We start from the raw sequence: 56,799 nt of genomic DNA, 5'->3' as shown, positions 1-56,799 counted from the left end.
AGGATGATAAGGAAAAGGTCAGACAAAACCGGCTTTCCAAATCTGGAAAGATACTATATAAATTCAGAAAAGAAAAAGTGGAGCGAAGCTTCGCAGACTCAAAAGAGCTGCATGGGCTTCGCTATTGCCGGTTACGGGGACTACACAATGCAAGCGAGCAGGTGCTTCTCACCGCAGCTTGCCAGAATATGAAAAAGATCGCCATGCACCTGGCAAAGCTAGGATAGGTGCATGGCGATCTTTTTTTAAACCAGAAAAGCTAATCTTCCTTTGGTATATTTCTTTTTAAGAAAAACTTTGTTGAGAAAAAATACCCCTTTCTCAACAAGCTGAGGGCGATAACAAAACTGTTATCGTCCTTTTTATTTTCTTTCATTAAGCCCAGAGTCTCTCCTTTGCGGGGCATTTTTCCTTTTACGCGCGGAGAATGGCCTTTTTGCGCGGAGTTCCCTCTTTTGCGCGGGATTTTTCTTACTTCCTGCAGAGAAACAAGGAATCTCCTGCAGTACGCACCGGATCCTCCCTCTTTTTTTGCGTCCTACTCTTCCAAGATTGCGTCCAAACCAGTTACTTTTGCTTTGATATTCCTTTTTGCTCCTTCTTAAAGCATAATTGTGCGTCTTTTCCTTTCTTTTTGCGTTTTTTCCTTCCTGCCTGTGTCCTCTTGAATAACTTCATTAAGGTCCTTTTTAACCGGAGAGCAGCAAAATTAGAAAAAGCCGGCAAGTCCCCTTGCCGGCTATTCCTATTTCTCTACCTTAATGGTGTGTGCTCCATCAAAGAAAAATAGGTATCTTTCATTGACTTCTCTTTTCAAAATTTGCTCAAGTGCTCTTGTATACATATTAATTTGCACTTTGTATCTGTTTTCAAGGAATGGTTTTGCTTCAGCAAAGCCGCCTTTGAATCGGCCTGTAATTCCGTCTGTTTTATAGTCCAGAAGCACCAATCCTTTTTCATCCTCAAACAAACAGTCCACGATACCCTGAATTAGCACAGGCTCTTCTTCGCCTTGCCAGTCAGGATAAATTTCTCGGGCTGGGAAAGATAAGCTGAATGGGAGTTCTCTTCGTACTGCCGAAGATTGAACGATTCTTTGTCCCAGCTCCGTTTCAAAAAACTGTACAACCAGCAGCGGATCAATGCTTTCACGCTGTTCTGCAGTCAGCAGTTCATTAAGAACCATTTCATCTAATTTGGCACATACAGACTCCACTGTTGCCGGTCTGCTGAAATCAATATGCTGCATTACTGCATGCATGGCCGTTCCCCGTTCAGCCGGCGATAGTGATTTTTCCTGCATAAAACGAGGACGGCTAAGCAGCGGCTTGTTAATCTTTTTCATTAATTCTGTTCCGCTGTCTTCATCAGAAAAAATTTCCCGCTGCCGCTTTACTTCAGATACAGACTGTTTGGAACAGTGCTGTGCAGCCTGCCTATAAGAATATTGCCATGAGAGCTGTTCCTCAATTTTCTCTTTATAGGCTGATTCTGCAGGAACCAGCTTGCCCTCATAAACCAATCGCAGCATGTCTTCTTCACTTTCATCTGTTTCTGACGATAGCTTGGCAGCTTCTTCGCTTTTCAATATGGTAATGTCCCAGCATGACGGATGCTCCAGTATGTCTGATGGAACCAGAGGATTCACTGCAAGGCCTTCCCCTCTCAATGTTTCACAATCCTTATGTCTGACCAGGGCCGGGCCAATCCAGTCCAGGTAACTGGCTGCTGATGCCCGGTCAAACTCATTCAGCAGCCAATCTTTATGCTCAGCTGTCTGCAGCCATTGAGTTAATTTCTTGTCTGCACTCTTCACCGAAGAAACAAGGAAAAGCTTCTCCTTTGCTCTAGTTAAGGCTACATAAAGAACTCGCATTTCCTCTGCCAGCATTTCCATCTTCTTTTTCCGTTTAAAAGCAATCTGCGGAAGAGACGGGTACGAAATCCTTTTCTCAGCATTCACATACTTTGCAGCAAATCCAAACTCCTTATCAAGCATGTAAGGCTTTTTCAAATCCATCGTATTAAAATTGCGGGCGAGTCCAGCTATGAATACAAATGGAAATTCCAGCCCTTTGCTGCTGTGAATGGTCATAAGGCGTACAACGTCTTCCTGCTCACCCAATGCACGGGCTGCGCCAAGATCATCGCCTCTATCACGCATTCGCTCAATAAATCGCAAGAAACGGAATAATCCTCTGAATGAAGTTGCTTCATATTGCCTGGCTCTGTCGTATAAAGCACGAAGGTTCGCTTGCCGCTGTTTTCCGCCTGGCATGCCCCCCACGAAATCATAGAAGCGAGTCTCTCTATACAAATGCCAGATAAGTTCGGAAAGCGAACCCTGCCGCGCCATTACACGCCATTCTTTTAGCTGGTCAAAAAATGGGCGGACCTTTTCATGTAATTCACCTGTTTCAAGAGCAGGCTCATTGCGGCAGAAGGAACTAAGAGCTTCGTAAAAGGAACCTCTTTTATTTTGAATCCTGATTTGGGCAAGCTCCTCTTCTGATAAACCTAATATAGGCGACCTTAATACTGAGGCAAGCGGAATATCCTGATAGGGATTATCAATCACTTTTAATAGGGACATCATAATGGCCACTTCCGTTGCCTCAAAATACCCGCTTGAAAGATTGGCATAGACAGGAATTCCCTGCTGCTTGAATTCTTCCATAATCTGCGGAGCCCATGTCATGGAGCGAAGCAGAATCACCATATCCCTGTACATAGCAGGACGGCCGGACTGGGTTTTCGGATTGAACACTTCTTTGCGATCCCGGATCATTTCTTTTATTTTTGCCGCCATATACCTCGCTTCAAGCTGTGATTGCGCCAGATCTTCACTGTCGAAAGCATCTTCCATTGCTTCAGGCTGCGGTTCGTTCTTTTCATTTCCCTCTAGATCAATAATAGCCAATTCTACTGGATGTTCTTGGTCCTCTGAATAGGGAGCGCCTTTTACCAGCTCGGCCGCTTCATCATATTCAATTTCTCCAACGGATACACCCATGATTTGCTTAAAAATATAGTTGGTGCCATGCAGCACTTCTTTCCGGCTTCTGAAATTGCGTGCAAGATCAATCCTAAGACCTGTTCCTTCGCCGTTCTGGTCAAATCGTGTGTATTTTCCCAAAAACAGATTAGGTTCTGCCAGACGGAAACGGTAAATAGACTGCTTGACATCTCCAACCATAAAAAGATTTCCGCTTTCTTCGGAATCTGCTGTTACTAATTGTAAAATGGCTTCCTGCACCATGTTGGTATCCTGATACTCATCCACCAGAACCTCTTTAAACTGGTTCCGGCAGGCAAGAGCGGCCTCTGATGGCAGAAGCTTTCCGGCAGCATCTGCAGAGGAAAGAATCTCCAGACAATAATGCTCAAGATCAGCGAAATCAACAAGGCCCCTTTCCGTCTTCACCTTTCCGTAACGAACGGAAAAATCCTTCACTAACAAAACCAAAGTTTCAATATGCGGCTTTATTTCCGCCATGTCCCGAATGAAGCTTTCAGGCCTGCGTCCGAACAGTTCCTCCTGCAGATCTGAAATAATCTTCTTTGCCTGATCCCTCAGCTTTTTAGCTTTTTCTATTAAAACCGGATCATAATCATCGCCTTTGCACGTCTTTGCTCTTCCGAATGACCAGGATTGCATAGCTTCATAAAGTGTTGACCATGAATCGTCTTTGGCTTCAATAAGTGTATGAACTACATGTAAATCTGCAATAAAGTTTTCAGCCCTCGGGGCAGGTCCTCCTGGCAGCTTAGTCAATTCGAGGCCATACTCCAGCAGCTGCTGAGCTCCTTTCAATTGAAGGTCAACGTCATTCAAAAGGGATCGGACAAATGGCAGCTGTTCAAGCCTTGTATTGCCGTCCACATTATACATCTCAACAATCGAGTCAAGATATTGATCTGGAAATGGATTAGAACGGGCAAAATCGTATAAGTCCCTGATTATATCCTGAAGGGCTGTATCGCTTCTGTCATTTGTAAAAGTATCCACTAGTGCAAAAAATGCACCATTGCCTTCTTTTCCGTATTCTTCTTCAAAAAGCTCCTCTAATACTTCATCCCTTAACAGCTGTGCTTCCGTTTCATCAGCAATCCGAAAGCCTGGATCAATATCGGTCATATAGTAATATTTCCGGATCATCTCCAAACAAAATGAGTGCAAGGTAGAGATGGATGCCTTATTTAGCAGGCTTATCTGCTTTCTGAGGTGGGCAGACTTTGGATTGGCATTTATCGCTTTTTCAAGTGCCTCTCCAATCCTGTGCCTCATTTCAGCCGCTGAGGCATTTGTAAAGGTTACCACAAGGAGTTCATCGACACTGATAGGATCTTCTTCCGCGATAATTTTATTAATGATTCTTTCAACAAGAACAGCCGTTTTTCCGGATCCTGCTGCTGCAGCAACCAGAATATCCTGGCCTTTGGACATAATCGCCTTCCATTGATCATCTGTCCAAGTTGCATCTGCCGGCTTAGGCGGTATGGTCATTTTCATCTTCCTCCACCTCCTTCTTGATGTTTTCCATAACATCGTCCTTAGTCTTAGGAATAAAAAGCCTGTAATCATTTGTTTCAAGCGATTCGTCGAATTGGCAGACAGATTTATACGCACAAAAAGTGCATGGTGTTTTTTCTTTCATTTTATATGGGGCAATATCGACATTCCCCTCTGTTATGCTGTTGCCGGTATTCCTATACATTTTCCTGACATAGCGCCGAAGATAGTCAAACTCTTGCTTGCTGGCCACTTTGGAACGTTTTGAAAGGGTGCCGTCTTTTTTGAAGCCAGCGGAAATGATGGATGAATCCCCCGATTCAAGAGTCTGATCCATTAACTTGATAACATTTTCATCCCCTAGCATAAGACCATTCATTTTGAATTTCTTATAGAGCTCCTGTTCAATATCCTCAAGTGTCAGCATTTTTGATGTACTTACAATCGGGTTATGGACATGGAAATACAAGACTCCTGCTGGATCTGCTTCCGTTCCAATTAATGCATTGGAATGGGCAATGATAATATCAAGATAAGTAAGCATTTGCAGAGCTATGCCATAATATACTTCACTAACGTTTAAGTCTTTGGAGCTGGATTTATAATCAATGACGCGCAAAAATGTTCCGCTGGTATCCTGTGCTTTATCCACCCTGTCGATTCTGCCCACAAGTTCCATTTTTGTCCCATTTTTAAGCGGGAATATGAGTGAAGGCAATTCTCCTTTCGGGCCAAAACCAAGTTCAAGCCCAACTGGCGAGAATCCGCTGGATTTGGCATGCTCACTAATGACAAAAGATGCACGGCTGATTATTTGTTCTAGCTTTCTCTTAATATAGTGATGCCTATTTGAACTTAAGAGAATTTCATTTTGCAGCTTAGGAGCAAGCATTTCAACGGCTTCTTTCGCAAGTATTTCACACTGCTCCCTCGTCATATCCGTCCATGAAAGCCTTTGGGTCATAACAGTTTCAGCGATATATTTCAATGCTGCATGGAACAGGTCGCCGATATCCGGCGCCTCCAGCCGGTATACCTGTCTTTCCCGCAGCTTCAGTCCGTGCTGTGCGAAATGGGAAAATGGACAGCTGTGGAATAATTCCATTCTGGAAACACTTGCCTGGATATGGTCGCCATATAGCTCTTTACTGATATCTTCTCCAAGCTTCTGTGTGCGATTTTCATAATTCAAGCTGGAAAGAACCCTTAATGCAGGCCTTCTCCATTTATCATTTTTTAAATAAAAATTATAAACATCCCACCACAAGTCATAGATTGGATAGTTTCGCTTTTTTAGCTGCAGCTGGGAAGTCAGATAAGAGAGTGCTGTATTCAGATTATCCGCATATTCTAGCTGTTCAGCTTCAGGCAATTCGGCCGGATCCGCCATAAAGGCATGATGCCTGCACGCCGGGAATAAATCTCCCATTCTTTTAATAAAAGGTGATGGCATTAGCGCTTTGCCTTCTTCATTTGCGAGCGGATAGCTGATAAAAAGCTTATGAGACGGAGTCACAAAAGCTTTATAGGCTAAAAATTCCTCATCTAGAAGCCGAGTGCGGCTTCCAGGGGCTAGCTTCATCCCATTAGCCTGGAGGATTTCCCTGTCTTCATCTGCCAGCACCCCATCTTCTGTAAATTTGGCAGGAAGCACTCCTTCATTAAGTCCAATGACAAAAGCAGCTTTAATGTCAGTTAATCGGGATCTCTCTAAATCCGCTGCCATTACCTGATCAATGGCAGGAGGAACAAGTGTAAACCGCAGTGATTCCATGCCGGCCTCAAGGATCGAAGCAAAACGCTTGAGTGTAACTTCTTCCTCACCCAGCATTTCTACGTATTGATCGAGAAGCTCCATAATGGCGTTCCAGGCTTGGCTGTGTTCCCTTGACTTAACGAGATTCCCTTTTTCCTCCTCAGCCGTTTTCCACTGCTCAAGCTTTAAAGGAACATCAAGTTCTTCCAGATATAAAAATAGCGCTTCACAAAATTTCCGGCCGCTATCTGCCTTTTTAAGGCGGCGGGTCAGCCTTAAAATAGGGCCTGTAATCATTTCACGAAGATCGTTTAATTCATCTTCCATTTTCCTCTCTGCATCTGTCTGGGCTACAGCTTCAAACTCAAGCCCTCTGATCCTTCTATAAACCCATCTTTTCTTATTCGTCCACTTATCCCCTTGGAGCCCATACGCTAAACAATAGTTTTCAAGTCTGTCCATCTGCTCGCGCAGCCTTTGGGGATTTAACTTGGACGGAAAAATCAGCTCAGTCTTAATCGCTCTAAAGATCGGTTCATACCGCCAATTCCCATTGATGATTTCCAATGTCGAGCGTATTAACTCCACAAGAGGGTGATTGAGCATGGTCCTTTTTTGGTCAATAAAATAAGGAATATCATAATCACGGAACACTGTTTCGATCAAGTCATGATAATCCTGTCCGTTTCTTGCAAGGACAGCAATATCTCTATAGCGATAGCCCTCATTTCGGATAAGCTGGTTTATCTTTCGGGCGATCCCTTCTATCTCAGCTCTCCTATTGACAGCCTGTCCAATATGAATATCTGCTTCTCCTGAAAAAGCTAAAGCTGGCCTGCTGTCAAAATGGGCTTCAAGATGCCTTAAGGAAGGAGCAGCCCATCTTTTTTGATCGGCAAGCATAATCTCTTTAACATCCACCCCGTTGCGGGAAGCCAATTCATAGATTGTCTGATAATTCTCTCCCGACATTCTGAATAAATGGAGATCATCTGGAGCACTTTGCTTAAATGGCTGATCGAGTGTTAGAGTAACCGTTACCTTTTTGCACAGCTTCAACAGCTGCTCAACAATCATATACTCCTGGGGTGTAAAACTGTAAAAGCCGTCTATATACACCTCTGCATTTTTTAAATACTGTGATTGAGAAGCTTTTTCCGTAAGCAAACGGAAATAATCCTCAGAATCTGTATATTTTCCGAAAAGGGATTCTTCAAAGTTTTTAAAGATTAATTCAAGGTCATGAAGCTTGTCCTGCAATGCTTTGCTGGATTTTCCGCCCGCTGCAAGCTGATTTTGCCTTTCTGCCAGTTCGTTGGGGTTGACACAATAACGTTTGAATTCTGTCATCATTTGTTCAATTTGCTGAATAAAACCATTTTTATCAGCAGCACGCTGGAAAAGCTTTAGCTCATCCTTTTTATCTTCAATAATTTTGCGGATAAGCATGCTGATGCCTACACTATTAAGATGGTATCTGCTCATGCCCCCGGTTTCCTGAAGAATTCTCCAGGCAAGGCGCGTAAAAGAATACACCTGGCTGCGGACCATTCCGCCCAATCCTGGTGTTGTTATTAATTTATATTCTGATAGAAACGTCATCTGTTCCGGAACTAAGTAGATAATCGGATCGCCATCCGGACTGAACCGCAGTTCATCGCGGATTTCATTTAGGCAATATTCCGTTTTGCCGCTTCCGGAACGGCCTATCAATAAACGTACGGTCATGTTTTTCCTCCTTAAAAGAAAAGCGGAAGCGCCTTGGTCATTCAAAATGCAGACGCTGTGGCAGACGCTGCATGACCCGCTTCCCCCAAAAGTTATCACTTTTGATTGTGCGGTGACTATGCTGGAAAAAGGCATTCTTGTCCTGCAGGACTTGAGAGCATAAGACGAGCCTCACGAAAAGTGTTTTACCTTTCTGAGAGGACTGGCTTATGACCTCGAAGGGAGCTAGACGGTTATCTAAATTAAGAATTTATATTTTTTCAAATTAATAGAAAAGCGCAGATGCTTATTGAAACCCGCCTGCCGGCAAACTTGATGACTAGCAGTAAATAAGTTTGTATCTATATTCTCTATAATTATTTTATCATATAAGCAGTTCAATTTTTCGTATGGGGTCTTTCGAAATTGTGGAAATAAACAACTTTCATACTCTGTCTTTCATGCATAGATTATGGTGGCAGGTGATATAGATGGTTTCAAAACCAGTTCTGCTGGCAACATCTGTCATTTTGACTGTAATAGGCATTTTTGTTGCCAGCAATATTTATACACTCATTCCCATTTATGGGGACATTGCAGACTCCTTTAACGTGAATGAAAATTATATTGCCGGGGGCGGCAGCCTATTTGCGTTTTTTTATGCGGCTGGCCTTCTGTTTTTTGGCCCTGCATCTGATATATTCGGCAGAAGGAAAATTATCATAATAGGACTGTTTGCATCGGCATTGTCTACACTTGCGGTCGGGTTTTCTGCAAGTATTGAGGCTCTTTACCTTACAAGGTCTATTCAGGGGCTTACACTGGGAAGCTTCGCACCGGTTGCTTTTGCTTATACCTTTGATCTGTTTTCTCCGAAGAGCCGCACACTGATCCTCGTTTTTATCAATACAGGATTTCTTGTGGCAGGTATTCTCGGACAGCTGATCAGCTCAACCATCTCCTTTTACTTTCAGTGGAGCTATGCATTTTATTTCTTTGCATTTTGTTACTTTGTACTCTCCCTTTTATCTTACAAAATTTTGCCCGGCACTACTCTTCCATCTAAATCAAAGGACTCCGTTATTTTCGTTATGAAAAAATTATTAAAAAACAGCAGCCTCCTTAGATGCTACGCTATTACATTTACATTACTGTTTTCTTTTGTTGCGTTGTATGATGCGATAGGAAGGGTTTTTCAGGGAAGCAGAGAAGAATTATTTATTTTAAGAGCGGTTGGATTAGTTGGGGCGGTTCTGTCACTATTTACGGGAAGGTTAATTGAGAGAATCGGCATTTATGCAACTATGAAAATCGGTTTGATATTAGGAATAATCAGCATTATTAATATGGCAGTTTTCAGCAGCACGTCTGCTTTGATGGTATTTTCCATCTTATTTGTAGCCTCCATCTCGCTTCTTGTTCCTACTGTCATTACACTTATTGGCATGATTGCCGGGGCAGATCGTGCCAAAGCACTTTCCCTCTATTCATTTATTCTCTTATCCGGTGCAAGTCTTGCCCCGCCTGTTGTGATTGTTCTCCAATATGATTATATATTGCAGTTGCTGCTCGCCTTTTTCCTGATGAATATGGTTCTGGGGCATTTTTTAACAAAAGGGATTTCTCTTTCCATACAGTCAGAATAATAAAAGCGCGGTTCTTAGCCGCGCTTTTTACATCTTCCATTCCCTTTTTAGCAGCCCGTATAAATACATGTCATGCCGTCTTCCATCACGTTCAAGAAACTCTCTAAAGCTGCCTTCCCTTTTAAATCCAAGACTTTCATAAATGGACACTGCTCTGGTATTATACGAAAAAACGGTAAGCTGCAGCTTATGCAGATTCAGCTCCATAAAAGCATAGCAAATAAGACACTGGATGGCTTCTTTTCCATATCCCCTTCCCCATTTCGACTCCTCTGCAATGGCAATGGTAATCCAGCTGGTTCGGTGAGGCCAGAGAATCCCGTTTAACTCGGCATACCCTATGAGTTCTTTTGTATCATTGAGCCGGACCGCGAACCTGAAAGTGTCTTGTGAAGATTCTTCAAGCCACTTTTTAATTTCCTTTTCCTGCTTCGGTTTTACGGGCAACGCATCCAGATTGCGCATGACTATCTCATCTGTATGCCACTGGATGATCGTTTTTATATCTTCTTCTCTAAAAGCACCCAATGCAATTTTTTTTTACCGGATAGCAAGCTTCCGCTGAGCATGTTCATCCCCCCTCCGAAACAATAAATTCTTCATCAGAGGGTGGAATCCTGCTTTCGCGTATTCATTGCTTCTGTTCCCTTTTTTAAACTATGCCCGCCTATAAATAGGCGGAAAGTCCCGCCAATAATGGAATTGGCAGGATTTGAAGCTTATTTGGCATTATATTTTTCTCTTATCCTCGCAAACCATTAACAGATTGCCTTCACTGTCACGGAAGTTAAAAAAGGAAATGTCTCCGTGCTCCTCTATCTTGCTGAAAATTTCTGCTTTTATTGACTTGACATGTTCATAGGACTTATAGATATCATTTGTATCAAAAAAGAATAGAGGCTTTGCATCCTGCTTGGATACTCCCCCCTTATTCGCATCCAGAATTATGCCTGAACCTCCTGATACAGTTAAATCATATATAGTCCCTTCATGGGCTGTCTCCTTCCTCGGAAGTCCCAACAACTTCGAATAGAAATCAATCGCTCTGTTCATATCTTTTACATGGATAAAAATAGCGCCCACCTTATTTTTTACTGGGTTTTGCATGTGTCCACTCCTACTTTTGAACCTTCATCTCTTCTTCTTTTCTTTACCTCATCCACATTTCTCATTGTTTTCTCATCCTCATTCAATTGCCTTATCCATATTCCGAGCAAACGCTCAAAACATAGACACTACATCATGATTCCTCCATCTACATGGAGAACGGTTCCGTTCACATAATCAGATTCTTTGGAAGCGAGGAATAAATATGCGTTGGCTATATCCTCAGGATTTCCAAGCCTGCCAAGCGGGACCATCCCTTTCATTTGTCCGATGACCTTTTCAGGAACCTTCGCTGTCATCCCAGTTGCAATAAAACCAGGAGCAACCGCATTCACGTTGATTCCCTTCCTGCCCAATTCCTTAGCCCATGTTTTGGTCATCCCTACTACCCCGGCTTTTGCAGCAGCATAGTTGGTTTGGCCAATATTCCCATAGACGCCAGAAACGGAGGATGTATTGATAATTTTTCCGCTTCCCTGTTCAAGCATAGCTGGCAGAACTGCTTGTGTGCAGTGAAATACTCCGGATAGATTCACATCCAAAACTGACTGAAAATCTACTGCGGAAAGTTTTGAAAGCATCCCATCTCTTGTAATTCCCGCGTTATTTACTAAAATATCAATTTTTCCAAAAACCGCTTTTACAGCGCCAGCCATTTTGTCAATGCTATTCCGGTCTGCTACATTTACTTGGAGAAACTCCACATTAAGTCCTTTTTCTTTAAGCTCTTTTGCCCTTGTTACTCCAAGGTCGGCATCGTAATCACCCATTGCCACTAAAGCTCCTTCACTGGCAAACTTTTCTGCGGCTGCAAGGCCAATTCCGTTGGCAGCACCGGTAATAATTGCGACTTTATCTTTAAGCCTCATCTGTTGCACCCCCATTACATTAATTTAAACATTCTGACATCACATGAAGCAGCTAAATCCAAATCAATTGGCGGTTAATGTCCACAATCCTTTAATTCGACAATGCTTGCATTTTCTCCTATGTCCCTGACAATTTCTTCTGCTATTTGCTTAGGGACATCCGACTCCTTAACAGGTCCCTGCTATTAAGCTTTGGCATCACCATTTTCGCTGATTACCTCGCTGCAAGCGGCTAAGATCATAAACAATTTTTTTCTTATCTTGATATTTTAGGATTGAATCATAAAAGGAGAAAAAACTAGAAGACTAACAATTTTTTGAAACGGTTTAATATCCGCTAAAAAAGGCTATGAAATATAAAACAAATGACGGCAATTTGAAAGGAGTAATCATGATGAAAATTGTTTATGGCTTAATGGCTCAGAATGGGGATGCAAAGGAGCTGTTATGGGACCTGGGATTTTGGGAAAGTGAAGAATCAGCGCGGGACTATTTAAATACAGAGATGGCTAACACGCGCGGGATTTCAGTAGAACCGATTAAAATAAATGATCCTATATCTGTCACACCGGAAGAAATGGAAGAAGATGAAATGGCCGTCTGCTCCCTTTGCGGAATCGAATACAATCGGGAAGATGTTAATACTACAGATTATGAAGAAAATGTATGTGTGAATTGTGAGCCTGAATACAAGGAGAATCCTAATGTACATGTAATTTAAATCTATTTGCATATTAAAAGGGAGCAGCTTAAATGAGCTGCTCCCTTTGTCATTTCATAGTTATTTTCCGTCAGGGGTCTATGTTCTTTCACCGCAGAAAAAAGTAACTCTTTTCCAATTGACATGGCCTCGGATATATTACAAGTATCTTAACTCATACCTTTCCCCAAGAATGTTTATTTTCAATTAAAAAGAAGCATCCATTTCATCCAGCGGCCAATAGCGCAAGTTTACTTTTCCGACAACCTGATCTGCCGAAATAAACCCAAAGTGGCGGCTGTCCCAGCTTCCCAGGCGGTTATCTCCCATCACAAACAGCTTTCCCTCCGGTACTTTATCCACACCTGTCATTTCCTGCAGCGTAAAATCCCCCGTAAGTCTTCCTGCAGGTGTATCTTTACGATATTTTTCCAAGTATGGCTCATCCACTTTTTTGCCGTTTATATACAATTCGTCATTGCGGTATTCAATTTTATCTCCTGGAAGCCCAATAATTCTTTTTACAAAGTCTTCTTTATCATTATGGTGGAAAACAATTACGTCAAAACGCTCCAAATCGCTGACCTGATAGCCAATTTTATTAACAATCAATTTATTGCCATCCTGAAGGGTTGGCATCATGGATTCACCTTCAACGACATAATTGGAGAAGAAAAAAGTCCTTATAAAAGCAAAGATTATAATGCCAATAGCAAAGGCCTTTAGCCATTCTGCTCCTTCTTTTTTCAATTCTTCCTTCACACTTCATCTCCCCCAGCGCTTTATGCAATTGTTATTGTTTTTTTGTGCGATCTTTTTCTACGCTCATATTCATCTTTATTTCAATGATTTTGCCGACATACCATAGAATGAAAATCACCAGTGCGACAATCGCTGTCCGTATAGGCTGCGTAATTAATGATCTTATGTCATAGCCAACAAAACTAATAGTGAAAATCATCACTATTTTGCCTGTCAGGACAGCCAGCATATATTGAGCTATGCTGATGTTTGAAAGCCCCGCCACAATGTTGACAACAGCCGATGGAGTAAAAGGAAAACACAGCAGAATGAACAAGGGGCCAAATCCATGCTTCTCCACCCATTTCATTAGCTTCTGAACCTGCTTATGCTTTTTCAAAAACCTCAGTATTCTTTTCTGTCCGTATCTCCTTACCAGCAAGAACACAATTAATGCCCCCGCGACCGCACCCAGCCAGGAATATAAAAATCCAAGCCAGAGTCCAAATGCACTAGCATTTGCCATAACAAATAAAAACAAGGGCAGAAAAGGTAGGAATGCTTCTAGCAAGGGAAGCAGGATACCAGGCAGCGGTCCAAAAGAACGATATTCCTGAATCAAATCCATTATATTTTCCAATGTAAACCAATCTTTGAACAGTTCAAAATCCATTTAGTATCTCCTTGTTCATATGCAGCAAACATTTCTTTATCGTTTAGAGCTCCATTAACTTTTCATAAAAGGGCAACTCTCCCAGTTTTACCACTTCCCCTTTTATTGTACACCTAATCAGTAAAAATGAGTGCTTCAAACCTTCTTATTAAAATTATTTTGATAGAAACTCATGTATTGCTTCTTTATTTGCCTCTTTATTAATTCCCAAAACAGCTGCCCCATTAATTCTCTGATTTTCAAATGTTCCATCAACAGGTACACGGAGAGTCTCAACATTCCTGCTATCTTCACTTATAAAGTCTTTCCCAATATACAAGATATCTCCCGTATCCATATTTGTATTAACAAAAGGTGTAACCACTCCAATTAATTTTGGGAGCTTTGTAATGGTCTGAAAGCTTGTCAACTGGCTTGCCACTTCTTTCATTACCTTTTGCTGGCGCTCTACCCTTCCAAAATCGCCGACTGCATCTTGCCTAAATCGAACATACCCAAGGAGATGCTCTCCATCGAGACGCTGCAGTCCCGGCTCTAGAGTAACACCAATATTGGCCGACATTCTTTTTTCTACATCAATTTCTACCCCTCTTGGGAAAGCTTCATCGATCAAATGGACAAATCCCTCAAAGTCAACAATTGAATAATATTTTATATCGATATCAAAGTTTTCCTTGATTGTCTGTCTTAATAGCTCAGGCCCCCCATAAGCAAGCGCTGCATTTATTCTATTTTGTCCGTGTCCAGGAATGTCTACATACATATCTCTCATAAAAGAAATAAGTTTATAAGTACCCTTATCAGGATGGTACTGGGCAACCATAATTGTATCTGCCCTTGATTGCTCTTCTCCCCTTGAGTCACTTCCAAGAATCAGGATATTCGTACCGCCATACTTGTCTTTCTCACCGTTAAATTCAAATTCTTCTGTTTCTATATTTGCTTCACCTTTTGTTTGGGACACCCCTTGCTTAAATTGGTAATAAGAATAACCAAGCGTACCAGCAAACAATAGAAACAGAATAAATAAAACTGATTTCCATCCTCTTTTCTTTTTTTGCTTTTTATATTCATGCCTATCTGATCTCATAATCATAAGTCCTTTCTTTGCAGCAAAATAATTTTCCTGCTGTTTAGGCAGGGTGTGATTTGAAGATACTTAACGGACCTTCAGATATATTTGACTGATGTTTCTATAAAAAAGTTTCGATATCGATGCTGGTATATCCTGTATACCTTTATATTTTGCAGGTGAATTAGTTTCTTTGCAATTTATTTTGCTATCGGAAGCTTTTGGGTTGAATTTTTTGCACCTGTACAGGGTAACTGATAAAGTTTGATTTCCATTAATATATCGGTATTTTTGTTGCAATATCAAGTGTTGATTGACAAATTTGAATTCCGTTTAACCGGTTCAAATCATTTCCGGAAAAAGTCTAAAAAAAACCGCAAACCCAAAGGCCTGCGGCAATTTTTATAGATATTGGCCGAACCAGCCTTCAATATAATTCAGGCGGCTGATTCTTAAATTCGGCTTTCCGCTCCTTGAAAGTTCATGATTTGATTCAGGGAAACGGACAAATTTGGCTGTTTTCTTGCAATGTTTTAAAGCAATAAACAACTGCTCAGCCTGTTCAATTGGACAGCGGTAATCCTTTTCGCTATGAAGAATAAGCAATGGAGTATTTATTTCATTCACGTAAGCAAGCGGAGAATGCTTCCACAGCTTTTCTATCTCATTCAAATCAGCTTGTATTTGCCAGTCAGTAAAGTAATAGCCGATATCACTTACACCATAGAAACTGATCCAATTGGAGATGGAGCGCTGTGTAACTGCAGCCTTGAAACGGTTTGTATGTCCGATAATCCAGTTTGTCATGAAGCCGCCATAGCTTCCGCCTGTCACACCAAGCCTGTCCTTGTCGATAAAGTCAAAGCTTGCCAGCGCATAATCGACTGCATCCATTATATCTTCATAATCCTTGCCGCCGTAATCTCCTCTGACAGCATCAACAAAATGCTGGCCGTATCCATGGCTTCCTCTCGGATTGATAAATAAAACGGCATAGCCTTTAGCTGCAAGACATTGGAATTCATGAAAATAAGAATTGGCATACATCGCATGAGGCCCACCGTGAATTTCCACAACAAGCGGAACTTTATCTCCCTCCTGCAGACCTGCTGGTTTTATAATCCAGCCATGCAGGTCCCAATCATCTGCGGATTTGAACTGGATTGGCTCAGCATCTGCAAGGGCTACTTTGCTCAAAAACTCTTCATTTACATTCGTCAGCTGCTTTAGTTCCCCTGCTGGAACGTCCAGCAAAAATAAATCTCCAGGGTATGACGTCTTGCTGATGGCTACAACTGCTTTATTTATGTTTCCGCCTGTAGTCAGCCCATATACATGCTGCTGATCCAGCAATGCAGGGTACAGCTCGCCATCCAAAGACCCATAATAAACAACTGTATTGCCATGATCTGTTGCAAGGAAATAAAAACTTTTGCTGTCCCGAGCCCAAAGGATTCCGGGTGTTACTACACCCTGCTGGAAATCTCCGATGGCATAATCGCCAGCTAAGATATCGGATTCCGCAGTCAGGCACTGCATGTTTTCAGCTTCAAAGCTATAGACCCAAACTTTTGTAAGCGTGGCATTTTCGTATTCTCTTTCATGTCCAAACATTCCTAAGTGCTTTCCATCTGGTGACCATGTTACACTGCCAAAATAGCCATTGCCGTTAGTCACCTTCTTCATTTCTCTTGTTTCCGGATTAATGAGATAAACATCGCTAAGGAAAGAGAAATCTCTATCTTCGCTTAAATCAGCTGTAACTGCGATCCATTTTCCATCCGGGGACCAGCTTTGCAGTTCATAGTCATGCTCACCTGAAGTAAGCTGCTCAATCTCGCCGGTATCAACATCCACTGCTGCCACCTGGCTGTATCTGCCGCTCCAGAATCCCTGGGCATCTGACTTATGTTTCATTTTATCAATCTCAAGCGGAACAGGTTTTTCATCTTTCTTTTCCTTAATTTCCGTCGTTCCTGCTCCTTCTTCAGGCTTCAAAGAACTATTGAAGGCAATTTTCTTTCCGTCCGGTGCCCAAACCGGATTCGAAGCCCCATTTGCACAATGTGTGAGCTGCCGTGCTTCACCGCCTGTTTTTCTTATAATGTAAATTTGCGGCTTGCCTCCTCTGTCAGAAACAAAAGCAAGGGCCTCCCCATCCGGAGACCACCGCGGGGAATGATTGCGATGTTCGCCATAGGTCCACTGTACAGCGTTATTTTCTTCACTGGTATTTATATAAAACAAATTCGAGCTGTATGTGTTCTTTTCTTCAAGCATTCTTGTTTCCACATATGCCAAATCGGTGCCATTTGAGGATAGCTGCGGATCAGCTACAGATTTTAATATATAAAGATCTTCTGGCATTACTGTTCTCTTTTGGGTCATTGCTTTCATCCTTCCTACCTAGGCTGTTCTACTTATTTCGACATCAGAAATAAAATCCCTTCTCAATCTGGATAAAACTGAAACTTTTTTTGGCAAAATGGAAAGGATGGGGATAAATAATGGTAAATATTCGACAATTAAAGGCTCTTGCAAGAAGAACTTTTCCTTTGTAAAATCAAATAAGAACATTTGTTCTATAAAAATATATTAAACCTGCTCAGCCGCGCATTGCAACATTTGATTAAGGGAGTAGAAAGAATATGACAAGAATTCCTGAGGAAGACCGAAATGTAATGGAACAGGCGATCTATTTGCCGATGGTATTAACCATTCTGAACCGTGATTTGATTGTTATTGATAAAAGCCCATTCAAACTAAAACAGCCTTATCTGGATTTAATTGAGGAAACAATGAAGGTCATACAGAGCGAACTTGCAGAAGTAAAGCGCTATATGAAGAAAAACCAGCTTAAAGTCCAGGAAATAAAACGGGATGAGGCATTCACCATGTTTATGTTTCTCTATAAAGGCTATGAGGAGCACCATAACTATTTCAACCCCCGCATCCGCAACAGAGTACAGGAGCTAATGGCCCATTATCTGTTTAAAAGGCATGTGTCCGGAACAGGCAAAAACTTAAAGGCAAATTAATCACTAAATTTGTAATGGGAAGAGCCTGCTTTTAATATTGTAAAAATACATGGAAAGATTAGAAGCATGAAAACACAGCATGCTTCTCGCCTATCCCTTCTAATCTCTTCTTGAACTATAAGCCCCGGCTCTCTCCGAAGCATTTAAAAAGTATAGTGCTTTTCTCTCAGACTCTTCTATCCTGCTAATTAAAGTTGTTTTCAGCAATGCTGTCCTTAGCAGCTGATTATTGAACGTATTATAAGAAACTGGAATTGTGAAACTTTGCTTATTTTTGAAAACGACATGTGTGCTGCCGTCATCTGTCCGCTTGTAATAGAGAATATGGTCCTGTGCAATCCATATGCATTCAGAATTGCTTGGAGACGTTGTCGGGAAAAAGTATATGAAGTTTGTGGGGTCAATTGTAATCGGAGCCTTGTGGGTAATTCCGGTCAATTGGCGGGTACCCTCTTTTCTGCCTTCATAGCTGGAACCGAAAAACCTGCAGCTTTTTTTTATAATGTCGATGGGTTTGAAAGGGGAAGTCAATTCTTCATTAAGCTCCCAAATTTGCGAATAAACTTTAAGTCCATATGGGAGAGGCTTGATAATCATCGTATTTGGATTGATTTCATATTCTTCGATTAGCTGAGTATTTGGGCTTCTCATTTTTTCATCTCCTTATCTTAAATACTGCCGCTTTTCCATCATAGCACCAATTAATCTAAAAATTACTAATTTTCGATAATAGTTGCTAAATTGTTCACAATTTCGACCCCCATAAAAATATTTTCTAAAAATTTAAAAAATTCGGTTGAATATTTAAGTCGAATTCCATATAATATTAAAAAGCATCAGGGGTGATTTCCATGAAGGAAAAATCATACACCGAATTAATGAAAACGAGCGCTATGAAGCGCAAGCAGCAGAAAGAATCCTATATTCTTGACCTTTACATTGACATGCTGATTACCGAGATCCTGCTGAACAAAGAAAAGGAAAAACTAATGAAAAAAGTGGACGCTGCCTTAGCCGAAGGAAACAAACCGGCCTTTATCCATTTATCGAACCAGTATAAAGAACTTTCCAAACGTTTCGGCACATAGAAAGTGATGTTGACCCCCGCCAACAAAGCGGGGGATTTTATTTTAAAGTGAGGGGAAACACCTTTGATTGACAGGCATTTATTTTTAATGGGCGGCAGCCCGCCCTTTGGAGAAACTCTAGGAAAAAAATTTGCAGCCCTTTCCTCTCATAAAGCAGGAAACAAAATAGCAGTGCTTTTTTTAGAGAGAGAAGGCTGGTTAAGCTATATGGACAAATATACGGGACCTTTAAGGCAATACGGTGCTGAGAATTTCTGCTATCTTCCACTCTCCCAGTCGCCATCCATCAGCCTTCTTAAGGAGTTGGAATCATGCTCAGGAATCATTATTGGAGGCGGAGAAACAGAAAAGTACAGGAGTTATATAGCGGACACTGCAGCTGGCAGCAGCATACGGAAAATGTATGAGGACGGCATTCCGGTAGCCGGCTTTTCGGCAGGTGCTTTGATTTCTCCAGAGCATTGCATAATTCCTCCAATTGATACTCCTAAAAAACAGCATCTTTTCCTTAAAGGAATCGCCTTAATAAGGGATTGTGCCATCAGTGTCCATTTTACACAGTGGAATGAAGAAGAAAATCTAAAATCCGGAATAAAGAAAATTAATGCTTCAATTGGTTATGGGATCGATGATGCTGCTGGCATTTATTTTATTAATGAGATACCGGCTATTACGGAAGGAAGCATACATACATATAAAAATGCATAAAAGCAGACCCGATGGGCCTGCTTTTAAATGTAGATCGGGAACCCCTATCGGGACTGTTCCCTATCCTTCTTTCTCTGTTCAATTTCAAATTCCTCAAGCATGGTAATCCGCTCAAGCATAGTTGGATGGCCGTACCGGAATATTTTTACCAGCAGCGGAGGGTTCACCTGGCTTAAGCCAGCACGCGTCAGCTCCTGAAATGTTTCAATTGCTGCGTCCGAATCCTCAGTCATTTCAATTGCATACCGATCAGCCCTTGTTTCCTGGTAGCGCGAAACCAAATTGGACAGCGGGTTTGAAATGAATAAAAGCATCGAGAGGATCATTAAGAATAACGGCAGTGACCTAATGTCATTTATGGCTGGAATTTTAAGAGCCCTTCCCCATTTATCAATTGCTTTTTCCATTAGCTTGGCGGTTAAATATAATCCAAGCAAAGAAAGCAGCAAATAGCCCGCAATGCCGATGTAGATATGCTTTTCTACGTAATGGGCCATCTCGTGTGCCATAATAAACAGAATTTGGTCTTCACTTAATTTGTTCAGGGTTGTATCCCAAAGCACAATCCTTGAATTAGAGCCAATTCCAGTTACATAGGCGTTCAATGCATTCGTTTTTTCCGCCATATCGACTTCAAAGACATGTTCAGCAGGGATATTGGCCTGGTTAGCCAATTCAAGGATCTTAGTTTCCAGCTCTTTATTTTTCAAAGGATAAAATTCATTATAAAGCGGGTCAATGACAACAGGCTGCAAGAACATCATAAATAAAGTAAAAGGGATGGATAAGAGCCATGCGTAAAGCCACCATCTCTTCCTGCTCTTATTAATCAGCCAGTATAATACAGTCACAATAAGCAGCATGGTTCCATAATTAACCCAAAAATCAATGAGCTCATCCTTCATCCACCCGCTGAAGCTTTGTGTCGAGATGTTATAGCTTTTCGATAAAGAATAGCTGATGTAGCTTAACGGCATTGTGGCCAGAAACGCAAACAGCGAAAGCCAGATCAGATAGATTGCTGTTTGCAGAAACTTATATGGAGTTGATTGCTCCGCCCATTTTTTAAAAGCTTTTGACAAGCCAAATAAAAGTATGAATAAATAGAAAATCCATTCAAAGGGTGTAGAAATGAAAAACAGCAGGTTTCTTATTTTGGAGTACTCCTCGCTCAGCATCAATTCCCTGCCATTCAGGAATGTAGCAGGATCAGCCCGTGAACCTTCATATTCAAATGGCAGGCTGCTATCCGCAAAATAAAATAAATACCAATAAAAAAACAATCCATATAAACAAAAGGCTAACGCCCCATAAAATCCTAATTTTCTTGCCATCCGATTCCCCCCTTTTGGTACAACCTTTCTATATTAAGTTTAGTATAAAAATCTGTAATTAGAACTATTTTAGCTGGACATTCATTCGATGCTTCGGAAGGTTCTCCGCCACTGTTACAGACATTTCAGCAAGCACCAGCTGTGATATCGGGCTTACATAAATAGTTAACAGCAAAAGGCTGGATTTATTGACTGAATTCAACGATTGAATCGCCAGTCAGCTGGGGTTTCGGACGAATTCAACGATTCCATCGCCTATCTGCTGGTTTATCGGCCAATTTCAACGTTTTATCGGCCAAACAGCCAAGTTTATCGGCCAAATGTTTATTCTGCGGCTTCCGATTCCAGATCAACGTGCAATAAAATCATTTACCGGCCTAACTTATTTCGCAGGCTGCCAAAAACAACTCGCAATTTTCTATTGAAAAAACCGGCTCTAGCCTGAACCGGTTAAAACACAATCTATCATTAGCATTTCTAAAACAGGAACGAATATACTGATAAAACGGCGATTGAGCCTAAAACGACAACAATGACATTAGCTCCTAAAAAGGCGGCAATAAAAGCGGCAGCTGCACCAAGCAAACCAAACCATATATCCTCATTAATAAACAGGATTCCCGGAAAGATTAGTGCTCCCAAAGTCGCATATGGGACATTTTTTAATATGCCCTGAACAAATTCGGGGAGTTCCTTCCCTTTAAAAAGCACGAAAGGCAGCAGCCTGGGAATATAAGTAACCAAAGCCATGCCTGCAATCATCCACACAATTTGGCTACTCATGTCCACTCCTCCTTTTCCTGTTTTTTGCATTTTCAATCAATTCAACGATGACAGCAGATAAAAAAGTTGCCAGTACGATTGCCCAGCCTGTCGATAAGGCATTTGTCAAAGTAAAGATCGTATTAAAACAAGCAGCGAGAACAGCCAGAAAAACCACTTTCGCACTTTTTTTCATGGATGGAACGAGCAAGCCCACAAACATTGCATAAAGAGCTACAGACATACTTTCCTGCAGGGTTTGCGGCAGGCTTGCACCAATCAGATGGCCAAGGCCTGAGCAAACCACCCAGCTGGAATAGGAAATAGAGATAAGACCAAGCATATAGCCGCTTGTTACCTTCTCATCACGGACAGCTGCAACCGAAAAGGTTTCATCCGTAATTCCAAAAGAAAGGATGGCTTTATTGGCTGTCTGGCTGTCTTCCCATTTTTCATTGAGTGAAGTGGACATCAAAAAATGCCTAATATTCACGATAAAGGTTGTCAGGATAATTTCAAAAATCCCCGTTCCTAATGAAAGAAGGCTTAATGATATATATTGTGCCGCACCAGCAAATACAAGCAAACTCATTAAGGCTGTTTCACCGATTGATAGTCCGGTTGTTTTGGCCAGCAGCCCGAAGGTTAAAGCAATCGGCGCATAGCCAATCGCAATGCTGATTCCGGACTGAAATCCTTTCCTGTACTCTGCAGCAGGCTTGTTGACTGCAATTTCTGCCATTTCGTTCACCGCCTAAAAAAATATAATAATAGGTTTTGAAAAATATACTATAATAGACATAATATAAGTTATCGATGTTTTAATATATCATATTATACATATGTGCGTTATATTACACAATAATTTTGGAGGATATAATGGAGAATATTCAAAAAAGCATTGGGGAAAACCTGAGGAATATTCGGAAAACAAGAGGATACAGCCTGGATGCTACAGCAGAAATTACTGGCGTCAGCAAAGCCATGCTCGGGCAGATTGAACGGGGAGAATCAAATCCCACTGTCACTACCCTTTGGAAAATCGCAAGCGGTCTTCAGGTCTCTTTTTCCTCACTTATAAATGAGGAGTCCTCTGATGTCCATTTTATTGAATTAAAAACTATAGCCCCAATAATGGAAATCAAGGGCAATTACAGGGTTTATCCTGTGTTCCCGTTTGACCCTCGCAAGAAATTTGAAATTTTCACTGTCGAAATTGAACCAGGCTGCCAGCATACATCCGATAAACATAATGAAGGTGTTGAAGAATATATCACTGTCATGTCTGGTACTTTGGAAATGGAGATTGGCGACCAGCGAATTACAGTCAGCGCCGGCAACTCCATAAAGTTTCTTGCAAACAAAGCCCACACTTATAAAAATATCGGCAAGGAATTGATCCGGTATCAAGCTGTTATGTATTATCCTTAAAAAAAACATTGCTCTGTTATATTTGCCGATTGATATCACTTCACGGCTGTCAGTGAAGCGCGGGCGGACCGACGCCCCTCGGCGCGAGTACCTGTGAGATTCCTTTGACACGCACCTCCCGCAGGCCAGCAAGGAAATGTGGTAGCATTTTTCCAGGATTTCGTGCCTGCCGTTCCTATCAACGGGGTGCAAAAATTAGCAATGGGCTTTTACACACCTAAAATAAAAATCAAGGGCATATCGCTGACATGCGATATGCTTTTTGTTAGAAAATCAGCTATATCAAGGTCGTTGATTTAAAAATTTAGTCCTTGAGTGATTAATGAAAAACACTCCCTTTGCGGGATTGAAATGGACTTTATCAAGAGCGTAATGGACCTTTTTCTGCTCCAGAGTCATCAATATGGCCTTCTTCAAGGGCGTCATGGACATAACTCTTCAATGCGCCAGTGAAAAATTCCTCGTAGAGACTGATTCCTAATTATTTTTCCAGTCTGCCCCGCCCCCTCAATAACAAATAAACCGAACAAAGCATAATGCCTTGTCCGGTCCGCTGTTTAAATCAATACAGCTTTGTCGCTGCTCATTTTCTCGCCACGGATTTTCTGGAATTCTTCCAGCAGTTTTTCCACAGTCAGATTTTTCTTTTGCTCTTCATTTGTTTCAAAAATGATTTGTCCTTTATCCATCATGATCAGCCTGTTTCCCAGGTCAAGTGCCTGCTGCATATTGTGGGTAACCATCAAGGTTGTGAGCTTATATGTTTCCACAATTTCCTTTGTCAGACTTGTAATCAGTTCTGCACGTGCTGGATCCAATGCAGCTGTATGTTCATCCAGAAGCAATATTTTCGGTTCGGTAAAAGTAGCCATCAATAAGGATAGGGCCTGCCGCTCACCGCCCGATAGTAGTCCAACCTTAGCTGAGAGCCTATTCTCCAGTCCAAGATGCAGCATCTCTAGTTTCTCTCGGAAAAAATCACGTCTTTTTTTTGAAACGCCTTTCCGAAAACCGCGTGCCATGGTTCTGGAGTATGCGATTGCCAGGTTCTCCTCTATCGTCATCGATGGTGCTGTACCTGCCATTGGATCCTGGAAAACTCGGCCGATAAGTTTAGATCTTTTATGCTCTTTCACAAGCGTAACATCCGAACCATCTATCAGAACTTCCCCCATATCCGGCATTAATTTTCCGGATATCATGTTCATAAGAGTCGACTTTCCCGCACCGTTGCTGCCGATTACTGTCATGAAGTCGCCCGGCTTTAATTGAAGGTCGATTCGATGCAGTGCTATTTTTTCATCTGGAGTTCCCTCGTTAAAAACTTTATGAATCTGATTTAATTGCAGCAAGCTGTTCACCACTTTTCCCGTAAGCATTAGATGCCTGATTTTTTCTTGCTTCCAGCAGTCTCCGGCGCTTTCTTTGCTTTTCTTTTTGCTGCTGAATCAGCTTTGGAAGGATAAGTGCACTAATGACGATTACCGCTGTAATCAGCTTCATATCCCCTGTTTCAAGGAATTCAACCCTTAATGCCAGCGTAACGATAATCCGATATAAAATGGCCCCTCCGATGACGGCAAAAGTGGCCCTTACAATTGTTTTTGCTCCAAATATCGCTTCACCGATAATGACGGAGGCAAGGCCGATAATGATCATCCCTATTCCCATGCCGACATCACTGAACCCGTTATACTGGGCCACTAATGCTCCCGAGAAAGCAACCAGCGCATTTGAAATGCCCAATCCTAAGATCTTGAGAAGGTCTGTATCTGCAGAAAAGCTGCGGATCATCGTCTCATTGTCGCCAGTCGCGCGAATAGCCAATCCCACATCCGTTTTTAGGAAGAGGTCAATCAGCACCTTTACAGCAAGTGCCAATATTAACATTAAGATTAGAATCCCCCAAGTTTTGGGGGCAAAATCCATTCCCAGAGCACTCATAACCCCCTGAATGGCTTGATCAATGCCAAGCCCCTGCCAAAAATCTGTAAGCTTTGACATGGCGGTTTCCTCTGATAAAAGAGGAACATTCGATTTCCCCATTATCCGCAGATTAATAGAGTACAAGGCAATCATCATTAATATTCCGGATAAAAGCGCATTTATTTTCCCCTTTGTATGAAGCAGCCCTGTAAGGCAGCCAGCTGCAAATCCTGCCAGCAAGGCAGTGATTGTAGCCAGAAATGGATGATACCCCCCTACAATCATTACTGCGGCTACAGATGCACCAGTGACAAAACTTCCATCAACCGTCAGGTCAGGAAAATCCAATATTCTGAATGATAGGTACACGCCCAGTGCCATCAAGGCATATATCGCTCCTGCCTCAATGGAACCAAAGATGGCTGTTGGCATAATAAACTTCCTTTCTGACTTTTTATTTAAAAGACTGTTTCGAGGTTGCTTTCATTACTCAACAAACTCAGCGAGATCGTTCCATTCTTCTTTTAATTCAATGCCCATTTCTTCAGCTGCCTTTTTATTAATAACAAGTTTTAAATTTTGCGGATATTGGACAGGAAGTTCAGATGGCTGTTTGCCTTCTTTTAAAATTTGTACAGCCATAGCACCTGCTTCATAGCCGATATCTTCGTAGTCAAATCCGTAAGCTGCAAATCCGCCGCGTTCTACGGAGTCAATCTCCCCTACAAACAGCGGGATGTCATTGTCATTTGAAACCTGGATAACGGATTCCAAAGCAGAAACAACTGTATTATCTGTAATGATATAGATGACATCTGCTTTACCCACAAGTGATTCCGCAGCCTGTTTCACCTCCGAGGAATTGGACACCGTTGCTTCGGCAAGCTTCATATCAGTACCTGAAAGAGCTTCCTTAACTTTTTCAATCTGCACCTCTGAGTTTTGTTCGCCAGAATTATAGATAACACCAACAGTACTGGCATCAAACTGTTCATCAATAAACTTAACCATGTTAGGTATTGCATCAGGATGAGTATCTGTAGTCCCTGTTATATTTCCATCCGGAGATTCCATTGATTTTACTAATTGTGCACCTACCGGATCCGTTACGGATGTAAAGACGATAGGTATATCCTTCGTTGCATTCAGGGCACTTAATGCACTTGGTGTCGAGTTGGCAAAAATCAGATCCACACCATCACCTGCAAAATTATTGGCAATGGACTGGTTGTTATTTTGATCACCTTGGGCGATCTGTACATCATAACTGACATCGAGCCCTTCCTCTTCCAATGCTTTTTTAAAGCCTTCAAGTGCGGCATCTAACGAAGGATGTTCAACAATCTGTGTAACTCCTACTTTATATGAATCTTCTTTTTCACTCTCTGAAGAGCCAGTACCTCCATTACTGCTTTCACTGCCGCATCCGCTAAGCAGCACCGCTCCCATTACACCGGCTGCTGCAATCGATTTGATTGATTTTAATTTCTCCAGCATTTTAGATGATCCCCCTCTTATCTCTATCTTTCTGCTTCATCACTTTTATGCTTTTATGCTTTTATTCACTAAATTATATAGGTAACATACATTATATTCAATACTTTTTTTATTATTTTCTAAAAATTTAATAATCTAATAGAAAAACACGGCATTATTCTGCCGTGTTTCTGGGGTATTAGAGTTTATACTTTGAATCTTCGAATCCAGAGCGCTGGGGACCTTCAAAGAGCGAGTGTCCTCCTAAAACTGCCGCATTCTTCCGTCGACGTAAAATAAAGGGGGACAAAACCTTCCCTGTTCTGCTGGCCTTAGTCCACCATGTTCCATCAATCCGCACCAAGAAAGCTCCAAGAATAAACTTTGCAGGAATAAGCGTTTTGGCTTCGTACAAAAGGTCCCTCTTTCTTTTATTTCCCTTTAAAATCCGGCTTTCGCTTTTCAGCGAAAGCCGCGAGTGCTTCTACCCGGTCTTCAGTAGGAATGATGACTTCGTAAGCTTTGCGCTCAATCTGCAGGCCGGTTTGCAAATCTACTCCCATTCCCTGCTTAACGGCAAACTTTGCCTGCTGCAGTGCCAGTGGTCCGTTTGCAAGCATTTGCGAGGCGAATTCCAAGCATTCGTTTAACAGATTATCACGATCTGTTACTTTTGTAAGGATTCCATACTCAAGTGCTTCCTCGGAAGTAAGCCTTTTAGCGGTTAAGATTAATTCAAGGGCTTTTGCCTGGCCAATCAGCCTTGGCAGTCTCTGTGTGCCCCCTGCACCAGGTATAATCGCCAGGCTTGTTTCTGTAAGGCCCATGGAAGTCCCTGCAACTGCAATCCGGAAGTCGCAGGAAAGCGCCAATTCCATACCTCCCCCAAACGCAAAGCCATTTATAGCTGCAATGGTTGGCTGTGGAAGCTGGTCGATTAAAGAAAATACCTCACCGATCTTATAGATATTTCTGCGGACCTCTTCATCCGATAACGTTCGGCGCTCTTTTAAATCAGCTCCCACACTAAACGCTTTCTCACCAGCACCTGTAAATATAACCACACGTACATCCGGATTTGTACGCAATTTTTCAATCGAAGCCTGGAGCTCGGATAATGTTTCATAATTAAAAGCATTCAGCGCATCAGGACGATTAATTGTCACAAGCGCAATATGTTCTTTTATTTCAACCGCAATAGAACTCATATGTACATCTCTCCTTCGTTTGTTTTTGCTCCATATTTCAATTCGATAAACATCCTGAAAACCCTTTCAATACTTGAAAGAAAGCCTCTGTTAAATTTGCCTGTTGATTTCAGCACGAGGGACTCAAGCGTTCAGCGGGCGGCCCGACGCTCCTCACTGCATTCGCACCTTAGGGTCTTCCGCTGACACACTTCTCCCGCAGGACATTGAATAAGCTTCCTCGAATGAACTCCTCGCCGTAAGAAAATGCGTTAGCATTTTCGCGGAATTAGGACCTTCCGCTCCAATCAGCAGGGTGCTACAATCAACATTAATCTTTAACACAGCTAAAAGAAAAAAGGCAGACACCATTGATGCCTGCCTCTGCCTTGTTATTTCGCTTGAAGCACTTGATTCTTCAATGCTCTCCGCAATATCTTCCCTGTTGTATTTTTCGGAAGCTCCTCCAGGAATTCAATTGAGGCAGGAACTTTATACTTTGCTAAATGCTCAGCACAGTATGCAAGAAGCTGTTCTGCTGTAAGCTGAGGATTTTTCGATACGACATAGCATCGGACTGCTTCACCAAGATTTGGATCCGGCACTCCCAGGACTGCCACTTCAACAACATCCTCATGGTTATATAGAACCTCTTCCACTTCTCTTGGATAAACGTTGTATCCTCCAACCAAGATTAAATCTTTTTTGCGGTCAACAATATAAAAATATCCTTCCTCATCCTTTTTAGCCAAATCCCCTGTGTAAAGCCAGCCATCACGGATTGCTGCTGCTGTTTCTTCAGGAAGCTTATAATAGCCCTTCATCACATTTGGTCCACGGACGATCAGCTCTCCTACTTCTCCTACAGGAACCTCCTCTCCAAGTTCGTTTACTACCTTGTTTTCTACATTTAAGATAGACTGGCCAATCGAGCCAGGTTTCCTTGGCTTGTCCAGCGGGTTAAAACAAGTAACCGGGGAAGCCTCAGACAGCCCGTAGCCCTCAGAAACCTTCACATTGAATTTTTTCTCAAATCCATGCAGAAGCGCAACAGGCATGGCTGCGCCTCCGGATATGCAAAGCCTCAAAGACTTTAAATCTTCCGGATTTCCAGCTTCATATTGAAGGAGGAAATTATACATGGTCGGCACTCCTGCAAAAACAGTAGGTTCATATTTTTTGGCAAGCCTAAAAATCTCTTTTGGGCTGAATTTTGGATCTATGAGAATAGTAGCCCCATTCATAAGAGGTGCATTTAAAGCAACCGTTAAACAAAACACATGGAACATAGGCAGTGTGGTGATAACTCTATCATCTTCATTCATACGAAGATAATCGCTGACATCCTTTGCATTGCTGTATAAGTTTTTATGAGTTAGCATCGCCCCTTTAGGCTTTCCGGTTGTACCTGATGTATATAGAATGATCGCTGTTTCCTCATCACCCAGGTCGGGCCCCTGAAATCCTATATCCCCTGAAGCTACCAGCTGTGTAAACGATTTCATTTTTGAGCAAACAGATAACGCCGACATATCCAGATCCGAAGCTTGGCCTTGTGGTGTTTCACAAATAATATAATGATCTACTTTAGGAAGCACGTGATGCATCTTTTCAATCAGAGGCACCATTAAATCAAGCGCAACAACAGCTTTGACATCACCGTTATTGACAATATAGCCAATTTCATCCGGCGTATAAATCGGATTAATCGGAATGACGGTAGCTCCAAGCCGAAGTGCACCATGGAGACCGATAACAAAATGCGGGGAGTTTCCCAGCAATAAGGCAACATGGTCCCCCTTTTTTACACCCAACCTCGAGAGTCCATCTGCAAACTTTGTAACAGCACCATCAAGCTCTGCATATGTACTGGACTTGTCCATAAAGTAATAGGCAGGTTTATTGCCCATTTTTTCCGCAGTTTCATGCAGCTGCTGTGTTAGATTCATCTTCAATCCCCCTTCAGTGAATGAATAGTCATTCATTTTTATTTAAAAAATTTTCTAAATATATTATATTGAAAGAAATTTTTGTATTCAAGTAGGAAAGCAAATTATTCACAAATTCTTATCATGTCATTTCTCCAATCATTCTGATTTTACATAAGTATAAAAACCGGCATTGTGTGCCGGTTTTCTCAGTTAGCTCTGTTAAACAATTTAATAAACAAGGTTAATAAACTCTTCCTTAGTCACATTTCCAAAGTAATGCTTAATATCGACTTCAGCAAGGGCCTTTTCAATTTCTGATTTTTCATAGCGGATTCCACTGAGCTTGTTTTCAATTTCGCTTACATCGCCAACCCCAAAGAAATCACCATAAATTTTGCAATTTTCGATTTTCCCTTTTGTGACATTTAACCTGATATCTATTTGTCCAACTGGAAAGCGATGGGAATGCTGCAAATCAAATTTAGGTGATTTTCCATAATTCCAGTCCCAATTTTGATAGCGCTCTTTGGAAAGCTGGTGAATTTTTTCCCAATCCTCGTCCGTCAGTTTATATTCTGGAACCTCATCTAAATCACCAAAAATATTTTTGAGCAGCAGCAAGCGGAATTCATCAATTGTGATTTTTTCTTCCAAAAATTCCGAGATGTTGGCAACCCTGCTCCGAATGGATTTAATGCCTTTTGATTCAATTTTATCTTTTCTCACCTTTAATGCCGAAACTACATTCTCTATTTCTGAATCAAACAGGAGTGTCCCATGGCTGAACATTCTGCCTTTAGTTGAGAACTGGGCATTCCCTGAAATTTTTCTCCCCTCTGCTGTCAGATCATTTCGCCCGCTCAGCTCGGCATTTACACCAAGCTTCTTTAAAGCATTAATGACTGGTTCAGTAAACTTAAGGAAGTTGTGGAAGCTCTCTCCATCATCCTTTGTAATAAAGCTGAAATTTAAGTTCCCCAGATCATGATAAACCGCGCCCCCGCCGGATAGCCGCCTAACCACATGGATTCCGTTGCTTTCTACATACCCGGTATTAATCTCTTCTATTGTATTTTGATTTTTCCCAATGATTATGGAAGGTGCATTAATATAAAAAAGCAAATAAGTTTCATCAATATCCAGGTTTTTTAGCGCATATTCTTCAATAGCAAGATTGATTCTTGGATCAGTTATTCCTTGGTTGTCGATAAATAACATTCTTTCACTCCTTAAAAAGTGTGGGACCACTGGTAGTCCGCAATTGATATAGGGCCTGTGTATTTACTTGACGCTTCTTCCTTCAGCTTTTGTATCTCTCCATAGTGAGGCAAATGAGTCAGTAAAAGATTCTTAGCCTTTGATTTGCTGGCCAATGTTCCTGCATCAAGGCTCGTCATATGACCTGCATTTTTCCCGTTTTGATGACCATAAAAATTGCATTCGCAAACGAGTAAATCGGCACCTTTACTAAATGCCTCCAATTCTTCCTTATAAGAAGTGTCTGCAGTATATATAAGCGTTTTTCCGCCTGCTTCAATCCTCATTGCAAAGCATGGAACAGGATGGTTTGTCTTTAAAAACCGAATTTGAAATGGCCCCGCTGCCAAAACACCTTCAGGATTATAAGCAATCCCTTTTGTAATGTCCTTGTATGTAAGTTTCTTAAATTCATTCTGATCGAAGGAATGCCCATAAATTGGAAGAGTCTCTGTTTTTTTACCCAAGAAGCCCTGAATCAGCCTGGCATGCTGCAGTACCCCAATATCTGCAATATGATCTGGGTGATAATGAGAAATGATCATTGCATCGAGATCCTCAGGCTGAAAAAAGTTCTGCATTTTTGCCAGAACTCCGCTGCCGCAGTCAATCAGCAGATGGAACCCTTCATGCTCCAGCAAATAGCCTGAGCTTGCCCCATCAGCTTTAGGATAACCGCCCCAGCTGCCGATTACTGTTAATTTCATCACAATTCCTCCCTATGTAAAAAGCGCAAGGCGCAGTATTCGAAATACTAAGAGGTACTTCATTTCCTAAGTCCAATATACCCGATTATGCCTATTTTTTCACTTTTTTAAAATTGTTCTGAAACAGATGTTGACAGATAAAAACTGTTATAATACAATAAATACAAATAATCAAACTATTTAGAAGAAAACAATAAATAATTAGGAGGCTTCAACATGATCCAAAACATTATGGAGTTTTTCAGAAATTTGCCGGCGAAACAATGTTCAGAATGTGGGAAGTCAATTGAAGAGCAGCACGAGTGCTATGGAAACAAATGTGACAAGTGCATGGGAATGACAGATTTATAGAATCCTATACTAAAAGCCAGCCCTTGAAAGGGCTGGCTTTGTTATTGTATCAATTTGCCTGTTCTGTAACAGCTGCAAATTTTTTTCTATGCATAGCCGTAAAATATACAAAAGTTCCTGCAATGAAAATGGCTGAAAAAATACATAAAATGATCGCATTCTCCCACATGAATTCTAAGTTTCCGCTTGATATGACAGCCTTAAATCCTGAAACAGAATAAGTCATCGGCAAGTATGCACTAATTGGCTGAAGAGCTTCAGGGATCAATTCAAGCGGAAATGTTCCAGCACTTGTCGTCAGCTGCAGAATTAAAATAATGATCGCCACAAAACGACCCGGGTCACCCATGATGGTAACCAGAAATTGAATAAGAGCAATAAAAACAACGCTTGTTAACACAGTAAATAATAAAAACAATGGTACACTTTGGACTTCAAGTCCAAGTCCTGATAACAGGATAAAATCTGCTATAAGAGCTTGTATAATACCTATGCCCGCAAGTATACCAAGTTTGCTGGCAAACCAGCTAAAACCTGATCTAGGGATGCCAGCGGGTTCACGGAGCGGGAATACAATTGAAAGCAGCAATGCTCCAACAAATAATCCAAGAGATAGAAAATATGGAGCAAAACCTGTTCCATAGTTTGGAACTTCAGTGATTTTTTCGTTTGCCACTTTCACTGGATCAGCCATCATATTATAGGTTTTATCGCTGGCATTGACTGAAGAAGCTTTTTCAGCCCCATCAGCCAGTTTATCAGCCAAATCAGAGGATCCTTCATAAATCTTAGTGTTTCCTTCTGCAACTTTGTCTGCACCATTTTCAAGCTGCTTAGTACCGTCCGCAAAAGCTGCTGAACCTTGCGTTAGCTGTCCGAGCCCGCCTGATATATCTGCTGCTCCGCCAGCAAGCCGGTCTGCTCCCGTTTTTGCTTCAGCTAACTTTTGGCCGAACGTTGTCATTCCAGCCTGGAATTCTTTATGGCCCTGTACAAGCTGCTGAGAACCGCTTTCCAGCTCTGAAGTTCCCTGTGTAAGCTGATTTATGCCTTGCTGCAGCTGCAGCTGGCCATCCTTAAGCTCACCCATTTTTTGGGACAATTCTGCTCCACCTGCAGACAGCATACCTGCCGACTCTGCAAGCTGCGCTGAGCCTGCCTTCAGCTGGCTGAGGACTGCCTGAAGCTCAGCTTTTTCCGGCGACTCTTCAGGGAGCTGTGAAATTAATCCCTGCAGTTTCTGTACCAGCATGGCAGTGCCACCGCTAATTTTCTGTGCTTCCGTTTGCCATTGTTTTAAAGATGTAGATAGTGAATTTGCTCCAGCCTGAAGCTGGTCTGTTCCATTAATGATCAATGGAAGTTTTTCATTCACTGTCCCAATACCCTCTTTTGTTCGGGTAACTCCTGCCGATAATTGTTCACTTCCTGACTCCAGCTTACCTGAAGCCTCTTGCAGTTTCGCTTGTCCATCCGCCAGCTGCCCCAAACCTTCTGAAAGAGATTTTGCACCTTTGACCATTTCCAGCGAACCTTTATTGGCACTGCTTATTCCATTGTTAAACTCAATGGACTTATCTGCCAGAATGGCAAGCTTTTCATGTAAAGTTGCTGAACCATCCTTTAGTTCTGCAGCCCCTTCACTTATTTTTTCAGCACCTTCACTCGCCTGGCCGATGCCATCAGCCAGCTCACCAATCTTTTCAAACATGGTTTCTGCATATGTTTCAGTAACCTTTTCGGATAAAGATGCTTTGATTTTATCTACAGCTGTACCACCGATTTGTGCTGATAAAAAGTTATAACTTTCGTTTGGAACATAAATCAGTTTCATCTTCTGAGGATTTTCCTCAAGAAGGGTAGTTGCATTTTCCGAGAAATCCTTAGGTATTTCTACAAGCATATAATATTTTTGTTCTTTAAGATTTTTATATCCTTCTTCTTTATCAACGAATTTGAAATCAAAATCATTACTTTCCTTTATTTTTTCAACAAGTTCATTGCCAAGCTGCAGTTCAGTATCTTCAAAAATGGCACCATTATCTTCATTAACAATTGCAACTGGCAAATCATCCAAGTGGTCATACGGATCCCAGAATGCCCAAAGAAACATTCCGCTATATAAAATCGGAATAAACAAAACTGCAATGATAGGTATTAACAGCTTTTTGTTCTGAATCACCGCTGATAATTCCTTTTTAAATAGACTGTTCTTCATGATTACCCCTCCAAATCAACTAATTGACCAAAATGTTCATTTAGTCAATCCACTTAAAAAATAGAGGACTATCTAATTAGATAATCCCTTTATAATATATTGTTCAAATAGCATAGCTATCTCTTCCTTCTCTAAAGGTTTATGCCGCTGTTCCCAATCAAAAATCAAGGCGATATAAACCTTGAGCATAACAAACGCAGTCAGCTCCGGATCGCATTCCCGAATTTCTCCCTTTTCGATAGCAAGGGTTACCTTTTCCTTCAAATAATTTAAAATGGCATCCTCCAGCTGTCCGATTACTTCCAAAACAGCAGGCGTTCCCATTTCTTTTTCCTCCTGGAACAGTTTAATAGTAAGCTGATGCTTCAATCGAAACTCCAATATTTTATATAGTCCACGATGAACATTTTCATGAAAGGAGAGGGACGGGTCAATCGCTTCATCTGCTGCAGCCCTCATCTCCGTAATAAGAGAACGGATAATTTCATCGAAAAGCTCTTCTTTATTTTTGAAAAAAGTATAAATGGTACCTTTTCCTACATTAGCAAGCTTAGCAACCTGATCCATTGTTGTTGCCTTATAGCCGAATAAAGAAAAAGATTTTGTGGCTGCTTCTAAAATTTGCTGCTTTCGATCGACTGACATTTCTTCACCTCATATAAGTATGACTAAATGAGAATTTTGGTCATTTCGTACAAAAAGTAATTTATCATACATTAATTGAAAAAGCAACTTAAATTATTTAATTGCGCAAGAAAAAAGCTGTCACAATTGGACAGCTTCTTTCTTAATACTACATAAATAGTCTAGAACGCTTCTGACCACCTTTTCTCCCTGGTCAATACAATCAGGGACCCCTAAACCATCATAGGAGCTTCCCGCCAAAAAGACACCCGGCAGGTTTTCCTCAGCCTGTTTTTTTGCATTCTCGATCCGCTCTTTATGCCCCACAGTATATTGAGGCATAGAATTCTTCCACCTTGTTACGTAAGCAAATTCGGGGTTCATCGTGATATTCATCGTTTTATTTAAATCATCCAGGACAATTTTAATGATTTGGTCATCTGACAAATCGACAATGGCCTCATCCCCTGCTCTTCCAACGTAACATCGGAGCAGCATTTTTCCTTTAGGGGCAGAATGGGGCCATTTCTTATGTGTCCATGTACATGCGGTAATAGTATAGTCGCTGTTCCTGGAAACGACAAAACCTGTCCCGTTCATGTCCTTCTCAACTGCCTTTTCTGGAAAAGCAAGCGCTACAGTCGCCACAGAGGTAGATAACATTTCTTTAAATTCTCCAAATAGCCCCCAATCAGAAAAGATCGAGTGTACTGCAAAATGTGGTGCAGCCATTACGATGCTATCTGCCTGCAGCTTTTCTCCACCATTCATGTCGATGATATAGCCGCTGCCTTTTTTCCGGACAGATTCCACTCGGTATCCTTTAAAAACCGATCCAGGTTCAAGCTGCTTTTCAACAGCGTCGACAAGCGATTGAAGCCCAGACTTAAACGTTAGGAACATTCCTTCTTTTTTCTTTTTGCCACCAGTATTTTTAGGCTGTGAGCCTGCAGTTTTCTTCATTCCTAAAATTAAGCTTCTATACTTCTGCTCCACCTGATAAAACTGCGGGAATGTTGACATTAAACTTAGCTGATCGATATCACCCGCATAAATCCCAGAGAGAAGCGGTTCGATTAAATTTTCAACCACTTCATCGCCAAGCCTTCTGCGGAAAAATTCACCTAGTGACTGATCCTGTCCTGGATTTGAGCGCGGAAGCACAAAGTCTGCCGCTGCCCTTGCCTTTGCAGCAGGCGAGAATAATCCGGTTGTAATAAAAGGAGCAATTTGAGTAGGAATCCCCATAATCGATCCGCCTGGCATCGGGTAAAGCCTTTGCCTTGCCAGTACGTAGGATTTCCCTGATGTATTGCTGATAAGCTCTTTATCCATACCTACTTCTTTGGCAAGCTTGGACGCACTTTGTTTGCGCGCCAGAAATGAATCAGGGCCCCTTTCAATAATAAAGCCATCTCTTCTTATCGTCTGGATCTTCCCGCCCAGACGATGGGAAGCTTCAACAAGCTTTACATCCAAATGCAGCCCTTTCATTTTGGACTCCTTCTGCAAATAATACGCTGCCGTAAGACCTGTAATTCCCCCTCCGATAATTACAACCTTCTGTTTCTCTACCAGCACAGCAAATCGCCTTCTTTACTTAATTTTTACTTGCTCTCATTCAGCAATTTAAAAATGGCATCAGACATCGCATCAATAAATTCTGGCTTGGAATTTGGCATCTCTGGGCGGTAATAGCTAGCACCCAGTTCATCTGTTACAACTTTGCATTCATAATCATTGTCATAAAGCACTTCAAGATGGTCAGATACAAAACCAACAGGAGTATAAACAAACGCCTTATAACCTTTCTTTTCAAATAGTTCTCTTGTCAAATCCTGGACATCAGGGCCGAGCCATGGTTCAGGCGTATTTCCGGCGCTTTGCCAGCCAACAGCATAATCGCGGACTCCAGCCTGCTCAGCAATCATATCAGCCGTTTCCTGCAGCTGATGCGGATATGGATCTCCAGATTGCAGAATTTTTTCCGGCAAGCTGTGGGCAGAAACAATTAAAACTGCAGAATCTTTTTCTTCAGATGACATATGATCAAACGTTTCTTTCACCCTATCCGCCCAGTATTTAATGAACTTTGGCTCTTTATACCAGCTCTCAACTGACTTTATAACAGGGCCGCCTAGCTTTTCAGCTTCTTCTTTGGCCCTTCCATTGTAGGACTTCACACTAAATGTAGAGAAATGCGGAGCAAGCACAATGCTGACTGCCTCCTCAATCCCATCCTCATGCATTTGCTTGACGGCATCTTCTACAAACGGTTCGATATGCTTCAAGCCAAGATACAGTTTGAATTCATATTCATCCTGCATTTCATTCAAATGCTGCTCAAGCTTCTTGGCCTGATCTTTTGTAATTTCTGCAAGCGGCGAGATTCCGCCTATTGCTTTATATCTGCTTCTTAAATCCTCAAGCATTTCCTCAGAAGGCCTTCTTCCTCTGCGGATATGTGTATAGTAACGTTCAATGTCTTCCTCATTATAAGGAGTGCCATAGGCCATCACAAGCAATCCCAGTGTCTTTTTACCCATGTTATCCACCTCAATTTTCTTCAGTCTCTATCCCTTATTGTGTCAAAAATAAGCCGGATTACCAAAACTAATGCTCATGGAAATCGCTAATCCTGCATGGAATATCCGTCCTTTTAGAATGGCATTCCTGGTAAAAAAGGGCTACTTACTAAGTTTTGAAGCAGAGTATTCATGAATAAACGCTGTTAATCTTCTTAGCGTATCAGGGTTTACTTCAGGAAAGACACCGTGCCCCAAATTGAAAATATAACCTGGCTGTGCCATGCCCTGATCCAGGATGGCTTTTGCTTTTTCTTCGATAACTTCCCAAGGAGCTAGAAGAATAGCAGGATCCAGATTTCCTTGTACAGTTTTTGTTATTCCTTTGGCTCTTGCTTCCTGAATTGGAAGCCTCCAGTCAAGGCCCACTACATCAAGAGGGAGGTCATGCCATTCCATTGCCAGGTGGCTTGCACCGACTCCAAACATGATCAGCGGCACATTCTCTTCTTTTAATGAAGAAAATATTCGATTCATAACGGGTTTTATAAAATAACGATAGTCTTCTACATTCAATGCACCAACCCAGGAATCGAAAATTTGGATGGCTTTTGCGCCTGCCTTGATTTGTGATTTTACATACGTAATGGTGATTTCACCCAGTTTATCCATTAATGCAAACCAAGCTTTAGGTTCTGCATACATAAATGCTTTTGTTTTGTTGTAATTTTTCGAAGGGCCGCCCTCAATCATATAGCTGGCAAGAGTGAATGGGGCTCCTGCAAAACCGATTAAAGGAACAGTTAACTGCTCTTGTGTAAGAAGCTTAATAGTATCAAGCACATATGGAACATCCTCTTCGGGGTGGATTTCCCCCAGCTTTTCTACATCGGCAAGCGAACGGATCGGATTTGATATTACAGGGCCAATGCCTGACTTAATTTCAACATCCACTCCAATAGCAGGTAGAGGTGACATAATATCTTTGTAAAGAATCGCCGCATCATTGTTATATTGCTCAACAGGCAATCTAGTCACATAAGCGCAAAGTTCAGGCTGATGGGTAATTTCAAACAGCGAATATTTTTCTTTAATTGCTCTGTACTCAGGCTGTGACCGGCCAGCCTGGCGCATATACCATACAGGGACATGATCTGTTTTCTCACCTCTAGCCGCCCTTAGAAATGTATCATTAAATGAATTAGTCATTAAATTTTTTCCACCTTTCAAGACTTGTCTGCATATTATTGTAATATATATATACACCAATTAGAAACACGCTATCATTAATGAATATATCCTTTTTTCAATGCTCTTGTATAGTTTTGCAGGCCAAATGTCAAAAAATTGACGTTTTTACTATTCCTAAAGGGGAAATAATTGAATGGTTGGATAACATGTTAAAATAATAATTGGCATGCCCAGATGCCTATATAGGATAAAAAAATAGCTTATTGAGGTGAAGAGATGAAATTTTATATGACGAGCGGAACCTATGAATATTTAAAGAAGATTGAAGAAAAGCACCCCAATGAAACGATGCTCACCATGCAGAACCCTGACACAGCATTGCTAATCCATGAAACATCGGGAGCTACCCTTTTTAAAGAGCCGCGGAAATATGAAGTAATTGATTCATCCGGAACCTTTGACAACGCGGGTTTTGCTGTTTTGAACAATATTCCTGTTACCGATGAAGGAAGGCCGCTTTTTGAGCACCGTTTTAAAAACAGGGCAGGCCTAATAGAAAACGAACCTGGTTTCGCTGCCATCCGGGTCCTCCGGCCGCTCGAATCGAATACCTACATTATCCTTACTCTATGGAATGATGAGAAGTCCTATAGAGATTGGCAAGGTTCAAAGGCTTTCGAAAAAGCACACGTAAAACAGGAAGCCGAAAGCGGCATCGATAAACAGCCGCATATATTCTCGAGCCCTTCATATGCAGCAAAATATTATATTCCCGAGGATGAATAAGCAAAACCTGCGGCACCAGAGCCTGACAGTTATAATTATTAATATAGATACTCTCTTAATCTTTAATTAAAAGGCTCTTTTCTCATAGATTGTTGTTTTAGTTTATAAATTTTGCCTGTTGATTTCCGCTCTGGACACTTGCTTTCCGCGGGGAGCGGTGCGAGCCTCCTCGGTTTCGCCTATGGGTCTCACATTTCCCTCTTTTCTGAGCTGGAGTCAAGTGCCCTCGCTACAATCAACTCAGTTTGTTAAACTAAGTTCGCCTTCAAAAAGCATCAAACCTTACGAAAAGAGCCATTAAAAAAAGGATGAGCCCTAAAAGCTCATCCTTTTTATGCTTGCTTCTTAATGATTCCGTTTCTATTGGCATAGACTGCCGCCTGAGTCCGGTCAGATACGCCCAGTTTGCTCAGTATATTGCTTACATGCGTTTTCACGGTTTTAATGCCAATAAATAATTCCTCGCTGATCTCCTGATTTGTCATTCCTTCACCAATGCACAAGAGAACATCAAACTCTCTTTCTGTTAAATCATCATGAGGCTTTTTTTCCTGTGTGCGGAAGCGATTCAGCATCTTATTGGCTACCCTGGATTCTATTTCAGGCTCTCCCATTGCTGCTTTCTTAATGGCAGCTACAACTTCGCCAGCACTTGCTGTTTTAAGCATGTAGCTGAATGCGCCTGCTTCAATGGCAGGAAACACTTGTTCATCATCATAATAGCTAGTAATAATAATGATTTTACAATCAGGGAAGCTTTTCAGTATCTCCCTCGTTGCTTCAATTCCATTTCCGTTCTCCATAAGCAGATCCATCAGGACAATGTCTGGTCTCTCTTTTAAGGCAAGCTGAACAGCGTCTTTGCCGCTGCATGCTTCCCCAATGACCTTTATCCCCTCCTCAGTTGCCAGGTAAGAGATAATCCCCTTTCTTACCATTTCATGATCATCGACAACAGCAACCCGAATCACCTTAACCCCTCCCCTTTGCCGGAATTCTGATATCTAAATAAGTACCTTCATTCTCTTTGGAACGGATTTTAAAAATCCCGCCAACTTCCTCACAGCGTTCTCTCATCGTTTTCAGCCCATATGAGGCCATTCTCTCTTTATGAGGATTAAATCCCTTTCCGTTATCTGCAATAAAAAGGTAAACATAATCATCTTCCTCTGTTAATGATATTTTTATTTTCCCTGCATCCGCATGGCGGAGAACATTCGATAATGCCTCCTGGACAATCCTGAACACATGCTCTTCTGCTGCTTTTGAAAGCTTTTCTATTTCATCAATGCTTGCCTGAAAATCGATGTTTGTTTTAGCCTTTAGTTCCTGTATTAACTTAATAATTCCATCGCAAAGCCTGTCATCACTCAACTGAATAGGCCTTAAGTGAAGAAGGAGAGCCCTCATTTCACCTTGCGCCTTGGCGGCGATCTCTGAGATTTCAATTAACTGCTCCCTGGCCTTTTCGCTGTCAAGGTCAAAAACCCTCAGTGCAGCAGAGGTCATCATACTTAGGGCAAACAGCTGCTGGCTAACCACGTCATGAAGATCCCTTGCCAAACGCTGTCTTTCTTCCATTACAGCTGCGGAGTGGGCAGTTTGTGCGAGCGAAGATTTTTCATCAGCAAGCCTTTGCATGGAAAAAACCTGCTCCTGGATATTTTGAGCCAGCTGATTTAATTCATCTGATATTAACCCTATCTCATCTTTTTCAAATGCTTCCAATCTATCTGAATATTTGCCGCTCCTTAAAGTAGAAACAAACAATAAAATATCTCCTAGCCGCCCTTTAATTAAGTAACTGCCTTTTAGCCCAAAGTAAGCACCTGTCAGCAGCAAAACAGATAATAAGTACAAAAAAAGCCAGAATGAGCTTTGAATCGTATATGGCGCATCCGGATTATAAAATAAATAAACTTGAAGCCCCACAAAGAAAATCAATGAACTGATAATCGCCAGCATGATAAAGCTTTGTACAAACCAATACCTGATTCCCGTTTTTTTCATGATATCCCTCTATACTTTATCGATCCTGATGGATCCTATTTTTACCTGGACAGCTATTTTCAGCTTTCTTGATGCTTCATCATAATCTGGAGATTTATAATGGAGGCTTCTATTTAAATCCCCGGTCTTCTGGTCAAAAATCCGTATATCGCCAATGTTGATCTTTGAGTGTATCATTACAGGAATATTTTCAGGAATAATCATTTTTACATCCCCAATCCATCCCCTCACAATGACCGGCGTTTCTTTTTCAGGGATAAACGCCTTGCTGAAATCAATAAAATAGTCACCAATCATAGTATATAAATCCATTGGTTCCAAGGACCAATTAGGCTGTTTAAAATCCACATCCCCAATTGAAAATCCTCTTATATTCTTTAGCGGCTGAGGACTTTCATATTTTGAAATATTAATGATTTTCCTATCTGCCGCATCTTCGTCCTTTTCATATATGGAAGCCGGGAAATCCTGTTCAAAATGGACTTTAAAACGATCCTTTTTCAATAAAATCGTTATGCCTATAAAGACAAGAAACAGCGGCCAAAGTTTCCATATGTCCACAAATCCAAATTCAATTATATCCAGGCGATCCAAGATCAAAAGAAAAGAAAAAACAGTCAGAAATATACCTGGAAACAATCCGCTGCGGCTTTTCTTAAATACAGCTGACAGAAAAGAATGAGCCCCCAGTAAAAAAATAATGAACGGAAAAATTACGACAAATACCTCTTTTATTTCCAAGGAAATGACACCGATATTCATGAGGAGAAGCAAAACTCCTATTGCCGATAAGCTTACCGCGAAGAGTATTTGATTGACTGACCTGTATCTCACTGGCGTTCCCTTCCTTCTATTCTCCTAATTCTAATATTCGCTAAAATCTATACTTTCTCCTGTTAACCTTCTTTGACTTTATTCTATCAATCCGCCATTTCTTTGAAACATTCCCCAGAGTGTTTCTCTCTCCGCCTCGAGACTGATTCAGCCCCTATCACAACTTTCTTTTTCCATCATATTCTGTAATACATTCCAAACCGGGTGATTCGCCCAGAACGGCGCTTCTCTCAAGGAATTATGAAGGGAGGATTTTAGGATGGGAGTAGAATTAACTGCGCTCCACTGGATATATGTTCTTTTTATTCTTTTTATTATCTGTTTCATGGTCATGAGAAGGGATACAACACTGGTATGCATTGCGGGGATATTTTTAATTGCCATCACGGCGACAGGCTCCTTAAGCGGATCGGTAAGCAGCATTTTTACAAGTTTCATATTTGCTATCACAGAACTTCTTTCTACTATACTGGTCATTTCCATTATTGTGGCAATGAGCCGCACCCTGACAGCAACCGGCATAAATGATGTAATGATCTCACCTTTTGCCAGGTTTATCCGTACACCCGCCCTGGCCTATTGGACAATCGGAATATTAATGATGGTCATTTCCTGGTTCTTTTGGCCATCTCCTGCTGTAGCTCTGATGGGAGCAGTTCTCCTCCCTGTAGCGATTCGAGTGGGGCTGCCTGCGCTTGGAGTTGCCATGGCTATGAACTTATTTGGGCATGGCATTGCATTATCGGGTGACTTCATAATCCAGGCTGCACCAAAGCTAACTGCAGATGCAGCCGGGCTGCCAGTCGGGGATGTAATCTCAGCAAGTGTTCCGCTTGTTATTGTAATGGGAGCAGTTACGACAATTACAGCTTTCTTTTTGATCAAGAGAGATATGAAGAATGGAAAACTGACAGCAGCTACGGGCATTGCTAATAATTCACCAAGTGCCCTTCAGGCTGATAGCAGCAATGCACAAATGCTTTCACTAAATCAGAAACGTTTTTTTGCGCTATTGATTCCTCTTTTATTTGCAGCAGATGTGGCAGCCATGTTTGTACTGGATTTGCAAGGTGGAGATGCAACGGCTTTAGTAGGCGGGACATCAATCTTTATCCTGCTGATCATTACACTGGCAGCCCATCGAAATAAAGGCCTTGAAAAAACAACGAGCTATTTAATTGAAGGGTTTCAGTTTGGGTTCAGGGTATTTGGACCGGTTATTCCAATTGCAGCTTTTTTCTACTTGGGGGATTCCGGATTCACGCAAATGATTGGAGATTATCTGCCAAAGGGCTCTCACGGAATCGTTAACGACCTGGGTATTGGGCTTGCATCTGTCGTACCTTTAAGCAAGGAGGTCGGTGCCATCACTTTAACAGCTGTAGGGGTAATTACTGGCCTGGATGGATCTGGATTCTCTGGCATCTCACTTGCGGGGTCGATTGCCAATTTATTTGCTGCAGCCATTGGCACAGGTGCAGCCACATTAACAGCTCTTGGTCAGGTAGCTGCAATTTGGATTGGAGGAGGCACACTGGTTCCATGGGCGCTAATCCCTGCCGCTGCCATTTGCAATGTAGATGCCTTTGAGCTTGCACGAAGAAACCTTCTTCCGGTAACGATTGGATTGGTTGTTACTACCATCGTAGCCATGTTCCTTATTTAATCCATTGCTGAAATTCAGACTATCCCCCGAAGGATAGTCTTTTTCTTAGTCAATGATATGCCCTTACCTGCCGATAGAAGGGAAGTGTTTTTTATAAGCCCCTATAGAGAACATTGCACTTAAATTTTCTCATCTCCACTTTCGTTAGCCTCTTCCATAAAATACCTAACCTATATGATTAATATTTTTCAACTTTATTTTTGCAAAATTCACAGAAACAGATAATTCCTCCTTTACTTTATTAAAGAATGTTATAATAATAGAAAAATTAAATCAGTTGGGAGAGAGAGGCATGTCCGAGAATTTATTCAAGAAACTTGAAGGCTATTACGATGAAATGGTTTCAATTCGACGCTACCTTCATCAGCATCCTGAGGTATCTTTCAAGGAAGAAAAGACAGCCCATTATATCAAAACCTATTATGAGGAGCTGGGTATTGAAGTCCGAGGACATGTAGGAGGGAACGGAGTAATCGCTAAGATTTATGGCAGCAAACCTGGAAAAACAATCGCATTAAGAGCTGACTTTGACGCTCTTCCAATTCAAGATGAAAAGGATGTACCATATAAATCTTCAGTTCCAGGAGTCATGCATGCTTGCGGACACGACGGGCACACTGCCACTTTGCTTGTTCTGGCGAAATCTCTTCATGAAATGCGTGAAGAATTAGAGGGTACATATGTAATGATTCACCAGCATGCAGAGGAATATGCACCAGGCGGCGCCATATCGATGATTAAAGATGGATGCCTGGATGGTGTGGATGCTATTTTTGGCACTCACTTATGGGCAACCGTGCCAACTGGAAAGATTCAATACCGTGTCGGGCCATTTATGGCAGCAGCAGATCGATTTGAAATTATCGTTCAAGGAAAAGGCGGGCATGGAGCACAGCCTCATAAAACAAAAGATGCAATTGTAACGGCTTCACAGCTTGTTGTGAACCTGCAGCAAATCGTAAGCCGAAAAGTAAATCCGATTGATTCAGCTGTTGTAACAATCGGTTCATTTATGGCGGATAATGCATTTAATGTTATTGCCGATAGAGCTAAATTGATCGGCACTGTAAGAACATTTAATGAAGAAGTGCGCACTAACATCGAAGAAGAAATTGAGCGTATTGTTAAAGGAACATGCTATACCGCAGACAGTTCCTATGTATACAATTATCATAGAGGCTATCCTGCAGTGGTCAACCATAAAGCAGAAACAGAATATCTAGTCGGCTGCGCAGAAAAAATCGATGACATCAATACCATTGAAGAGACAGACCCAGACATGGGAGGAGAGGATTTCGCTTATTACCTCCAGCATGTGAAAGGAACTTTCTTTTTTACTGGAGCAAGACCGGTAAACACAAATGAGAATTACCCCCATCACCATCCAAAGTTCGATATTGATGAAAAAGCCATGCTGATTGCAGCTAAAACACTTGGTGCTGCAGCTTTAAATTATCACAGCTTCCAGGGAAGCAAGGATTCGGTTGAGATAGGCCAGTAGGGTGAAAGAATGAATTGGGTCAGCGGGCTGGCCCGATTTTTTTGAAGGTCTTTATGTGTACCCTTTCTTCTGACGCATACGCCTCCTTTTTGGCGCATAAAGGTCCCCTTTAAGCCGATAGTTGTGCACCTCGATTAAAAACACACCTCAATCCACCTCAGGTTTCTAAAAAATAAACAGCACCAAGCCTAATCAGGCCTTGGAGCTGTTTTTAATATTCTTAGGCGGTATGCATTTTTTGCTGTTTCACCAAGGTGGTCAAGCAAATTGTAATTTGCATAAGCACCAACAGCTGCACCTATGCCAGGGACGAGCTGAAGCATTTTAACAAAGTCAATATAGTCTCGGTATTCCTGCTGAAACACCTTCCAATCCAACTCTGTCAAACCTTCCTTCCGGTCCTCCCATTCTTCAATCAGCTTCAATGTTTCCTTCCTTTTATCATCACTTGAAAACGCGAGCTGAAAGATATGAAGAATAAAGAGGCGTTCTTCATACTCATCTGTGTCATAGCCATATATGGAGGCCGCTTCAAAAAGAAATTTCATTTTAATGCTTAACAGCAGAGGGAAATCCGCAAGGCCGAGGAGAATGCCTCCAGCCCCTGTACCGGCTCCCTCAACCGCAGCCGTTTTGCGGTAGGCCGCAACCTTTCCTTCCAGCTTTTGATCCATTTCAGCCAATGTGCTGCTTGCTGATTGTTTTTTTCTGGTTATTGCGTTGGATCCGATTAAGGTTGCCTTTACCATATTTTTAATGCTATCCGTGATGATTTTGTGTGCTTTTTCAGGAATAAGGCTGTTCACCTTTGTTTGCGCTTTTTTTGAAATCCGATTTAAAAGACTGGAGCGTTTATAAATTTGCCTCTTCCATTCCTCGATTTCCTGATATGCTTTTAGTTCATATTGTTTCATAGGCATACCTTCCTTTTGTCAGGTTTGCTATTAGTACGCATATCGTCATGGAATAGTTTCACTTTATTTTTGGCTCTTTTCTCATAGATTGTTGTTTTAGTTTATAAATTATGCCCGCTGATTTCCGCTCCGGACACTTGCTTTCCGAGGGGAGCGGGCGAGCCTCCACGGCTTCGCCTGTGGGGTCTGACACTTCCCTCTTTTCTGAGCTGGAGTCAAGTGCTTTCCACTACAATCAACTCAGTTTGTTAAAAGTTTTCCTTCAAAAAGCAACCAACTTTACGAAAAGAGCCTTATTTTTTGTCAGCTGAACGCAATCGCGTTTGGATATACATATGCGTATATACGTAGGCAAACACAATGCCTGCGGCTAACGATACCAGGAATGCCATCCAATCTCCTTTTGCTAAAACAGCTAGGGACAGCAAAAAAGCCTGAAAATATAAAATGGCTGACAGCAATTGTTTAAATGATTTTTCTTTAAATCTTTCTTGAACAGGATATAGAGACACCCACAATTTATGCTGGTAATGGTTCCAAAGAGGCAAAAGCTGAAAACCTGTTAAGTACATAAACAGCAGCACCATCAAAACTTGACCCAACCCAAAGGATATAAGGTATATTGCTGCCCCGCCGATAATAGTCAAGCGAATGAACAGGCCAAAATAGTCACCTGACCGGAGAAATGTCCTTGCAAAAAGATTTTTGAAAGTCTCATCCTGCTTAAAAGGGATGCTTGCAAGCAGCCAATCAAGCCATTTTCTTCTCTTTACCTGGTCTCTTAGCTTTGGAACATCTGTGAACATATTGGCCAGCCGGTAAAAAGACGTCATTCTTCTTTCTTCCTGGTCAATTAAGAACTCCCATTTAAGGCCTTTATCTTTTGATTTGGTGCTGAAATAGATAAACAGTATGATTAGCAGCACTCCGACCGCAAGAATGAATATCAGGGATGCGCCCGAGAACAGCATATAAAGCAACACACCATTGATGGCATAACGAACAAGGGTATCGAACAAATGAACAGTCGTCTCGACATAATACTGGATTTTCCAGCGGATTAGCAAATTGATTGCCTTTACCGCAAGAAGAATCACCAAATACGGAAGAAAAGCTTTATAGTCACCTTCATTTACACGTGCATACATAGGCATAAAGATCCCGAGCCCCATGATAAGCAGGTATGCATGCACTAAAAAACTGACAAATATGGAACGTCCAAAATATCCAGAAAGCCTGTCCTCAAGCGGCAGAAGGAATACTCTGTCCGCCTCTGAAAGAAACGTGTAGATCGGGCTGTATGTAAGCAGAATGGCCAGAATAACCGCCATCACTGCTGCTGCAGGAAACTGTTCCGGCAGGGTCTTTAGCCACTCCTGATAATAGTATGCGGCAGTACCAAGCAAGAAGACCATGACAATTACAATATGGCCATTAAAAATATAGCGGAGGTAGCGGGAAAGCTCTTTACTTGTTCTCCCGAACCGCTCTTTCCACAAACGTTTTTCATCAAACATAGTCTTCTTCCTTTGTGAGCTGAATATATAAATCGTCAAGAGTTGCTCCCGGCATGGCAAATTGCTGCTGCAGCTCTGCCAAAGTGCCTTTTGCCCTTACTTTTCCATCATGCAAAATAACAAAGCGGTCACAATACCTTTCTGCTGTAGCCAGGATATGAGTAGACATTAAAATCCCTGACCCGCTTTCTTTCATTTTTTTCATTAGGTCAAGAAGCGACTGGATGCCAAGCGGATCAAGGCCAACAAAAGGCTCATCCACTATATATAAAGAAGGCTGAACCAGAAAAGCGCACATAATCATTACCTTCTGCTTCATCCCTTTTGAAAAATGTGCAGGAAACCATTTTAATCTCTTTTCCATGCGAAATTCCTTTAGAAGCTTTTCCTGTCTTTTTTTATACTCCTTTTCCGGGACACCGTATGCCATTGCAGTAATTCTTAAATGCTCTTCGAGTGTAAGCTCATCATAAAGGATAGGCGTTTCCGGTACAAAGGTAAATTGTTTTCGGTAGCCTTCCTTATCTTTAAGAAATTCTTTGCCATTTATGGTTATCGAGCCTTCATGCGGTTCCATTAAGCCAATAACATGCTTTATGGTCGTGCTCTTTCCTGCTCCGTTCAGACCAATCAGGCCCACTATTTCATTTTCCCCGACTTCAAAGGAAACGTCCTTCAAGACGGGGTTTCTTGTATAGCCGCCTGTCACATTTTTAATCTCCAATAGAGCCATTCTCCAACGTCCTTCCCGTATCCTATGTAAGACCATTGTAAAAAAAGCCAAAGTGAGTTGTCCAGTTTGAAAATATCTTCAATTTTCTTCACATATAAAAATGGAAAAAGGGCATTCTAATTTTTGAAGGGGAAACAAGTCATTTGATTCCATCGAATGATTAAAACTTGAAATGAGGTGTCTGTCGCAGACAGTGTCCTTTCAGTATAAACTTCAAACGTTCCTAACAAGGGGATGGTTGCATTGCACAACAATGTGAAAACCTGCTGATCTTTAACACTTGATCGCTTTACCCGTAAGTGGTCACTAAGTCATTTTAAAATGAGGTGTTTGTTAAAGACTATCATCTATGCTTTATACGCCGAGAAAGCATATAAAGAAATAAGGGGATGGTCCGATTGAACAAAGATCGAGTTTCTCTATAACTAAACACATTTCATTAAAAAATGAGGTGTTTATCAAAGAGAATTTCCTGAAGTAGAAACGTCCTGAAGTAGCTTCCCCTTCACCGAAGGCAGGATTCCATGCGGATCCTGCCTTTATTTGCTATCCTGCTGCCCTTGCATAGAGCCGGATTCAACCACCCTTAAAAACCCAGGAACTAATCCTTAACATCTGATGTCTCCGCCTGTTTCACTCTTTCACTCTTTCACCTATACAATTTAAATTGTGACAGAAAAAGCTAACGCAAACCTCTTTTCATTCGGGAGCTGAACCGACTATCATTGTCAATACCTCATAGATGAAAGTTTCACTTTATCGTTTTTTTGCTGAATATGGTAAAATCGTATTAAAGATAAATTGGCGATAGGAGTTGTAAAAATGAGCGATTGTATTTTCTGTAAGATTATTAAAGGCGATATCCCCGCAGCAAAAGTATACGAAGACGAACATGTAATGGCATTTCTTGATATTAGCCAGGTTACTAAGGGACATACACTTGTCATTCCGAAAGTACATAAAGAAAACTTGTTTGAAATGGACCCGGAAACAGCAAGAAACTATTTCGAAGCCGTTCCCAAGATTGCAAATGCCATTAAGGCCGAGTTTAATCCGGCTGGATTAAACCTGCTTAATAATAACGGCGAGCTTGCAGGGCAAACAGTTTTCCATTTTCATTCTCACCTAATTCCAAGGTATGGGCATGGTGATGGTTTAGGTGTAGTGTGGAAGTCCCATCAATCAGAATATACCGCATCAGACCTCCAAGAAATTTCAGATGCCATCCAAAAGCACCTTTAAAAAACAGGCTTTCCTGCACTGGCAGGAAAAGCCTGCTTTTTTTAAGCCACTCACTTTCCCCCAATTATAATATGCTTACCCCCTAAATAATTTTCTAAATGTTCATTATTTTCCCTGTACAAAACAATAAATTTTGATAACATATAAAATATCTTTATTTCTTTACAGCGTTATAGTAAAGTGATTTTTATTTTTCACTTGATTTGGAGGGGAAAAAAATGAACCGGGCACTTAATTTCAACGCAGGCCCCGCGGCTTTGCCTGAAGCGGTTTTAAAGAAAGCAGAAAAAAATTGGCTGAATTTTAATGGCAGCGGCATGGCTGTTATGGAGCTCAGCCACAGAAGCAAGGAATATCAAACGGTCCATGATCAGGCAATTTCACTTCTTAGGAACCTGCTATCCATTCCCAAGGAATATGAAGTCCTTTTTATTCAGGGGGGAGCAAGCCTTCAATTTTCAATGGTTCCTATGAATTTACTTGGAGAAGGCCAAATAGCCCAATATGTACTAAGTGGCTCCTGGTCGGAAAAGGCATTAAAGGAAGCTAGTAAAATTGGAAACACCAATATTGCAGCTTCAAGTAAAGATCAGAAATATCGGTTTATTCCGGATTATATTGAAGATGCCAGCGAAAGCAATGCGGCTTATCTTCACATAACGAGCAACAATACCATTTATGGAACGCAATGGCATTCCTTTCCTTCAAATGAGAAAACACCTTTGATTGCAGATATGTCCAGCGATATCCTGTGCAGGCCTTTGGATATTAATAATTTTGATTTAATCTATGCAGGAGCCCAGAAAAATCTTGGTCCATCCGGGGTTACAGTGGTAATCATACGCAAAGAGCTTTTGAAAAAATCACCTGAAGGTTTGCCGTCCATGCTGAATTATCATACTTATGCTGAAAATAATTCCTTATATAATACACCGCCTACTCTGGCTATCTATTTGCTTTCCCTTGTTCTTGAATGGGCTGAAGAGGAAGGCGGCCTTCAGCAAATCCAAAAAATGAATGAAGAGAAAGCAAAGATTCTTTACGATGTTATAGATAAAAGTAAAGGGTTTTACATTGGACATGCTCATGACGACAGCAGATCCCTGATGAATGTTACTTTTAACTTGCACAGCGAAGAAGCCTCCATGGCCTTTTTACAGCAGGCAAAAGAGGCTGGCTTTGTCGGCCTCGGTGGACACCGTTCAATTGGAGGCTGCCGCGCTTCCATTTATAACGCAGTGCCGATAGAACATGTCCAAAAACTTGCAGAATTCATGAGAGCCTTCAAAAGCAAATATTAAGGCTCTGTTAAATTTGCCTGTTGATTTCAGCACGAGGCACTCGAGCGCAACAATAAGCTTTAACACAGCCAATATTAAAAATATTTGCACCTTTTCTTTCGGAAAATATATGTTATAATGAGTTAAAGTTTTTCGCTGCAGGCAAAGAGTGCACTGCAGGAGAAACCAGGTTAAAAGAGTTTGAGATTAGCAGAGGAGAGATGAGAAATGAATACAAAAAATTTAGTCGCCCTTTCCCTATTAGTTGGGATGGGAGCAGTACTGCATGCGGTAGTTCCGGGATTTTTCCTTGGAATGAAACCCGATATGATGCTTACCATGATGTTTTTGGGAATTATCCTTTTCCCTGACAAAAAAAGCGTTTTGCTTTTAGGGTTGGTAACCGGCTTAATTTCCGGCCTAACTACAACCTTCCCTGGAGGTCTAATTCCAAATATCATTGATAAACCAGTTACAGCATTTGCATTTTTCGCTTTATTTTTAGCTTTAAAGAAGTTTCGAAAATCCATTGTCAGTGCTGCTGTATTAACAGCGGCTGGAACAATTATTTCTGGGATTGTATTTTTAACATCTGCATTCCTGATCGCCGGGCTCCCCGGGCCATTTGCAGCTTTGTTTGCAGCAGTAGTATTGCCTGCTGCAGCCGTTAATACTGTCGCTATGGTCATCCTTTATCCGGTGGCACAGTCTATCGCAAACAGAACAAAGCTGACACATCAAACGGTTAGCCAGTAATAGAAGAACGAATTTCAAAAGCCCGCAGCCTGCGGGCTTTTTTATCTAAGTATTATTGAAAACTCCCAACAATCAGGGCAAGCAAAAATAAAACTGCTCCACCCGCTGCTAAAGCAGCAGCCCTTTTTTTAAGAACATATTTCGGAGGATAAACTCCGGGTTTTTTTATTAATAACAAAAAATTTATTCCTCCCAAAAACAACACCACACTTAATGCAAATAAGCCAACGGCCGCTCCCGACAACCGATCGCCTCCCTTCAAGCCCCAAGCTGTAATAACCTTTAGTGTATTGTATGCCTGTATCCTCCCGGCTATGAGAGGATATGGTTTACCTTGCCTTGTTTTGTGATATAGATAAAGAAAAGCTTTTAATTCTTAGCTATGTTTAATCATTTTTGGGCACTATGCAGATTAAAGCTGAAGGCGCAATAAAGCGTGAGCATTTTCTTCGTGCGCTGCTTTAAGACAGACTGAAGGAAACTCAAAAGGCTCGTCCTGTACGGAGAGGAGCGCCTGACTGTCCAGTGAAATCACAGAGAAGCTCATAAGAACATTATTTTCAGCTTTAGAAAAAGGAATATTGTAGTAAAATAGATATATAACAAGATTTTGAGGTGAAGGTCATGAAAGCCAAATCGTTATTGCTTGGATTCCTTGTTGGCGGTGCAGTGGCCGGTATTTCGGCACTTTTGACAGCCCCTTCTTCAGGAAGAGAAACACGGCAATATTTAAAGGAGAGCAAAGATTCTTTAAAAAGCCAATTTACTGAGCTGAAAGCTGAATTAATGGATATAAAAAACTCAGCTTCTTTTGCAACTAAAGAAGGCAAAACTGCTCTTAAAGAGTTTTCAAAAGACATCAAGGCTTCCATTAATAATTGGAAGGATGAGATTCGTCCTCATCAGCACGAGCTTCAGAGGGAATTGCAGGAAATTGAAACTGCCATCCGTGAATTAGAAGCAAACTTAAGTTCCAAATAATAACTTTTCAAAAAAAGTCCTTCTTTTTAAGTTAAAAAGAAGGATTTTTTCATTTTTAGCAGAAAACCAATATATTATAAAAATGCTTTATTTTTTTATTTATCCGAAATATGGCTATAATCCTTGTAATAGAGCCTTTTATGGAAATACAAAAAGATATTTCTAAAAATTTCGTAAATTAATATCTTTATTAATTTTTGTTTTATTGGCATAATGATAATAAGAAAAGCAAATAGAAAAGCTGGATCGTCTCCAGAAAAAAAGCTTTCTTATCAATCTTACAAAGAAGGTGAATAATGGAATGGCGGATAAACCAATCTCTATGAAGGAAGCAATGATTTTCAGCCAAAGGATTGCACAATTAAGCAAGGCTCTATGGAAGTCTATTGAGAAAGATTGGCAGCAGTGGATTAAACCTTACGATTTAAATATTAACGAACACCATATTTTATGGATTGCTTACCACTTAAACGGAGCATCTATTTCTGATGTAGCAAAGTTTGGTGTTATGCATGTTTCAACTGCATTCAATTTTTCCAAGAAACTCGAAGAACGCGGTTTTCTTCAATTCTCAAAAAGAGAGAGCGATAAAAGAAATACCTATATCAAATTGACTGAAGAGGGAGAAAAGGTTCTATTAAGCCTAATGGAGACTTATTCACCCGATAAAAATGCTGTTTTCTCAGGTGCTATGCCACTAAGGGATCTCTATGGCAAGTTTCCTGATATCATCGAGATCATGGCAATTGTCCGTAATATTTACGGTGATGACTTTATGGAAATCTTCGAAAAATCCTTTTCTAACCTTGAGAATCAATTTGAGGAAGAAGAAGGAAAATTAAAGAAAAAAGAAACAGCCCAAAAGGAACTTGTATAGAAAAAGAACAGTTCCTTTCCTTTTTAAATTTATGTAAACCCTTACAAAGCGAATGCATCACATTCGCTTTTCGTCTCGATCATCTTTGTTCACCTATTCACATTATTCTCTCTCGCTTCCTGATTTTTTCCATTTAAAGAAAGATTTTTTTCGACAAAATGCTTTGTTTTTCCCTATTGATTTTTTCCTGTTTTCATCGTAAAGTATCTTAGTAAGTTTGGAAGATTACTATTTTCTCCTTGTGGAGGTACTGATATGATGAACTGCTGGAAGACGATTAACTTTACAAAGCAATATGGATCACAAAGACTTTTTATATTGTCTTCCTTAACCATGCTGGCTACGTTTATTCTTGCATATGTTCCTGCTACTTATTTATTTGTGCCAGAATCCTTTTACGATAATTATTTCATTTTTTTTGCAGCAGGCCTCTGGTTTATATATCCGCTGCATAAGCTGCTTCACTATTTGCCCATAGCACACCTGGGTAAAATTATAAAAAAACACATTACGTTTCGATATGGCTTAATGCCTGTTATTAATATTAGGATTACCGAGCCGATTTCAAAATGGCTTTTCCTGACTGCCACTTTGGCGCCGACACTGGTTATAAACAGCTTGCTGCTGGCGGCGTGCTTTATTTATCCGCATTATGTCCATTATTTAATTATATTGTTTGCCTACCATGCAGGTATTTCATTTTCCGACATGGTCTGTGTAAAAAATGTGCTTACTGCACCAAATCATTCATATATTGAAGAGAATGAAGATGGCTTTGAAATTTTATTGCATACACATCAATAACTTTATAGATTGATAAAAGGTATCCTAAAAAAGGATACCTTTTACATACCGCCGCTTTTTTACAGGCAATCTTTTATACTATCTTTTTTGTGTGAATTTTGTTATTGTAAATAACAGACAAATCATGCAATGAATCAAAATGACTGCCCAAGGAGGGAATCTTGGATGATCTCCATTTTTATTATTTTTGCCGTTTTTATATTATTTTATATCAACAAGATGACAAACTCGCTTTGTCTTCAAAAAGAGATTCCTGAGGAACGGCAGCCTAAAGTGTTTAGAACCATCAACATACTTATTACCATCCTGCTTATATCTTCCTTTGTAGAAATCTTGTATGCATAATAAAAGAGGCGGAAAATTTTCCGCCTCTTTTTATATACAATTGACTTCAAACATCAAAAATTAGTAAGCCCAAGACGCTCCAATGATGATTAACAAAATGAACAGAACGACAATTAAGGCGAAGCCTCCGCCGTATCCTCCTGACATAAAACATCCTCCTTTCAATTTGTGGCAAAGGGCCCTTTTATATCGGCCCTATGCCCATCATAAAATTACAGCCACGCAGCTCCTACAATGATTAATAAAATGAACAATACAACGATTAAAGCGAAACCTCCGCCATATCCAGCACCCATGATAACACCTCCCCTTCAGGTTGCTACCATATCCTATTCATTTGCCTCTTTGACGGGCTAGGCTTTTATCCCTGCCCCGCCATTTTTTTTAGGCTGTTTGAAACCTTCCAATAGGGGGTTTCAATGTATCATATGTACAAAAAGACGGAATGGGATGGGCAAATACCCAGATTTTTTTAAAATAGACAGGATCTGCATTCCTAAATAGGGTAATTCCAGCTATCTTCTGCTTTTGTTATTTTTTACATTTATGGTATAGTAGGGATTGTGATTAATTTAAAAAAAACTCTGTTAAAGCTTATTGTGATTTTGGACACCCTGTTGATTTAAGCAGATGGCCCGAAACCCTAGAAAAAGGTATTCTTATTGTTTTGGTTCTGCCTAGAGCGAAACCAACAGGCAAGTTTTACAGGGAACTTGAAAAAAAATTTAGGAGTGTTCAACATGAAGAAATGGATGCTATCCCTCTCCATAGCGGCCGGCGTTATTGGATTGAGTGCATGCAACAATGCTGACGGCGGGTCAGGTGATGTTGTTGTTGAAACAAAAAGTGGAAACATTACAAAGGACGAGCTTTATGAAGCAATGAAGGACAAATACGGTGAGCAGGCTCTCCAAGAGCTTATTTATGAAAAGGTTCTTTCTGATAAATATAAAGTAACTGATGAAGAATTAAACCAGAAAATAGATGAATTGAAGCAGCAGCTTGGCGCTAACTTTGAGATGGCGCTTATGCAATATGGCTATAAAGATGAAGATGACCTGAGAGAAACTTTCAGAACAGGTCTGCTTCAAGAAAAAGCGGCTATTAAGGATATTGAAGCAACAGAGGAAGAAGTAAAAGAATACTATGATAATTATAAACCGGAAATAAAGGCCCGCCATATCCTTGTTGATGATGAGAAGACTGCCAAGGAAGTTAAGAAAAAGATTGATGAAGGCGGAAAGTTTGAAGATCTGGCAAAAGAATATTCAAAAGATCCAGGTTCTGCAGCTAACGGCGGGGATCTGGGTTGGTTCGGCCCTGGCCAGATGGTTCCTGAATTCGAGGATGCAGCTTATGCTCTTGATGTCAATGAAATCAGCAACCCGGTACAGTCCGAACACGGTTTCCACATCATCCAAGTAACAGAGAAAAAAGAGAAAAAATCATTTGAAGAAATGAAAGAAGAAATGGAATATCAAGTTAAAGTGTCAAAGCTCGATGGCGAAAAAATCCAGAAGGCAATGGAACGTGAATTAAAAGCGGCAGACGTTGACATTAAAGACAAAGATCTTAAAGGAATTTTGAAAGAACCGGAAGCTGAAGAAGGAACGAAAGAAGGAACGAAAGAAGAAGCAGAAGAAAAGTAAATACACAAAAAGGGGTCTCCATACCGGAGACCCTTTCAGACTGTCGACAAACTCGATGAAAATCGTGCTTGTCTGCAGTCTTTTTTATTTTAAAATAGAAGTAATACAATGCTTGAGGTGATTTAAATGCTTTCAAAACATAATCCAATTCAACGGGATCAAATTGAAATGGTTGCTTTAGACGAACTTGTACCGGCGGACCATTTGGTCCGCAAAATTGAAGCGGCGATTAATTTCTCATTCATCTATGACTTGGTAAAAGATAAGTATTCAGAAAAAGGCCGCCCAAGTATTGACCCTGTAATATTAATTAAACTCACATTTATTCAATATACCTTCGGTATTCGCTCCATGCGTCAAACAATT

Annotated in this window: 56 protein-coding genes; 20 read left to right on the top strand and 36 right to left on the bottom strand. The window is 41.1% G+C overall.

What is annotated here, in order from left to right; genetic code table 11:
- The coding region (locus L634_RS0110590) for a transposase (protein ID WP_026582429.1) at positions 1-227 on the top strand (227 nt) is incomplete at its 5' end.
- A gap of 518 nt (positions 228-745) precedes the next feature.
- Here L634_RS0110590 and addA read toward each other — a convergent pair.
- Positions 746-4,507 carry a helicase-exonuclease AddAB subunit AddA gene (gene addA / locus L634_RS0110575; protein ID WP_084028881.1) on the bottom strand — a complete coding sequence of 1,254 codons (3,762 nt, stop codon included), beginning with the start codon at positions 4,505-4,507 and terminating at the stop codon, positions 746-748.
- Positions 4,491-7,997: a helicase-exonuclease AddAB subunit AddB gene (addB, locus tag L634_RS0110570; protein ID WP_026582427.1), complete on the bottom strand. Its 3,507-nt coding sequence runs from the start codon at positions 7,995-7,997 to the stop codon at positions 4,491-4,493. Before addB ends, addA begins: the two co-directional genes overlap by 17 nt.
- Positions 7,998-8,467: 470 nt before the next feature.
- Between addB and L634_RS0110560 the strand changes: the two genes are divergently transcribed.
- Positions 8,468-9,622: an MFS transporter gene (locus tag L634_RS0110560; RefSeq protein ID WP_026582426.1), complete on the top strand. Its 1,155-nt coding sequence runs from the start codon at positions 8,468-8,470 to the stop codon at positions 9,620-9,622.
- A gap of 27 nt (positions 9,623-9,649) precedes the next feature.
- Here the strand turns inward: L634_RS0110560 and L634_RS0110555 are convergent, their stop codons facing one another.
- The 3 genes from L634_RS0110555 to fabG all read right to left on the bottom strand — a co-directional run bounded on the left by L634_RS0110555 (position 9,650) and on the right by fabG (position 11,598).
- Entirely contained in the window at positions 9,650-10,150 is a 501-nt protein-coding gene (locus L634_RS0110555) for a GNAT family N-acetyltransferase (RefSeq protein ID WP_232233747.1), read from the bottom strand.
- Positions 10,151-10,351: 201 nt separating this feature from the next.
- Complete coding sequence (locus L634_RS0110550) at positions 10,352-10,729, bottom strand: VOC family protein (RefSeq protein ID WP_026582424.1); 378 nt, start codon at positions 10,727-10,729, stop codon at positions 10,352-10,354.
- Positions 10,730-10,857: 128 nt separating this feature from the next.
- Positions 10,858-11,598, bottom strand: coding sequence for a 3-oxoacyl-ACP reductase FabG (gene fabG / locus L634_RS0110540; protein ID WP_026582423.1), 741 nt, complete (start codon positions 11,596-11,598; stop codon positions 10,858-10,860).
- Positions 11,599-11,989: 391 nt separating this feature from the next.
- Here fabG and L634_RS0110535 point away from each other — a divergent pair, with 391 nt between their 5' ends.
- Positions 11,990-12,319 carry a hypothetical protein gene (locus tag L634_RS0110535; RefSeq protein WP_232233746.1) on the top strand — a complete coding sequence of 110 codons (330 nt, stop codon included), beginning with the start codon at positions 11,990-11,992 and terminating at the stop codon, positions 12,317-12,319.
- A gap of 186 nt (positions 12,320-12,505) precedes the next feature.
- On the opposite strand, the gene lepB is transcribed toward L634_RS0110535, so the two are convergent.
- The 4 genes from lepB to L634_RS0110515 all read right to left on the bottom strand — a co-directional run bounded on the left by lepB (position 12,506) and on the right by L634_RS0110515 (position 17,172).
- On the bottom strand, positions 12,506-13,060 hold the full coding sequence (gene lepB / locus L634_RS0110530; RefSeq protein WP_026582421.1) for a signal peptidase I: 555 nt from the start codon (positions 13,058-13,060) through the stop codon (positions 12,506-12,508).
- Positions 13,061-13,091: 31 nt separating this feature from the next.
- A complete protein-coding gene (locus L634_RS0110525) occupies positions 13,092-13,712 on the bottom strand; it encodes a TVP38/TMEM64 family protein (protein ID WP_026582420.1) in 621 nt (206 codons plus the stop codon).
- Positions 13,713-13,866: 154 nt separating this feature from the next.
- Complete coding sequence (locus L634_RS0110520; protein ID WP_026582419.1) at positions 13,867-14,802, bottom strand: LCP family protein; 936 nt, start codon at positions 14,800-14,802, stop codon at positions 13,867-13,869.
- Positions 14,803-15,186: 384 nt separating this feature from the next.
- Complete coding sequence (locus tag L634_RS0110515) at positions 15,187-17,172, bottom strand: S9 family peptidase (protein ID WP_026582418.1); 1,986 nt, start codon at positions 17,170-17,172, stop codon at positions 15,187-15,189.
- Positions 17,173-17,432: 260 nt separating this feature from the next.
- Here L634_RS0110515 and L634_RS0110505 point away from each other — a divergent pair, with 260 nt between their 5' ends.
- Positions 17,433-17,822: a hypothetical protein gene (locus tag L634_RS0110505; protein ID WP_026582417.1), complete on the top strand. Its 390-nt coding sequence runs from the start codon at positions 17,433-17,435 to the stop codon at positions 17,820-17,822.
- A gap of 99 nt (positions 17,823-17,921) precedes the next feature.
- On the opposite strand, the gene L634_RS0110500 is transcribed toward L634_RS0110505, so the two are convergent.
- On the bottom strand, positions 17,922-18,473 hold the full coding sequence (locus L634_RS0110500; RefSeq protein ID WP_026582416.1) for a competence protein ComK: 552 nt from the start codon (positions 18,471-18,473) through the stop codon (positions 17,922-17,924).
- A 200-nt stretch (positions 18,474-18,673) separates the two neighbouring features.
- Here L634_RS0110500 and L634_RS0110495 point away from each other — a divergent pair, with 200 nt between their 5' ends.
- Positions 18,674-18,910 (top strand): IDEAL domain-containing protein, encoded by a 237-nt coding sequence (locus L634_RS0110495; protein WP_026582415.1) that lies wholly within the window; start codon positions 18,674-18,676, stop codon positions 18,908-18,910.
- A 63-nt stretch (positions 18,911-18,973) separates the two neighbouring features.
- Positions 18,974-19,618, top strand: a complete 645-nt coding sequence (locus L634_RS0110490; RefSeq protein WP_026582414.1) for a Type 1 glutamine amidotransferase-like domain-containing protein — start codon at positions 18,974-18,976, stop codon at positions 19,616-19,618.
- Positions 19,619-19,662: 44 nt separating this feature from the next.
- Here the strand turns inward: L634_RS0110490 and L634_RS0110485 are convergent, their stop codons facing one another.
- The 4 genes from L634_RS0110485 to L634_RS0110470 all read right to left on the bottom strand — a co-directional run bounded on the left by L634_RS0110485 (position 19,663) and on the right by L634_RS0110470 (position 22,456).
- Complete coding sequence (locus L634_RS0110485) at positions 19,663-20,952, bottom strand: M48 family metallopeptidase (RefSeq protein WP_026582413.1); 1,290 nt, start codon at positions 20,950-20,952, stop codon at positions 19,663-19,665.
- 64 nt (positions 20,953-21,016) lie between these two features.
- Positions 21,017-21,154, bottom strand: a complete 138-nt coding sequence (locus L634_RS33365) for a hypothetical protein (RefSeq protein WP_157452387.1) — start codon at positions 21,152-21,154, stop codon at positions 21,017-21,019.
- A 275-nt stretch (positions 21,155-21,429) separates the two neighbouring features.
- On the bottom strand, positions 21,430-21,735 hold the full coding sequence (locus L634_RS0110475; protein ID WP_026582412.1) for an AzlD domain-containing protein: 306 nt from the start codon (positions 21,733-21,735) through the stop codon (positions 21,430-21,432).
- Positions 21,728-22,456, bottom strand: coding sequence for an AzlC family ABC transporter permease (locus L634_RS0110470; RefSeq protein ID WP_026582411.1), 729 nt, complete (start codon positions 22,454-22,456; stop codon positions 21,728-21,730). The genes L634_RS0110475 and L634_RS0110470 overlap by 8 nt, the downstream gene beginning before the upstream one ends.
- Before the next feature lie 137 nt (positions 22,457-22,593).
- On the opposite strand from L634_RS0110470, the gene L634_RS0110465 reads away from it, so the two are divergent.
- Positions 22,594-23,145 (top strand): helix-turn-helix domain-containing protein, encoded by a 552-nt coding sequence (locus L634_RS0110465; protein ID WP_026582410.1) that lies wholly within the window; start codon positions 22,594-22,596, stop codon positions 23,143-23,145.
- A gap of 557 nt (positions 23,146-23,702) precedes the next feature.
- Here the strand turns inward: L634_RS0110465 and L634_RS0110455 are convergent.
- The 8 genes from L634_RS0110455 to L634_RS0110410 all read right to left on the bottom strand — a co-directional run bounded on the left by L634_RS0110455 (position 23,703) and on the right by L634_RS0110410 (position 31,629).
- Entirely contained in the window at positions 23,703-24,497 is a 795-nt protein-coding gene (locus L634_RS0110455; RefSeq protein ID WP_026582409.1) for an ABC transporter ATP-binding protein, read from the bottom strand.
- Positions 24,472-25,503: an ABC transporter permease gene (locus tag L634_RS0110450; protein WP_026582408.1), complete on the bottom strand. Its 1,032-nt coding sequence runs from the start codon at positions 25,501-25,503 to the stop codon at positions 24,472-24,474. Before L634_RS0110450 ends, L634_RS0110455 begins: the two co-directional genes overlap by 26 nt.
- A 54-nt stretch (positions 25,504-25,557) precedes the next feature.
- Complete coding sequence (locus L634_RS0110445; RefSeq protein ID WP_026582407.1) at positions 25,558-26,568, bottom strand: ABC transporter substrate-binding protein; 1,011 nt, start codon at positions 26,566-26,568, stop codon at positions 25,558-25,560.
- A 178-nt stretch (positions 26,569-26,746) separates the two neighbouring features.
- Positions 26,747-26,962, bottom strand: a complete 216-nt coding sequence (locus L634_RS0110440; protein WP_026582406.1) for a hypothetical protein — start codon at positions 26,960-26,962, stop codon at positions 26,747-26,749.
- A 16-nt stretch (positions 26,963-26,978) separates the two neighbouring features.
- Positions 26,979-27,755 carry an enoyl-CoA hydratase-related protein gene (locus tag L634_RS0110435; protein ID WP_026582405.1) on the bottom strand — a complete coding sequence of 259 codons (777 nt, stop codon included), beginning with the start codon at positions 27,753-27,755 and terminating at the stop codon, positions 26,979-26,981.
- A 371-nt stretch (positions 27,756-28,126) separates the two neighbouring features.
- Positions 28,127-29,683, bottom strand: a complete 1,557-nt coding sequence (locus L634_RS0110420) for a fatty acid--CoA ligase family protein (RefSeq protein ID WP_026582403.1) — start codon at positions 29,681-29,683, stop codon at positions 28,127-28,129.
- 210 nt (positions 29,684-29,893) lie between these two features.
- Positions 29,894-30,883 (bottom strand): lipoate--protein ligase, encoded by a 990-nt coding sequence (locus tag L634_RS0110415; protein ID WP_026582402.1) that lies wholly within the window; start codon positions 30,881-30,883, stop codon positions 29,894-29,896.
- An 11-nt stretch (positions 30,884-30,894) separates the two neighbouring features.
- Positions 30,895-31,629 carry an MBL fold metallo-hydrolase gene (locus L634_RS0110410; RefSeq protein ID WP_026582401.1) on the bottom strand — a complete coding sequence of 245 codons (735 nt, stop codon included), beginning with the start codon at positions 31,627-31,629 and terminating at the stop codon, positions 30,895-30,897.
- A 216-nt stretch (positions 31,630-31,845) separates the two neighbouring features.
- On the opposite strand from L634_RS0110410, the gene yhfH reads away from it, so the two are divergent.
- Positions 31,846-31,980, top strand: a complete 135-nt coding sequence (yhfH, locus tag L634_RS32630) for a protein YhfH (RefSeq protein WP_069187882.1) — start codon at positions 31,846-31,848, stop codon at positions 31,978-31,980.
- A gap of 49 nt (positions 31,981-32,029) precedes the next feature.
- Here yhfH and L634_RS0110400 read toward each other — a convergent pair whose 3' ends face one another.
- The 5 genes from L634_RS0110400 to hemE form a co-directional block, all read right to left on the bottom strand.
- A complete protein-coding gene (locus tag L634_RS0110400) occupies positions 32,030-34,198 on the bottom strand; it encodes a YhgE/Pip family protein (protein ID WP_026582400.1) in 2,169 nt (722 codons plus the stop codon).
- A gap of 72 nt (positions 34,199-34,270) precedes the next feature.
- Complete coding sequence (locus L634_RS0110395; RefSeq protein ID WP_026582399.1) at positions 34,271-34,843, bottom strand: TetR/AcrR family transcriptional regulator; 573 nt, start codon at positions 34,841-34,843, stop codon at positions 34,271-34,273.
- A 120-nt stretch (positions 34,844-34,963) separates the two neighbouring features.
- Positions 34,964-36,403 (bottom strand): protoporphyrinogen oxidase, encoded by a 1,440-nt coding sequence (hemY, locus tag L634_RS0110390; RefSeq protein ID WP_026582398.1) that lies wholly within the window; start codon positions 36,401-36,403, stop codon positions 34,964-34,966.
- A gap of 26 nt (positions 36,404-36,429) precedes the next feature.
- A complete protein-coding gene (hemH, locus tag L634_RS0110385) occupies positions 36,430-37,368 on the bottom strand; it encodes a ferrochelatase (protein ID WP_026582397.1) in 939 nt (312 codons plus the stop codon).
- 141 nt (positions 37,369-37,509) lie between these two features.
- Positions 37,510-38,556 (bottom strand): uroporphyrinogen decarboxylase, encoded by a 1,047-nt coding sequence (gene hemE / locus L634_RS0110380; RefSeq protein WP_026582396.1) that lies wholly within the window; start codon positions 38,554-38,556, stop codon positions 37,510-37,512.
- 258 nt (positions 38,557-38,814) lie between these two features.
- Between hemE and L634_RS0110375 the strand changes: the two genes are divergently transcribed.
- Complete coding sequence (locus tag L634_RS0110375; RefSeq protein WP_026582395.1) at positions 38,815-39,324, top strand: antibiotic biosynthesis monooxygenase family protein; 510 nt, start codon at positions 38,815-38,817, stop codon at positions 39,322-39,324.
- Between the two features lie 332 nt (positions 39,325-39,656).
- Here L634_RS0110375 and L634_RS0110370 read toward each other — a convergent pair whose 3' ends face one another.
- The 3 genes from L634_RS0110370 to liaF are packed head-to-tail and all read right to left on the bottom strand — an operon-like array spanning position 39,657 to position 42,168.
- Entirely contained in the window at positions 39,657-40,295 is a 639-nt protein-coding gene (locus L634_RS0110370; protein ID WP_026582394.1) for a response regulator, read from the bottom strand.
- A gap of 1 nt (position 40,296) precedes the next feature.
- Positions 40,297-41,334 carry a sensor histidine kinase gene (locus L634_RS0110365; RefSeq protein ID WP_034262475.1) on the bottom strand — a complete coding sequence of 346 codons (1,038 nt, stop codon included), beginning with the start codon at positions 41,332-41,334 and terminating at the stop codon, positions 40,297-40,299.
- 9 nt (positions 41,335-41,343) lie between these two features.
- Positions 41,344-42,168, bottom strand: a complete 825-nt coding sequence (gene liaF / locus L634_RS0110360; protein WP_026582392.1) for a cell wall-active antibiotics response protein LiaF — start codon at positions 42,166-42,168, stop codon at positions 41,344-41,346.
- 259 nt (positions 42,169-42,427) lie between these two features.
- On the opposite strand from liaF, the gene L634_RS0110355 reads away from it, so the two are divergent.
- Both L634_RS0110355 and L634_RS0110350 read left to right on the top strand, forming a co-directional pair.
- On the top strand, positions 42,428-43,834 hold the full coding sequence (locus L634_RS0110355; RefSeq protein ID WP_026582391.1) for a hypothetical protein: 1,407 nt from the start codon (positions 42,428-42,430) through the stop codon (positions 43,832-43,834).
- A gap of 292 nt (positions 43,835-44,126) precedes the next feature.
- Positions 44,127-45,335 (top strand): M20 family metallopeptidase, encoded by a 1,209-nt coding sequence (locus L634_RS0110350; protein ID WP_026582390.1) that lies wholly within the window; start codon positions 44,127-44,129, stop codon positions 45,333-45,335.
- A 188-nt stretch (positions 45,336-45,523) separates the two neighbouring features.
- Here L634_RS0110350 and L634_RS0110345 read toward each other — a convergent pair whose 3' ends face one another.
- The 3 genes from L634_RS0110345 to L634_RS0110335 all read right to left on the bottom strand — a co-directional run bounded on the left by L634_RS0110345 (position 45,524) and on the right by L634_RS0110335 (position 48,499).
- Positions 45,524-46,249, bottom strand: coding sequence for an EcsC family protein (locus L634_RS0110345; protein WP_026582389.1), 726 nt, complete (start codon positions 46,247-46,249; stop codon positions 45,524-45,526).
- Positions 46,250-46,542: 293 nt separating this feature from the next.
- Complete coding sequence (locus L634_RS0110340; RefSeq protein WP_026582388.1) at positions 46,543-47,766, bottom strand: ABC transporter permease; 1,224 nt, start codon at positions 47,764-47,766, stop codon at positions 46,543-46,545.
- On the bottom strand, positions 47,759-48,499 hold the full coding sequence (locus L634_RS0110335) for an ABC transporter ATP-binding protein (RefSeq protein WP_026582387.1): 741 nt from the start codon (positions 48,497-48,499) through the stop codon (positions 47,759-47,761). Before L634_RS0110335 ends, L634_RS0110340 begins: the two co-directional genes overlap by 8 nt.
- A gap of 822 nt (positions 48,500-49,321) precedes the next feature.
- Between L634_RS0110335 and L634_RS0110330 the strand changes: the two genes are divergently transcribed.
- The 3 genes from L634_RS0110330 (at position 49,322) to L634_RS0110320 (ending at position 51,777) form a co-directional block, all read left to right on the top strand.
- Positions 49,322-49,741 carry an HIT family protein gene (locus L634_RS0110330; protein WP_026582386.1) on the top strand — a complete coding sequence of 140 codons (420 nt, stop codon included), beginning with the start codon at positions 49,322-49,324 and terminating at the stop codon, positions 49,739-49,741.
- Positions 49,742-49,959: 218 nt separating this feature from the next.
- A complete protein-coding gene (gene serC, locus L634_RS0110325; protein WP_026582385.1) occupies positions 49,960-51,042 on the top strand; it encodes a 3-phosphoserine/phosphohydroxythreonine transaminase in 1,083 nt (360 codons plus the stop codon).
- A gap of 207 nt (positions 51,043-51,249) precedes the next feature.
- The gene (locus tag L634_RS0110320) at positions 51,250-51,777 is read left to right on the top strand and encodes a tryptophan transporter (protein ID WP_026582384.1); all 528 of its coding nucleotides are present in this window, start codon (positions 51,250-51,252) and stop codon (positions 51,775-51,777) included.
- Between the two features lie 52 nt (positions 51,778-51,829).
- On the opposite strand, the gene L634_RS0110315 is transcribed toward L634_RS0110320, so the two are convergent.
- On the bottom strand, positions 51,830-51,955 hold the full coding sequence (locus tag L634_RS0110315) for a hypothetical protein (RefSeq protein ID WP_332249045.1): 126 nt from the start codon (positions 51,953-51,955) through the stop codon (positions 51,830-51,832).
- A 446-nt stretch (positions 51,956-52,401) separates the two neighbouring features.
- Here L634_RS0110315 and L634_RS0110310 point away from each other — a divergent pair, with 446 nt between their 5' ends.
- The 4 genes from L634_RS0110310 to L634_RS0110295 all read left to right on the top strand — a co-directional run bounded on the left by L634_RS0110310 (position 52,402) and on the right by L634_RS0110295 (position 54,784).
- On the top strand, positions 52,402-52,758 hold the full coding sequence (locus L634_RS0110310; RefSeq protein WP_026582382.1) for a YtxH domain-containing protein: 357 nt from the start codon (positions 52,402-52,404) through the stop codon (positions 52,756-52,758).
- Positions 52,759-53,059: 301 nt separating this feature from the next.
- The gene (locus L634_RS0110305; RefSeq protein ID WP_026582381.1) at positions 53,060-53,635 is read left to right on the top strand and encodes an HTH-type transcriptional regulator Hpr; all 576 of its coding nucleotides are present in this window, start codon (positions 53,060-53,062) and stop codon (positions 53,633-53,635) included.
- A gap of 255 nt (positions 53,636-53,890) precedes the next feature.
- Entirely contained in the window at positions 53,891-54,439 is a 549-nt protein-coding gene (locus L634_RS0110300; protein ID WP_026582380.1) for a DUF3267 domain-containing protein, read from the top strand.
- Between the two features lie 165 nt (positions 54,440-54,604).
- A complete protein-coding gene (locus L634_RS0110295; RefSeq protein WP_009331432.1) occupies positions 54,605-54,784 on the top strand; it encodes a hypothetical protein in 180 nt (59 codons plus the stop codon).
- Positions 54,785-54,844: 60 nt separating this feature from the next.
- On the opposite strand, the gene L634_RS30965 is transcribed toward L634_RS0110295, so the two are convergent.
- Both L634_RS30965 and L634_RS32625 read right to left on the bottom strand, forming a co-directional pair.
- Positions 54,845-54,931: a YjcZ family sporulation protein gene (locus L634_RS30965; protein WP_034262471.1), complete on the bottom strand. Its 87-nt coding sequence runs from the start codon at positions 54,929-54,931 to the stop codon at positions 54,845-54,847.
- A gap of 65 nt (positions 54,932-54,996) precedes the next feature.
- The gene (locus tag L634_RS32625; RefSeq protein WP_064503397.1) at positions 54,997-55,080 is read right to left on the bottom strand and encodes a YjcZ family sporulation protein; all 84 of its coding nucleotides are present in this window, start codon (positions 55,078-55,080) and stop codon (positions 54,997-54,999) included.
- Positions 55,081-55,524: 444 nt separating this feature from the next.
- Between L634_RS32625 and L634_RS0110280 the strand changes: the two genes are divergently transcribed.
- Together L634_RS0110280 and L634_RS0110275 are read left to right on the top strand one after the other, a co-directional pair.
- The gene (locus L634_RS0110280; RefSeq protein WP_026582379.1) at positions 55,525-56,433 is read left to right on the top strand and encodes a peptidylprolyl isomerase; all 909 of its coding nucleotides are present in this window, start codon (positions 55,525-55,527) and stop codon (positions 56,431-56,433) included.
- Positions 56,434-56,559: 126 nt separating this feature from the next.
- A partial coding sequence (locus tag L634_RS0110275) for an IS1182 family transposase (protein WP_009331768.1) occupies positions 56,560-56,799 on the top strand: 240 nt, incomplete at its 3' end.

The organism is Bacillus sp. J33 (assembly GCF_000518885.1).
Classification (GTDB): domain Bacteria; phylum Bacillota; class Bacilli; order Bacillales; family Cytobacillaceae; genus Cytobacillus.
The sequence above is the reverse complement of the archived record's forward strand: the minus strand, read 5'-3'. Positions and strand labels throughout refer to the sequence as shown.

What these genes read in the sequence shown, in the direction of transcription:
- L634_RS0110300 (WP_026582380.1), top strand. Translation starts at nt 53,891, where the DNA reads ATGATGAACTGCTGGAAGACGATTAACTTTACAAAGCAATATGGATCA.
- serC (WP_026582385.1), top strand. Translation starts at nt 49,960, where the DNA reads ATGAACCGGGCACTTAATTTCAACGCAGGCCCCGCGGCTTTGCCTGAA.
- L634_RS30965 (WP_034262471.1), bottom strand. Translation starts at nt 54,931, where the DNA reads ATGTCAGGAGGATACGGCGGAGGCTTCGCCTTAATTGTCGTTCTGTTC.
- fabG (WP_026582423.1), bottom strand. Translation starts at nt 11,598, where the DNA reads ATGAGGCTTAAAGATAAAGTCGCAATTATTACCGGTGCTGCCAACGGA.
- L634_RS0110410 (WP_026582401.1), bottom strand. Translation starts at nt 31,629, where the DNA reads ATGAAATTAACAGTAATCGGCAGCTGGGGCGGTTATCCTAAAGCTGAT.
- L634_RS0110375 (WP_026582395.1), top strand. Translation starts at nt 38,815, where the DNA reads ATGAAATTTTATATGACGAGCGGAACCTATGAATATTTAAAGAAGATT.
- L634_RS0110520 (WP_026582419.1), bottom strand. Translation starts at nt 14,802, where the DNA reads ATGAGATCAGATAGGCATGAATATAAAAAGCAAAAAAAGAAAAGAGGA.
- L634_RS0110505 (WP_026582417.1), top strand. Translation starts at nt 17,433, where the DNA reads ATGACAAGAATTCCTGAGGAAGACCGAAATGTAATGGAACAGGCGATC.
- L634_RS0110345 (WP_026582389.1), bottom strand. Translation starts at nt 46,249, where the DNA reads ATGAAACAATATGAACTAAAAGCATATCAGGAAATCGAGGAATGGAAG.
- L634_RS0110340 (WP_026582388.1), bottom strand. Translation starts at nt 47,766, where the DNA reads ATGTTTGATGAAAAACGTTTGTGGAAAGAGCGGTTCGGGAGAACAAGT.
- L634_RS0110400 (WP_026582400.1), bottom strand. Translation starts at nt 34,198, where the DNA reads ATGAAGAACAGTCTATTTAAAAAGGAATTATCAGCGGTGATTCAGAAC.
- L634_RS0110475 (WP_026582412.1), bottom strand. Translation starts at nt 21,735, where the DNA reads ATGAGTAGCCAAATTGTGTGGATGATTGCAGGCATGGCTTTGGTTACT.
- L634_RS0110450 (WP_026582408.1), bottom strand. Translation starts at nt 25,503, where the DNA reads ATGCCAACAGCCATCTTTGGTTCCATTGAGGCAGGAGCGATATATGCC.
- L634_RS0110465 (WP_026582410.1), top strand. Translation starts at nt 22,594, where the DNA reads ATGGAGAATATTCAAAAAAGCATTGGGGAAAACCTGAGGAATATTCGG.
- L634_RS0110415 (WP_026582402.1), bottom strand. Translation starts at nt 30,883, where the DNA reads ATGTTATTTATCGACAACCAAGGAATAACTGATCCAAGAATCAATCTT.
- L634_RS0110320 (WP_026582384.1), top strand. Translation starts at nt 51,250, where the DNA reads ATGAATACAAAAAATTTAGTCGCCCTTTCCCTATTAGTTGGGATGGGA.
- L634_RS0110500 (WP_026582416.1), bottom strand. Translation starts at nt 18,473, where the DNA reads ATGAGAAGCCCAAATACTCAGCTAATCGAAGAATATGAAATCAATCCA.
- L634_RS0110395 (WP_026582399.1), bottom strand. Translation starts at nt 34,843, where the DNA reads ATGTCAGTCGATCGAAAGCAGCAAATTTTAGAAGCAGCCACAAAATCT.
- hemH (WP_026582397.1), bottom strand. Translation starts at nt 37,368, where the DNA reads ATGGGTAAAAAGACACTGGGATTGCTTGTGATGGCCTATGGCACTCCT.
- L634_RS0110550 (WP_026582424.1), bottom strand. Translation starts at nt 10,729, where the DNA reads ATGCAAAACCCAGTAAAAAATAAGGTGGGCGCTATTTTTATCCATGTA.
- L634_RS0110515 (WP_026582418.1), bottom strand. Translation starts at nt 17,172, where the DNA reads ATGACCCAAAAGAGAACAGTAATGCCAGAAGATCTTTATATATTAAAA.
- L634_RS0110350 (WP_026582390.1), top strand. Translation starts at nt 44,127, where the DNA reads ATGTCCGAGAATTTATTCAAGAAACTTGAAGGCTATTACGATGAAATG.
- L634_RS0110535 (WP_232233746.1), top strand. Translation starts at nt 11,990, where the DNA reads ATGATGAAAATTGTTTATGGCTTAATGGCTCAGAATGGGGATGCAAAG.
- L634_RS0110420 (WP_026582403.1), bottom strand. Translation starts at nt 29,683, where the DNA reads ATGAATCTAACACAGCAGCTGCATGAAACTGCGGAAAAAATGGGCAAT.
- L634_RS0110445 (WP_026582407.1), bottom strand. Translation starts at nt 26,568, where the DNA reads ATGCTGGAGAAATTAAAATCAATCAAATCGATTGCAGCAGCCGGTGTA.
- L634_RS0110435 (WP_026582405.1), bottom strand. Translation starts at nt 27,755, where the DNA reads ATGAGTTCTATTGCGGTTGAAATAAAAGAACATATTGCGCTTGTGACA.
- L634_RS0110330 (WP_026582386.1), top strand. Translation starts at nt 49,322, where the DNA reads ATGAGCGATTGTATTTTCTGTAAGATTATTAAAGGCGATATCCCCGCA.
- L634_RS0110305 (WP_026582381.1), top strand. Translation starts at nt 53,060, where the DNA reads ATGGCGGATAAACCAATCTCTATGAAGGAAGCAATGATTTTCAGCCAA.
- L634_RS0110280 (WP_026582379.1), top strand. Translation starts at nt 55,525, where the DNA reads ATGAAGAAATGGATGCTATCCCTCTCCATAGCGGCCGGCGTTATTGGA.
- L634_RS0110295 (WP_009331432.1), top strand. Translation starts at nt 54,605, where the DNA reads ATGATCTCCATTTTTATTATTTTTGCCGTTTTTATATTATTTTATATC.
- addB (WP_026582427.1), bottom strand. Translation starts at nt 7,997, where the DNA reads ATGACCGTACGTTTATTGATAGGCCGTTCCGGAAGCGGCAAAACGGAA.
- L634_RS0110355 (WP_026582391.1), top strand. Translation starts at nt 42,428, where the DNA reads ATGGGAGTAGAATTAACTGCGCTCCACTGGATATATGTTCTTTTTATT.
- L634_RS0110525 (WP_026582420.1), bottom strand. Translation starts at nt 13,712, where the DNA reads ATGGATTTTGAACTGTTCAAAGATTGGTTTACATTGGAAAATATAATG.
- yhfH (WP_069187882.1), top strand. Translation starts at nt 31,846, where the DNA reads ATGATCCAAAACATTATGGAGTTTTTCAGAAATTTGCCGGCGAAACAA.
- hemE (WP_026582396.1), bottom strand. Translation starts at nt 38,556, where the DNA reads ATGACTAATTCATTTAATGATACATTTCTAAGGGCGGCTAGAGGTGAG.
- L634_RS0110335 (WP_026582387.1), bottom strand. Translation starts at nt 48,499, where the DNA reads ATGGCTCTATTGGAGATTAAAAATGTGACAGGCGGCTATACAAGAAAC.
- L634_RS0110495 (WP_026582415.1), top strand. Translation starts at nt 18,674, where the DNA reads ATGAAGGAAAAATCATACACCGAATTAATGAAAACGAGCGCTATGAAG.
- L634_RS0110470 (WP_026582411.1), bottom strand. Translation starts at nt 22,456, where the DNA reads ATGGCAGAAATTGCAGTCAACAAGCCTGCTGCAGAGTACAGGAAAGGA.
- L634_RS0110560 (WP_026582426.1), top strand. Translation starts at nt 8,468, where the DNA reads ATGGTTTCAAAACCAGTTCTGCTGGCAACATCTGTCATTTTGACTGTA.
- addA (WP_084028881.1), bottom strand. Translation starts at nt 4,507, where the DNA reads ATGACCATACCGCCTAAGCCGGCAGATGCAACTTGGACAGATGATCAA.
- L634_RS0110365 (WP_034262475.1), bottom strand. Translation starts at nt 41,334, where the DNA reads ATGAAAAAAACGGGAATCAGGTATTGGTTTGTACAAAGCTTTATCATG.
- L634_RS32625 (WP_064503397.1), bottom strand. Translation starts at nt 55,080, where the DNA reads ATGGGTGCTGGATATGGCGGAGGTTTCGCTTTAATCGTTGTATTGTTC.
- L634_RS0110310 (WP_026582382.1), top strand. Translation starts at nt 52,402, where the DNA reads ATGAAAGCCAAATCGTTATTGCTTGGATTCCTTGTTGGCGGTGCAGTG.
- L634_RS0110485 (WP_026582413.1), bottom strand. Translation starts at nt 20,952, where the DNA reads ATGGCAAGAAAATTAGGATTTTATGGGGCGTTAGCCTTTTGTTTATAT.